This is a genomic window from Rossellomorea sp. YZS02 (genome assembly GCF_033963925.1).
Lineage (GTDB): Bacteria > Bacillota > Bacilli > Bacillales > Bacillaceae_B > Rossellomorea.
Map to the genome: position 1 here is coordinate 1 of NZ_JAXBLY010000027.1, position 49,364 is coordinate 49,364.

General features: G+C 43.2%; 48 protein-coding genes and 2 tRNA genes. 3 read left to right on the forward strand and 47 right to left on the reverse strand.

What is annotated here, in order from left to right; all coding sequences use genetic code 11:
* Nucleotides 1–471: 471 nt before the first annotated feature.
* The 18 genes from lysS to spoIIE all read right to left on the reverse strand — a co-directional run bounded on the left by lysS (nt 472) and on the right by spoIIE (nt 19,791).
* A complete protein-coding gene (lysS, locus tag SLH55_RS20975) occupies nt 472–1,968 on the reverse strand; it encodes a lysine--tRNA ligase (RefSeq protein ID WP_320324400.1) in 1,497 nt (498 codons plus the stop codon).
* 312 nt (nt 1,969–2,280) lie between these two features.
* Nucleotides 2,281–2,505 carry a helix-turn-helix domain-containing protein gene (locus SLH55_RS20980; RefSeq protein ID WP_219170423.1) on the reverse strand — a complete coding sequence of 75 codons (225 nt, stop codon included), beginning with the start codon at nt 2,503–2,505 and terminating at the stop codon, nt 2,281–2,283.
* Complete coding sequence (folK, locus tag SLH55_RS20985) at nt 2,457–2,981, reverse strand: 2-amino-4-hydroxy-6-hydroxymethyldihydropteridine diphosphokinase (RefSeq protein ID WP_219170421.1); 525 nt, start codon at nt 2,979–2,981, stop codon at nt 2,457–2,459. Before folK ends, SLH55_RS20980 begins: the two co-directional genes overlap by 49 nt.
* Before the next feature lies 1 nt (nt 2,982).
* Nucleotides 2,983–3,342 carry a dihydroneopterin aldolase gene (gene folB / locus SLH55_RS20990; protein ID WP_320324401.1) on the reverse strand — a complete coding sequence of 120 codons (360 nt, stop codon included), beginning with the start codon at nt 3,340–3,342 and terminating at the stop codon, nt 2,983–2,985.
* Nucleotides 3,335–4,156 (reverse strand): dihydropteroate synthase, encoded by an 822-nt coding sequence (gene folP, locus SLH55_RS20995; protein ID WP_320324402.1) that lies wholly within the window; start codon nt 4,154–4,156, stop codon nt 3,335–3,337. The genes folB and folP overlap by 8 nt, the downstream gene beginning before the upstream one ends.
* A gap of 4 nt (nt 4,157–4,160) precedes the next feature.
* A complete protein-coding gene (pabC, locus tag SLH55_RS21000) occupies nt 4,161–5,030 on the reverse strand; it encodes an aminodeoxychorismate lyase (protein WP_320324403.1) in 870 nt (289 codons plus the stop codon).
* A 3-nt stretch (nt 5,031–5,033) separates the two neighbouring features.
* Nucleotides 5,034–5,618: an aminodeoxychorismate/anthranilate synthase component II gene (gene pabA / locus SLH55_RS21005; protein WP_219170413.1), complete on the reverse strand. Its 585-nt coding sequence runs from the start codon at nt 5,616–5,618 to the stop codon at nt 5,034–5,036.
* Nucleotides 5,615–7,018, reverse strand: coding sequence for an aminodeoxychorismate synthase, component I (gene pabB / locus SLH55_RS21010; protein WP_320324404.1), 1,404 nt, complete (start codon nt 7,016–7,018; stop codon nt 5,615–5,617). Before pabB ends, pabA begins: the two co-directional genes overlap by 4 nt.
* Nucleotides 7,019–7,159: 141 nt before the next feature.
* Nucleotides 7,160–8,086, reverse strand: a complete 927-nt coding sequence (gene cysK, locus SLH55_RS21015) for a cysteine synthase A (RefSeq protein ID WP_219170409.1) — start codon at nt 8,084–8,086, stop codon at nt 7,160–7,162.
* 237 nt (nt 8,087–8,323) lie between these two features.
* Entirely contained in the window at nt 8,324–9,205 is an 882-nt protein-coding gene (locus SLH55_RS21020; protein WP_219170407.1) for a peptidyl-prolyl cis-trans isomerase, read from the reverse strand.
* A 28-nt stretch (nt 9,206–9,233) separates the two neighbouring features.
* Nucleotides 9,234–10,112, reverse strand: a complete 879-nt coding sequence (gene hslO, locus SLH55_RS21025) for an Hsp33 family molecular chaperone HslO (RefSeq protein WP_219170405.1) — start codon at nt 10,110–10,112, stop codon at nt 9,234–9,236.
* 19 nt (nt 10,113–10,131) lie between these two features.
* Nucleotides 10,132–10,899 (reverse strand): type III pantothenate kinase, encoded by a 768-nt coding sequence (locus SLH55_RS21030; protein WP_219170403.1) that lies wholly within the window; start codon nt 10,897–10,899, stop codon nt 10,132–10,134.
* A 511-nt stretch (nt 10,900–11,410) separates the two neighbouring features.
* Entirely contained in the window at nt 11,411–13,372 is a 1,962-nt protein-coding gene (gene ftsH / locus SLH55_RS21035) for an ATP-dependent zinc metalloprotease FtsH (protein WP_219170401.1), read from the reverse strand.
* Between the two features lie 103 nt (nt 13,373–13,475).
* Nucleotides 13,476–14,024: a hypoxanthine phosphoribosyltransferase gene (gene hpt / locus SLH55_RS21040; protein ID WP_219170399.1), complete on the reverse strand. Its 549-nt coding sequence runs from the start codon at nt 14,022–14,024 to the stop codon at nt 13,476–13,478.
* 3 nt (nt 14,025–14,027) lie between these two features.
* A complete protein-coding gene (gene tilS / locus SLH55_RS21045) occupies nt 14,028–15,431 on the reverse strand; it encodes a tRNA lysidine(34) synthetase TilS (RefSeq protein ID WP_320324405.1) in 1,404 nt (467 codons plus the stop codon).
* Nucleotides 15,432–15,498: 67 nt separating this feature from the next.
* Complete coding sequence (locus SLH55_RS21050) at nt 15,499–16,500, reverse strand: serine/threonine-protein kinase (protein WP_320324415.1); 1,002 nt, start codon at nt 16,498–16,500, stop codon at nt 15,499–15,501.
* Complete coding sequence (locus tag SLH55_RS21055) at nt 16,469–17,209, reverse strand: VWA domain-containing protein (protein ID WP_044340612.1); 741 nt, start codon at nt 17,207–17,209, stop codon at nt 16,469–16,471. The genes SLH55_RS21050 and SLH55_RS21055 overlap by 32 nt, the downstream gene beginning before the upstream one ends.
* A gap of 95 nt (nt 17,210–17,304) precedes the next feature.
* Entirely contained in the window at nt 17,305–19,791 is a 2,487-nt protein-coding gene (gene spoIIE / locus SLH55_RS21060; RefSeq protein WP_219170395.1) for a stage II sporulation protein E, read from the reverse strand.
* A gap of 289 nt (nt 19,792–20,080) precedes the next feature.
* On the opposite strand from spoIIE, the gene SLH55_RS21065 reads away from it, so the two are divergent.
* Together SLH55_RS21065 and SLH55_RS21070 are read left to right on the forward strand one after the other, a co-directional pair.
* Nucleotides 20,081–20,157, forward strand: a tRNA-Met gene (locus SLH55_RS21065).
* 9 nt (nt 20,158–20,166) lie between these two features.
* Nucleotides 20,167–20,238, forward strand: a tRNA-Glu gene (locus tag SLH55_RS21070).
* Between the two features lie 53 nt (nt 20,239–20,291).
* Here SLH55_RS21070 and SLH55_RS21075 read toward each other — a convergent pair.
* The 27 genes from SLH55_RS21075 to metG form a co-directional block, all read right to left on the reverse strand.
* Complete coding sequence (locus SLH55_RS21075) at nt 20,292–20,762, reverse strand: DinB family protein (protein WP_320324406.1); 471 nt, start codon at nt 20,760–20,762, stop codon at nt 20,292–20,294.
* 183 nt (nt 20,763–20,945) lie between these two features.
* Nucleotides 20,946–21,371, reverse strand: a complete 426-nt coding sequence (locus SLH55_RS21080) for a S1 domain-containing RNA-binding protein (RefSeq protein WP_098353691.1) — start codon at nt 21,369–21,371, stop codon at nt 20,946–20,948.
* Nucleotides 21,372–21,445: 74 nt separating this feature from the next.
* Nucleotides 21,446–21,835 carry an FtsB family cell division protein gene (locus SLH55_RS21085; protein ID WP_226677537.1) on the reverse strand — a complete coding sequence of 130 codons (390 nt, stop codon included), beginning with the start codon at nt 21,833–21,835 and terminating at the stop codon, nt 21,446–21,448.
* A gap of 43 nt (nt 21,836–21,878) precedes the next feature.
* The gene (yabQ, locus tag SLH55_RS21090) at nt 21,879–22,532 is read right to left on the reverse strand and encodes a spore cortex biosynthesis protein YabQ (RefSeq protein WP_219170389.1); all 654 of its coding nucleotides are present in this window, start codon (nt 22,530–22,532) and stop codon (nt 21,879–21,881) included.
* On the reverse strand, nt 22,529–22,831 hold the full coding sequence (gene yabP, locus SLH55_RS21095; protein WP_219170387.1) for a sporulation protein YabP: 303 nt from the start codon (nt 22,829–22,831) through the stop codon (nt 22,529–22,531). Before yabP ends, yabQ begins: the two co-directional genes overlap by 4 nt.
* A 98-nt stretch (nt 22,832–22,929) precedes the next feature.
* Nucleotides 22,930–23,196, reverse strand: a complete 267-nt coding sequence (locus SLH55_RS21100) for an RNA-binding S4 domain-containing protein (protein WP_206858024.1) — start codon at nt 23,194–23,196, stop codon at nt 22,930–22,932.
* Nucleotides 23,197–23,218: 22 nt separating this feature from the next.
* Complete coding sequence (gene mazG, locus SLH55_RS21105; protein ID WP_320324407.1) at nt 23,219–24,679, reverse strand: nucleoside triphosphate pyrophosphohydrolase; 1,461 nt, start codon at nt 24,677–24,679, stop codon at nt 23,219–23,221.
* 13 nt (nt 24,680–24,692) lie between these two features.
* A complete protein-coding gene (locus tag SLH55_RS21110; RefSeq protein ID WP_320324408.1) occupies nt 24,693–26,309 on the reverse strand; it encodes a polysaccharide biosynthesis protein in 1,617 nt (538 codons plus the stop codon).
* A 164-nt stretch (nt 26,310–26,473) separates the two neighbouring features.
* A complete protein-coding gene (spoVT, locus tag SLH55_RS21115; RefSeq protein ID WP_219170383.1) occupies nt 26,474–27,010 on the reverse strand; it encodes a stage V sporulation protein T in 537 nt (178 codons plus the stop codon).
* A gap of 300 nt (nt 27,011–27,310) precedes the next feature.
* Nucleotides 27,311–30,841, reverse strand: a complete 3,531-nt coding sequence (gene mfd / locus SLH55_RS21120) for a transcription-repair coupling factor (protein WP_320324409.1) — start codon at nt 30,839–30,841, stop codon at nt 27,311–27,313.
* 77 nt (nt 30,842–30,918) lie between these two features.
* Nucleotides 30,919–31,149, reverse strand: coding sequence for an anti-sigma-F factor Fin family protein (locus tag SLH55_RS21125; protein WP_219170379.1), 231 nt, complete (start codon nt 31,147–31,149; stop codon nt 30,919–30,921).
* Nucleotides 31,150–31,253: 104 nt separating this feature from the next.
* Nucleotides 31,254–31,811 (reverse strand): aminoacyl-tRNA hydrolase, encoded by a 558-nt coding sequence (gene pth, locus SLH55_RS21130; protein ID WP_320324410.1) that lies wholly within the window; start codon nt 31,809–31,811, stop codon nt 31,254–31,256.
* A gap of 88 nt (nt 31,812–31,899) precedes the next feature.
* Nucleotides 31,900–32,550, reverse strand: a complete 651-nt coding sequence (locus SLH55_RS21135; protein ID WP_219170368.1) for a 50S ribosomal protein L25/general stress protein Ctc — start codon at nt 32,548–32,550, stop codon at nt 31,900–31,902.
* Between the two features lie 238 nt (nt 32,551–32,788).
* Nucleotides 32,789–33,748, reverse strand: coding sequence for a ribose-phosphate diphosphokinase (locus tag SLH55_RS21140; RefSeq protein ID WP_060674223.1), 960 nt, complete (start codon nt 33,746–33,748; stop codon nt 32,789–32,791).
* A gap of 13 nt (nt 33,749–33,761) precedes the next feature.
* Nucleotides 33,762–35,135 carry a bifunctional UDP-N-acetylglucosamine diphosphorylase/glucosamine-1-phosphate N-acetyltransferase GlmU gene (glmU, locus tag SLH55_RS21145; RefSeq protein ID WP_219170366.1) on the reverse strand — a complete coding sequence of 458 codons (1,374 nt, stop codon included), beginning with the start codon at nt 35,133–35,135 and terminating at the stop codon, nt 33,762–33,764.
* Nucleotides 35,136–35,587: 452 nt separating this feature from the next.
* Nucleotides 35,588–35,881, reverse strand: coding sequence for a septation regulator SpoVG (spoVG, locus tag SLH55_RS21150; protein ID WP_032085215.1), 294 nt, complete (start codon nt 35,879–35,881; stop codon nt 35,588–35,590).
* A 170-nt stretch (nt 35,882–36,051) separates the two neighbouring features.
* Nucleotides 36,052–36,426 (reverse strand): RidA family protein, encoded by a 375-nt coding sequence (locus SLH55_RS21155; protein ID WP_219170364.1) that lies wholly within the window; start codon nt 36,424–36,426, stop codon nt 36,052–36,054.
* 15 nt (nt 36,427–36,441) lie between these two features.
* Nucleotides 36,442–37,278, reverse strand: coding sequence for a pur operon repressor (gene purR / locus SLH55_RS21160; protein WP_219170362.1), 837 nt, complete (start codon nt 37,276–37,278; stop codon nt 36,442–36,444).
* A gap of 71 nt (nt 37,279–37,349) precedes the next feature.
* Nucleotides 37,350–38,204 carry a 4-(cytidine 5'-diphospho)-2-C-methyl-D-erythritol kinase gene (ispE, locus tag SLH55_RS21165; protein WP_320324411.1) on the reverse strand — a complete coding sequence of 285 codons (855 nt, stop codon included), beginning with the start codon at nt 38,202–38,204 and terminating at the stop codon, nt 37,350–37,352.
* 231 nt (nt 38,205–38,435) lie between these two features.
* Nucleotides 38,436–38,618 (reverse strand): small, acid-soluble spore protein, alpha/beta type, encoded by a 183-nt coding sequence (locus SLH55_RS21170; protein WP_219170358.1) that lies wholly within the window; start codon nt 38,616–38,618, stop codon nt 38,436–38,438.
* Between the two features lie 119 nt (nt 38,619–38,737).
* On the reverse strand, nt 38,738–39,007 hold the full coding sequence (gene veg, locus SLH55_RS21175) for a biofilm formation stimulator Veg (RefSeq protein ID WP_032085220.1): 270 nt from the start codon (nt 39,005–39,007) through the stop codon (nt 38,738–38,740).
* 541 nt (nt 39,008–39,548) lie between these two features.
* Complete coding sequence (gene yabG, locus SLH55_RS21180; RefSeq protein ID WP_226677548.1) at nt 39,549–40,427, reverse strand: sporulation peptidase YabG; 879 nt, start codon at nt 40,425–40,427, stop codon at nt 39,549–39,551.
* 228 nt (nt 40,428–40,655) lie between these two features.
* A complete protein-coding gene (gene rsmA, locus SLH55_RS21185) occupies nt 40,656–41,534 on the reverse strand; it encodes a 16S rRNA (adenine(1518)-N(6)/adenine(1519)-N(6))-dimethyltransferase RsmA (protein WP_320324412.1) in 879 nt (292 codons plus the stop codon).
* Nucleotides 41,527–42,087, reverse strand: a complete 561-nt coding sequence (rnmV, locus tag SLH55_RS21190) for a ribonuclease M5 (RefSeq protein WP_219170349.1) — start codon at nt 42,085–42,087, stop codon at nt 41,527–41,529. The genes rsmA and rnmV overlap by 8 nt, the downstream gene beginning before the upstream one ends.
* 119 nt (nt 42,088–42,206) lie before the next feature.
* A complete protein-coding gene (locus tag SLH55_RS21195; RefSeq protein WP_226677552.1) occupies nt 42,207–43,430 on the reverse strand; it encodes a G5 and 3D domain-containing protein in 1,224 nt (407 codons plus the stop codon).
* 250 nt (nt 43,431–43,680) lie between these two features.
* The gene (locus SLH55_RS21200; protein ID WP_219170347.1) at nt 43,681–44,448 is read right to left on the reverse strand and encodes a TatD family hydrolase; all 768 of its coding nucleotides are present in this window, start codon (nt 44,446–44,448) and stop codon (nt 43,681–43,683) included.
* Nucleotides 44,449–44,761: 313 nt separating this feature from the next.
* Complete coding sequence (gene metG / locus SLH55_RS21205; RefSeq protein WP_320324413.1) at nt 44,762–46,723, reverse strand: methionine--tRNA ligase; 1,962 nt, start codon at nt 46,721–46,723, stop codon at nt 44,762–44,764.
* Between the two features lie 489 nt (nt 46,724–47,212).
* Here metG and SLH55_RS21210 point away from each other — a divergent pair, with 489 nt between their 5' ends.
* The gene (locus SLH55_RS21210) at nt 47,213–47,494 is read left to right on the forward strand and encodes an AbrB/MazE/SpoVT family DNA-binding domain-containing protein (protein WP_034762946.1); all 282 of its coding nucleotides are present in this window, start codon (nt 47,213–47,215) and stop codon (nt 47,492–47,494) included.
* Nucleotides 47,495–47,562: 68 nt separating this feature from the next.
* On the opposite strand, the gene rsmI is transcribed toward SLH55_RS21210, so the two are convergent.
* Both rsmI and SLH55_RS21220 read right to left on the reverse strand, forming a co-directional pair.
* Entirely contained in the window at nt 47,563–48,435 is an 873-nt protein-coding gene (gene rsmI / locus SLH55_RS21215; protein ID WP_320324414.1) for a 16S rRNA (cytidine(1402)-2'-O)-methyltransferase, read from the reverse strand.
* Between the two features lie 20 nt (nt 48,436–48,455).
* The gene (locus SLH55_RS21220) at nt 48,456–49,214 is read right to left on the reverse strand and encodes a tRNA1(Val) (adenine(37)-N6)-methyltransferase (RefSeq protein WP_219170341.1); all 759 of its coding nucleotides are present in this window, start codon (nt 49,212–49,214) and stop codon (nt 48,456–48,458) included.
* Nucleotides 49,215–49,364: the final 150 nt, after the last annotated feature.

Below are 49,364 nucleotides of genomic sequence, written 5' to 3' on the forward strand. Positions count from 1 at the left end.
CACGCCGCCAGCGTTCGTCCTGAGCCAGGATCAAACTCTCCGATAAAAGTTTGAATAGCTCTTAAAATAAATCTAGAATTAACGTTGACGTTATTGTCTTGTTTTGTTCAGTTTTCAAGGTTCAATGTGCAAGCGCTTCGTTTGAAGCGACCCTTTAAATATTACATTATCAACTCGTTCGAGTCAATAACTTTTTTTAAAAAGTTTTTTGTGTTGTTTGTCGCGTTTTGCGGCAACAGATAATACTATACCACCATAAATAAACGTGCGCAAGAGTTTTATTGATTCTTTTTTGCTGAATGATTAATATCCGTCAATCGACACTGTTTTTATTCACTTTACCGTAATGCCAGCTGGAGGAAAGAGAGTCTTTCTTCCTAATGAGTGCACAATGCTAGTAACTACCATGCTCGTTATTGAGATTCAAAAAAAACAGCCGAGGCTAATGCCCCGGCTGTTTTTCATATCCTATTAGTCACGATGACGCATTAATGGGAATAATAATACGTCACGGATGGATGGGGAATTCGTTAACAGCATAACCAGTCTGTCGATCCCGATTCCCAGGCCACCTGTTGGCGGCATACCGTATTCAAGCGCCTCGATGAAGTCATTATCCATCATGTGGGCTTCGTCGTTTCCTTCTTCTCTCTCTTTTAACTGTGCCTCAAAGCGTTCTCTTTGATCGATCGGATCATTAAGCTCCGTGAAGGCATTGGCATGTTCACGGCCCACGATGAATAGCTCAAAGCGGTCAGTGAAACGTGGGTCCTCATCATTTTTCTTCGCAAGTGGAGAGATTTCCACTGGGTGACCATAGATGAATGTAGGCTGAATCAGCTTATCTTCTACTTTTTGTTCGAAGAATTCATTCACTACGTGACCATATTGCATATTGTCTTTGATTTCGATGCCGTGTTCCTTGGCAAGGGCACGAGCATCTTCGTCGGACATTTCCTGCCAGAAATCTACGCCAGTATGCTCTTTAACCGCGTCTACCATATGAAGACGGGTCCACTCAGGCTCAAGATTGATTTCGTATTCTCCATATTGAACGGTAGTTGAACCGAAAACATCCTTCGCGATGTGAGCGACAAGATTTTCAGTTAGAGCCATGATGTCGCGATAGTCTGCATATGCTTCATAAAGTTCGATCATCGTGAACTCAGGATTATGTCTTGTTGAGACACCTTCGTTACGGAATACACGTCCGATTTCGTATACTTTTTCAAGTCCACCAACAATCAGGCGCTTTAGGTGCAGCTCGATTGCGATACGCATGAATAATGGCATATCAAGAGCGTTGTGGTGTGTATTGAACGGGCGGGCAGATGCTCCTCCTGCTATGGCATGCATCATTGGTGTTTCTACTTCTAAGTAGCCATTGTTATCCAGGTATCTTCTCATTGATTGGATGATACGGCTGCGGGCGATGAATGTTTCCTTGCTTTCCTGGCTTGTAATAAGGTCCAGGTAACGTTGACGATAGCGTTGTTCTACGTCTTTTAAACCATGGAACTTCTCAGGCAGCGGGCGAAGTGCCTTCGTCAAAAGATGGAACTCTTTCGCTTTAACAGAAAGTTCTCCTACCTTCGTTTTGAAAACTGTACCCGTAATCCCAACGATATCCCCAAGGTCTGCAGTGTTGAACAGCTCATAGGCCTCTTCGCCGATTGCATCTTTACGGACATAGATCTGAACTTGTCCAGCAAGGTCCTGTAAATGTGCAAATCCTGCTTTTCCTTTTCCACGTTTGGTCATGATACGACCTGCGATGGTTACATTGATATCTTTCTCTTCTAACTCTTCTTTAGAAAATTCATCAAATTGAGATTTGATCTCAGATGAACTGTGTGTACGATCATAACGTTTACCGAATGGATCCTGTCCTTTTTCACGGATGGCCTCCATTTTTTCGCGTCTGACTCGAAGCTGGTCATTGATTTCTTCGTGACTCATATGTTTCACTCCTATTCTATCTGCTTGCTTTACTAGACTAATACGATTATATACCATACTATTTTACACAATATCTATGTTTGTAACACCCCTAAAGTATGAGTTATTTCAGAAACACACGATCAGGGGTTAGAAAGTGATTGAAAAAATCCAAAAAAGGCCGATCCAACCTGGTGACGGTGTCACGAATTGGTTCAAGCCTTTTCTAGGATAACATAAAAAGATATACAGGTGAATCAACCGGCATTCAACTGGCTTTACTGCCTGTAGCAAAGCTCTTACCCCCATATCTATTTCTGTATATTACTCGACTAAGTCGATTCACTCGCTGCGCTGAGTTTCTTCCTGCGGGATGAGGTCTTGCAGTGGTATGTTCAACACCTCTGCTACTTCCACTAAGAAGTCCTCTTTCGGTACCCGGCTCCCTCTTTCCACTTCTCCAAGGACTGAAACGGAAATGTCCAATTCCTTAGCCAAACCTTCCTGGGTATAGCCCTTTAGCTTTCTGAATGCACGAATGCGTCTTCCCCATTTATCTGTTTCCATAACCGAACTCCTTCTCTGTCAGGTATTTCGTCCAGAAATTCAACGAACGGGGCATTAATGGACGGGTGCTCGATACGCGGAGCCACCTCTAATAACGGAATCAATACGAATGCTCTTTCTTGCATCCTTGGATGAGGAATGAGAAGATCCTCTGATTCAACCATTAAGCGATTATAGAGTAAAATATCAAGGTCTATGATTCTCGGACCCCATTTGAACTCCCTTTCCCTTCCAAGGTCGATTTCCACCTGCAAGCACTGATGTAATAGAGTTTCTGGACTTAAACTGGTACGAATTTCGATGACCATATTCAAAAATTGATCTTGTTCTGTAAATCCTACCGGGTCTGTTTCATACATAGAGGATCGTTTCGTTACTTCTATCTTACCATGACTGCCTAAAATGTTTATGGCTTTTTCTAAATAACTCTCACGGTCCCCCATATTGGAACCAAGGGAAATATATGCAGTATTCATCCTATCGACTCCTATTAATCTCCACTGCCACCGATTGGTAATGACCAGGAATAGGCGGGTCAGGCTTGATTAGTGTAATTTTACAGCTCTTTACGACTTTGAATGTTTCTAGGATTTGGGAAGAGATGTCTTCAGCCACCGCTTCGACTAAATTCCTGGGCACTCCCTCCACAACAGATTTAGTGATGGAATAGATCTCCGCATAGTTGACGGAGTCTTCAAGCTGATCGCTTTGTCCGGACTTCCTTAAATCTAAATGCAACTCTACGCTAACACGAAAACGTTGTCCAAGTTTGTTTTCTTCCTGGAACACACCGTGATAGCCGTAAAACTCCATCTCATTCAATAGGATCTTATCCATTCATATTCTCCTTCCCGACTAATACGTCCATCATTTTCGCCATGCGTGCCATTTCTTTTACATCATGGACCCTCACGATCTGGCAGCCTTTTTGAATTCCATAACATACCGTCGCTCCCGTACCTTCCATTCGTTCCTCCACCGGCAGATCAAGCACTTGTCCAATGACAGACTTTCGTGACGTTCCCAAGAGCACAGGATACCCCAGTGAAACAAGGACATCCAGGTTTCTCATCATTTCTATGTTCAATTGTACTGTTTTGGCGAAACCAATGCCAGGATCGAGGATGATTTGGTCGTCTTTCACACCCGCTTCTTTCACCAGAAAGATGCTTTCCTGCAGGTCCTGGATCGCATCCCGCATGAAGTGGCTGTAATGTTGGTTGTCCCGGTTATGCATGAGGATGATGGGGGCACCTGTCTCCGCAGCGACTTGTGGCATTTCTGGATCCTTTTTCGCACCCCACACATCGTTAATGATGCTTGCTCCCGCTTCGAGGGCTTTTCGTGCCGTTGCAGCCTTATACGTGTCGATGGAGATCGGGACATTCACTTCTTGAGAGATCGCCTCTATGATCGGGACGACCCGTAATATTTCTTCTTCAGCAGGAACGAATCGGTGCCCGGGACGGGTAGACTCCCCGCCTATATCAATGATATCCGCACCCATGGCCACCATTTCTTTCGCGCGCGCTACCGCCATGCTTAACTCATTGAAAGATCCTCCGTCCGAAAACGAGTCGGGCGTGATATTTAATATTCCCATGATGAGAGTCTTCCTGGAAAAATCAAGTTCATATTTACCGCACTTCATTTCATCATTCCCCCTTTCTTAATTCCTCAATTGAATTTAAGTGTCGTTTATATTTTTCGTACTGTTCATGAAAGAGCCCGACATACTTTCCGTTTGCCCCCGGAAAACGCGTAGAACTCAACTTGTTAACCGGAACGATTTCTTGAACAGAATTCGTGAAAAACACTTCATCGGCTTTAAGGATGTCTGCTTCTTCAAACATCCCCACCCGTACAGGCATATCCAGTATGCCGGAAAGAGCAAGGATGAACTGACGGGTAATGCCATTTAGCAATCCGGTTTCCACCGATGGGGTACATAATTCTCCGTCCTTTAACCAGAAGAGGTTGGAGGTGATCCCTTCACAAAGGTGTCCATCTCCCGTCAGAAAGATCCCTTCTTTATCCATTGATGCCCCGATCTCCCTTTTGGCCGCCATATTGTTCAGGTAATGGTGGGATTTCAGGCGTTCAGCCGTTTCAGGAGTATTTCGCCTTACGTTTAGAAACACCGCTTCTTTTTCTTTTAACGGTACCGAATGGGGTAAGTTTTTTTGAAACAGGATGACAGTTGCATCCTCATAGGGGCTGGTCCTTAACCCGACCTCCCCTGGGCCGCCAGAAATGTTGAAACGGCAGTAAGCATCCTTGAGGCCGTTCTTTTTTAACAGGTCCGTGATGATACGCCGGATTTTTTCCTCATCCAGGTCTGCCTCGATATTCATTTCCTTCATGCCGGCAGTAAGCCTCTTTAAGTGGTCCTTTAGCAAAAACGGATGACCGTCATACGTTCGGAACGTTTCAAATACTCCCATACCGTACAAGTATCCGTGATCAAATGGAGAGATGACTGCTTCTGATGCATGAACGATCTTGCCATTTAAATACACATACATGGATCAGACCAACCCGACTTTTTTATATGCATTCAGGAAATTCAGTAACAGCCGTTTCCCCTGCTCTGTCATGATGGATTCGGGATGAAATTGTACTCCCTCGATAGGCAGATACTTATGCCGGATCGCCATGATTTCCCCTTGTGCCGTTTGGGCTGAAATATCAAAGCAATCTGGCAGGGTTTCCCGTTTTACGATCAGGGAATGATATCTCGTTGCATTGAACCCATCCGGCATTTCCTCGAAGATCGTTTTTCCATCATGGATCATCGGGGAGACCTTTCCGTGCATTAACCGTTCGGCACGCACAACATCGCCGCCAAACACCTGGGCAATCGACTGGTGGCCGAGACAGACGCCGAAGATCGGAATCTTCCCGGCAAACGTTCGGATGGCCTCAAGACTGATACCCGCTTCGTTCGGACTGCAGGGTCCTGGTGAAATCATCAGATAATCAGGGCATAAAGATTCAATTTCATCTAGGGTGATCTCATCGTTTCGTTTAACGATCAGCTCTTCCCCAAGCTCCCCTAAAAATTGCACGAGATTATAAGTGAATGAATCATAGTTATCAATCATGAGGATCATAGATTTTCTCCTTCCGCCATCGCCTTTGCTACCCATAGTGCTTTTGCTTTTTTAAGAGATTCTTTGTATTCATACGCTGGGTTGGAATCGATCACGACCCCTGCTCCTGCTTGGATATGACCTTTTCCTTCTTTTACAAGCATCGTCCTGATGACGATATTCAATTCCATATCGCCATTCACACCGATCCAGCCAATGGATCCTGTGTAAATGCCCCGTCTGACCGGTTCGAGTTCTTCGATGATTTCCATCGTCCTCACTTTGGGTGCACCAGTAATCGTTCCCCCGGGGAAAACAGACCTGATCAAGTCTGCTCCCGTTTTGGTTTCATCCAGAGTCCCTCTTACATTAGACACAATATGCATGACGTGGGAATACTTTTCGATCACCATGAATTCATTCACTTCTACTGTCCCGTATTGGCACACCCGTCCCAGGTCATTGCGTTCCAGGTCTACAAGCATGACATGCTCGGCTCTTTCTTTTTCATTGTTGATCAGTTCAGAGGCAAGTCTCTCATCCTCTTCGGCGTCCTTGCCGCGGGAGCGTGTACCAGCAATCGGCCTTGTGCTTACTTCCGTTCCTTTTTTCTTCACAAGCAGTTCTGGTGATCCGGATACAATTTGAAAATCGGGACTGTGAATATAACTCATATAAGGCGACGGATTTAATTCCCGAAGCTTTTGATATACCCTATAAGGCTCGACCTTCAATTGCTGAGACTGCCTGACGGATAGATTGACTTGAAAGACATCCCCGTCTGAGATATAAGACTGAATCTTCTTCACTGCCTCTGAGAATTCTCCTTCTCCCATCGAGACTTCAATTTCAGCCGGTTCGTGATGCACAGGAGGTTTCCCTGTCACTTCCATAGATGAGAGGGCATCCATCCAAGAACCCGTCCAATGTGCAAGCATTGTTTCAGCTAATTCCGGTTCTTCATCAGACAGAATCATCGTCCACATACAATTCTCCTCATGATCAAAGACCACCCATTGCTTCAAATAATAGAAATAAAGTTCAGGTATTTCCAGATCATCACGTCCGAGTGAAGGGAGACTTTCAATCTTTCTTGCATAATCATAGCTTATAAACCCGATCACTCCTCCTTGAAAGTCCGGGAGATCTTTCCTTCTTTCCGTTCGAAGGGGCTCCATCCATTTCTCAAGCTGAATCAACGGATCTCCAAGTATGGTTTCAGTTCCGGATAGGTCTTGTATTTCCAACCCTTCCGGAACACTTTGTAAAATGACGTCAGGTCGTAGTCCGGCAACACTATATTGTCCACCCCGTCCACTTTCTAGCAAAATATGATGTGTCTCTTGCTGACTAAGCTGTTCGTATGCTGCAAAAAATTGCTCTTTAGTTGAATGGTTTTTATGAAAATATAGGTGCTGCACTGACCCCTCACACTCCTAATCTTTATCTCCCTTCATGATACATGAACTTTCGCATGGTTTCATCGTTAAAAAATTGAAATTCTTGACCAATCAACATAAAAAAACAGATCCTGAAATTCTTCAGGATCCGCAATCGTATTCTTATTCTTCGTCAAATTGATAAAGAGGGGTGCTTAGATAGCGTTCTCCGTTACTTGGGATGATGGCGAGTACTTTTTTACCCTTACCTAACTCCTTCGCCACTTCAAGGGCTGCATAGATGGCTGCACCGGAGGAAATACCACCCAGGATCCCTTCTTCCTTCGCCGCTCTTCTTGCATAGTCAAAAGCTGAATCTTTATCCACCTGAATAATATGGTCATATACTTCCGTGTTCAGAATATCCGGAATGAATCCCGCACCGATTCCCTGGATTTTGTGAGGGCCAGGTTTTCCTCCCGACAACACAGGGGAATCCGATGGTTCGACGGCATATAGTTCAACGGATGGGTAATGCTTTTTCAGGACTTCTCCCACTCCTGTTATCGTCCCACCTGTACCGATACCGGCAATGAAGGCATCCAGTTGATCGCCCATTTGCTCTACGATCTCAGGACCCGTTGTTTCCCGATGGACTTTAGGGTTGGCCTCATTTTTAAATTGTTGCGGCATGAAGTAGCCTTTCTCTTTCGCTAATTCTTCTGCTTTACGTATGGCTCCTCCCATTCCTTCAGCACCTGGTGTCAATACCAATTCTGCACCATACGCGCGCAGCAGATTCCGTCGTTCCATACTCATCGTGTCCGGCATGACGAGTAACGAGCGGTACCCTTTAGCCGCAGCGACCATGGCCAAGCCGATGCCCGTGTTTCCACTCGTCGGTTCCACAATCGTATCTCCCGGTTTAATCGTTCCTGCCGCTTCGCCTGCTTCGATCATCGCTAGGGCAATGCGATCCTTTACAGAACTGCCCGGATTCATATATTCTAATTTCAAATAAACATCCGCACTGTTTTCATCAACTAATCGATTGAGTTTTACCACTGGAGTTTGACCTATTAATTCTGAAATTGAATTGGCTATCCTCACCGTTCATCACTCCTAATTCCAAGTAAATTTGTTGGTTTTAATAAAATGTAACAATATTCAATAAATTTGTCAACGATATTGCTTTCCTTTCCGAAGGCTCCCATTTACCTCAAGCCACCGGTCCCCTTACTCTATCACTCACCTACATTTATATGCACATGACACTTATCCTATGTTTCGTTGAAACGGAAAGAACTATGTAAAAGGAGCTGACCAATTGTAGGTCAGCTCCCCCTTTTATTCATGCTTACCGTAAAACCAATCGACTTTCATTTCATCCCAAAAGGATTCCGGTTTCAGAGGCGTTTCAACTTGTTCCAAAGCAATCTGTCTGCGAATTTGTGATTTTACATCTTTATACGCAAAATGCCTTTCCTTCAGGATGTCGTCTACATAATAGATGACATACCCTTCATCCTGTTGAATCGGAGACGTCCATTCACCTTGTGACAGAGGTTCCACTTCACCTTTCGCTTCATCAGAAAGAATATCCCCCTCAAGTGGAACATACCCTATGTCTCCTCCTAAATGTGCGCTTTGCTCATCAATTGAGCGCTCAATGGCGAGCGCTTCAAAATTTGACCCGGCATCCAGTTCTTCAATTACCTGCTCTACTTCGGTACGATCCGCTACCTTCAGCTGTTTAAGCTTGTACATTTTAGGGATGGAATATTGATCCTCATTTTGGGTGTAGAATTTCTCCAACTCTTTTTCAGGAATTTGAACATCCTTCGTAATAAGCTCTTCCAACAATAACTCAGATCTAATTTGCTTCTTTAACGTCTCTTCATCCTCGAAATTCTCTTCGTCATACGCATTATACACGGATTGGATCAGATAATATTCTTGCTCTACTTCTTTATTCGACACATCAATATCATATTTCTCTGCTAATTGTTCAATCACCTTTTGATTGATCAGTGCCCGAAGCTCTTCTTTACCATGCTGCTGTTCAAGTGAATACAACCAATCCTCCCGGGTTACGGACTCACCGCCAACCGATGCCACGACTTCCGGTGTACCGACTTTACCTGAAGACCAGTTCCACACAAGTGTGATCAGGTTGGTGACAAGGAGCACCCCGATGATACCCATGAGTACAGATCGTTTAATTCTCATTTCTCCCAATCTCCCTGGACGTGATTTATTACTCTGCGCTTGATTTCAGTTCTTCTAATTCCTCTTTAGAAAACACATACACTTCATTACAGAAGTGGCAGCTTGCTTCCGCACTGCCATCTTCATCGATCATTTCCTGGATTTCCTGCTCGCCTAAGCTGATGATGGCATTTGAAAAGCGATCTTTGCTGCATTGGCACTTAAATTCCACCGGCATCGTTTCCAGTACTTTGACTTCCCCTTCTCCCAGTACTTCTTCCAATACCTCTTCAGGCGTAAGCCCTTTTTCAATCAATTTCGAGATTGGAGGAATTTTAGCCAGGCGTTCTTCAATCTTCGTAATCGTTGCATCGTCTGTTCCAGGCATAAGCTGCAGGATGAATCCTCCTGCTGCAAGGATAGTATTATCGGGATTCACCAGGACACCCACCCCTACGGAAGAAGGCACTTGTTCGGATGTTACGAAATAATACGTGAAGTCTTCTCCAAGCTCCCCAGAAACGATCGGAACCTGACCTGAGAAATGATCCCTCATTCCTATATCTTTGACAATCGATAAAGTTCCGGTCGTACCAACCGCACGGGCGACATCAAGCTTTCCGTGCTCGTTCAAATCGAAGTGCACATGAGGATTGGTCACGTACCCTCTCACTTGCCCCTTTGCATTACTATCCACCAGGATGGCACCGATCGGGCCGCCACCTTCTACTTTGATCGTTAATTTATTATCACCTTTCAGCATAGCGCCCATCATGACACCGGCACTGATGCTCCGGCCCAGCGCTGCTGATGCAGTCGGCCATGTATCATGTCTTCGTTGCGCCTCTCCTACTGTATCCGTGCTTTTCACTGCATAAGCACGGACCTGCCCGTCATAGGCTAATGCTTTCACTAAATAGTCGCTCATGGTTGAAGCTCCTTTCTTCTCAGCTCATATTTCTCTTGTAGATTAATTTCAGCCCTTTTAATGTCAGGAATGGGTCTACGACATCGATGCTATTGGATTCTTTCGATATCAGTGTTGCTAATCCTCCCGTCGCAATGACCGTTGGTTCTTTCTTACTTTGTGCTTTCATTCTTTGAACGATACCCTCTACTTGTCCAACATACCCATAAAGGATACCCGCCTGCATGGCTGTAACGGTATTCTTTCCGATGATCTGCTCTGGACGTGCAATTTCAATCCTTGGCAGTTTGGCCGCCTTCGAGTAAAGGGCTTCCGTTGATATGCCTATTCCCGGTGCGATCGCACCACCCATATATTGTCGTTCCTCATTGATATAGCAATACGTTGTGGCTGTTCCAAAGTCAACGATGATGAGAGGTCCACCATATTCATGTATGCCAGCGACAGCATTCACAATTCGGTCCGCTCCGACTTCCCTTGGATTTTCATACATAATATTTAAACCAGTCTTGATCCCTGGACCAACAACCAGTGGAGTGATATGAAAATACTTCTCACACATACGTTCTAAACTAAACATGATTGGAGGAACAACGGAAGAAATAATAATCCCGTCAATCTCTTCAAACGTCAGATTCACATGCTCAAACAGATTCTTTACAAGCATCCCGAACTCATCTTCCGTTTTATGTCGATTCGTTTCAGCTCTCCAATGATATTTTAAGTGGTCATTTTCATACACACCAAACACGATATTGGTATTCCCTACATCCATTACAAAAATCAATATCCTCACCTACTAAGCCAATTGTTTTCACACTGCCAACATCATACCATAATTTATTTAGAATAGGTACAAAAGCGCAAGGGCTTTGCACAGAGGCGACAAGCATAAGATGAACATGACTAAAAGGCGGGTTTTTGCCTTTTGGGCATGTTTAGCTTATGACCTCGAGCCTCTAAGCCCTGGAGCTGGATGAAACAAAAGCGGAACCGGCTTGGCCAGATCCGACAAGCATAAGATGAATGGGCAGGAAAGGCGGTTTTTTGGGCCCAGTGAACCATGACAACCCCTGTGTCAGCAGAATCCAGCCGTTTTCTGGAATAATCCAGCGGAAATACTTCTTTATTCAGCCAGAATCGCTGAAAATCCAGCCGATTCAAAGAAAGATCCGGCCGAAACAGAACATAATCCAGCCGTTAAACAATATTTCCCAAATCAACAAAATATCTAATCCAAACTCTGCCCGGCACAATACAAAAAAGATGCACCCACGAATGGATGCATCCTTCTTTATTTACGTGCGATCAGAATTAGTATCGTCTTCCTTAGAAGCCGTGTCTTCTTCAATCACGTTCTCTTCATTTTTCTTTTGGATATTCACCTTCACGTCACCGTTATCCTGGTCGGATTCATATGTGCGTTCCGGCAGTTTGCCGTGATCCATTAAAGACTTGATCTGAGCGGCATCCAATGTTTCGACATCTAATAATGTTTTGGCGATGAGTTCAAGCTTGTCGCGATTCTCAGTAAGGATTCGCTTCGCTCTCTCATAGCTGTCTTTGATTAGACGCTGCATTTCTAAGTCAATTTCATAAGCGATGGCATCTGAATAGTTTTGTTCACTATTGATGTCACGGCCCAGGAATACTTGACCACCTTGTGATTGACCGAACTGAAGCGGTCCGAGTTTATCACTCATACCGTATTCAGTGACCATTTTACGGGCAATTCCAGTTGCACGTTGGAAGTCATTGTGTGCACCGGTGGAAACATCACCGAAGATGATTTCCTCTGCCACACGACCACCGAGTAAGCCGGTGATCTTATCAAGAAGCTCAGGCTTCGTCATAAAGTAACGATCTTCTTTAGGAAGCATAACGGCATAACCGCCTGCTTGGCCACGAGGAACGATGGTCACCTTATGTACCATGTCTGCTTCATCAAGGACTAACCCGATCACGGTGTGACCCGCTTCGTGGAATGCCACAATTTTACGTTCTTTTTCAGAAATGACGCGGCTCTTCTTGGCAGGACCTGCAATGACACGGTCCGTTGCTTCATCGATATCGCGCATATCAATTTTCTTCTTATCTTCTCGTGCTGCAACAAGTGCTGCTTCGTTCAGAAGATTTTCTAAATCGGCACCGGAGAAGCCAGGTGTTCTCATCGCAATCGCCTTTAGATCCACTGAATCATCAAGCGGTTTATTATGAGAATGTACTTTAAGAACAGCTTCACGGCCTTTTAAGTCAGGACGATCTACTGTAATTTGACGGTCGAAACGTCCTGGACGCAATAATGCTGGATCCAGAATGTCAGGTCGGTTCGTTGCAGCGACGATGATGATTCCTTCGTTCGCGCCGAAACCGTCCATTTCAACAAGTAACTGGTTCAGGGTTTGTTCACGCTCATCGTGACCTCCGCCCAAGCCTGCTCCACGTTGACGACCGACTGCATCAATCTCATCAATGAAGATGATACATGGTGCATTCTTCTTCGCGTTTTCAAATAAGTCACGTACACGAGACGCACCGACACCGACAAACATTTCAACGAAGTCGGAACCACTGATCGAGAAGAAAGGAACTCCCGCTTCTCCAGCGACTGCTCGTGCAAGTAGGGTTTTACCTGTACCTGGAGGTCCCACTAGAAGGACACCCTTTGGAATACGGGCACCCACTTCGGAGAACTTGCGTGGATCCTTAAGGAATTCCACTACCTCTACAAGCTCTTGCTTTTCCTCGTCCGCTCCGGCTACATCTTTAAAGCGGACTTTCTTCTTCTCTTCACTGTAAAGCTTAGCCTTACTCTTACCGAAGTTCATGACACGGCTTCCGCCGCCCTGAGCCTGGTTAAGTAAGAAGAAGAACAGAATGAAGATGATGACAAACGGAATGATGGTCGTGAAGAAAGATACCCAGCCGCTTGTTTCCTTGGCCTGTAAAACTTCCACATCGATGCCCTGCTCTGACGCAGCCGCATTGATCTTATCCATCAGTTTTCCATCTGTGGTAAGGACATAAGTCAAGAAGTACTCTCCTTCTTTAGCGCCTTCCATCTGTCCTTTTACTTCATAAACACCTCTGCCAGGTTGAATTGAAAAAGAAGAAACGTCTCCGTCTTCAAGGTTATTAATAAATGTACTGTACTCGATATTTTTGGTTGGCTCGTTGTTGTTGCTGAAATAACTCACCACACCTATGATCACTAAAAAGACCAGTAAATAGAATATGGTGTTTCGAAAGATCCGGTTCATCCCTTACCTCCTCCCACGGGTAAACAAACTAAGTAAAATAGTATCATAGAAAATCATGGCATTACAACAAATTGCACTTACAAGATTCCTCTTTAGAATATACTTATTCTCCTGTTGTATACACTCTTGGTTTTAAAACACCGATATACGGCAGATTACGATATCTCTCAGCGTAATCAAGGCCATATCCGACCACGAATTCGTCAGGAACGATAAAGCCTACGTAGTCTGCTTTGATGTCTGCTTTACGGCCGCTTGGCTTGTCTAGCAGAGTGACAATGCTGATGGATTTCGCTTTACGATAACGGAAAAGCTCAACCAGATAGCTTAATGTTAATCCGCTGTCGATGATATCTTCAATGATGAGGATATCACGGCCTTCCACTTTCGTATCTAAATCTTTCACAATCTTTACTTCTCCTGAAGAGACAGTAGAGTTCCCGTAACTGGATACATCCATGAAATCCATTTCCATATGTGTATCCATACGCTTGCAAAGGTCAGCCATGAATGGCATTGCACCTTTTAACACACCTATTGCCAAAGGAAAGCGGTCTTGATATTCCTCTGTTAATTGTGCACCCAACACTTTAATCTTTTCTTGAAGTTCTTCTTCTGAAATTAACACTTTCTCAATATCTTGGTTTAACAATGTTCAACTGCCTCCTAGAAGATGATTGCTTGTAAATTGTAGTACTAAACTATTCTCTTGCTCTTCTCCCAAATCGTAAATGGACTTTTTCATTCCCGGAACCCATAGTATATGGTTTTCTGCATCCACTACTATCGGCCATTCATCACGAAGATGTGCAGGGATTTTTTGGTCGATGAAGAGGGCTTTTAGCTTCTTAGAGCCTTCCATTCCCTTCACTTTCATTCGATCCTTACTTCTTCTCGTACGCACGTATAGCGGTAGGGACACTGTGCTTGGATCAAGATAGATCACATCACCGGCCCGGTCCAGAACGGGCGGGGAAGAATAGAGAAGGAACTGATATCCACCTTGGATGTCCAGCCTGTTGTTAACCTGAAGCTCATAACAGTATGGAACCTCGGTTAAGGCTAAATCCCCAAAGTGAAAATAGCATGTATGATACGCACGCGTTACCTTTAGCCCCTTTGGTAAATCTAAGCTGGCATTCGGCGTTTTTCCTTTTAAAATACCCAATACATCGTAAATATGTATAGACGATAAGGAAGATGGTCTTAGTTTGTAAAGATAGTTTAATATTAGATTAATCCCTCTTCTTTGTAAAGGCTGAGCCATCGCAAGAAAACCATCGATATGTAAAGTCGAGTAATCCCCGGTGTTATTCCATACCTTATTCAACTTTTCCCTTGTTAATTCCTCTAAGTATGCCTCATCTTCTGTCAATTCTTCACTAAATCGTTGGAATTGGAGATGTACATGGGGGTTTTCCTGTTTCAAGAACGGAAGGATCCTCTTTCTAAACCGGTTCCTCGTATAATCTTCCTTTTCATTACTTGGATCTCTTCTCGGAATGAGACCATGTGTTTCACAATACCTTTCGATCTCCTCTTTTGTCACTGAAAGAAGCGGTCGGATGATCTCACCACCGGCAAATGGTCGCTTTACCGGTATACCAGCCCTGCCCGCACCGGATGCTCCCCTTGTCAATTTCATCAGGATGGTTTCCACCTGATCATCCCCGTGGTGACCGAGAGCCAATTTGGTAGCAGATACCTCTTCCATGACCTCTTTTAAAAACCCATAACGGATCTGACGTGCCTTATCTTGCAGGCTGCCATTTGTCCGCTCGATTTCCGTTGAAACATCTACCCTTTCTCCGTGAAAAGGGATGTGACGACGGTTGCAGAATTCCCTGACAAACAGAAGCTCCTGAAAGGACTCTTCGCCCCTGAACATATGATCAAGATGGGCCGCTTCTACATCTACTCCCAGTTCAACCTTGTTCTCATCAAGAAAGTGGAGCAGTGCTAAGGAATCGGGTCCGCCTGACACAGCCACTACGATGCGGTCTCCCTTTTCAATCAGCTGATGTTCGCGTATGAAACGTTTTGTTGTATCCTCAAACATTGTGATCCTCTTCCTCAAACCATTTTCCCCATTGTATCAATTTATTCTGCATTCTCACACTGATATGCTACAACAATTCTCCATAAATATACAAAACATACAGAAGTGACACAATGATGACAACAAGGACGGTTTCCAGGAAATGACCGGTCTTTTTACTCCTTTGGTTCTGATATCTGCTGGTGTGGGCAGAAGAGGGTCTTGCAGTGGAGTGATTAGGGACCGGCCTCTGCGCTTTCGGCTTCGGCTGCTGCGTTGCTTGGACATGGGATAGTCCGTGCAAGAGGCTCTCCCTCATTTCATTGGCGGATAGAAATTTCCCTTCCAATGCATCCTGGATCGTTCCTGCAAACCTTTTTAATTGGTCCCTGGAATCGATCGCCTTCCTCAGTTGTTTCATATTCCCCTCGGGAGCCTTCGTGAAACGCGTTGGATACGCGAGGTTGATGAGAATCATCCCTACGGAGAAAAGATCATAAGACGGCTCTGCCTTCCTTGATCCCCCTATCCAATATCCTCTATCAAAAAACTCCGTAAACTCCTTTATGGCACGGCCATTGATGGTGGTACCACCAACATCGATACAGCGAATACGGTAAGGAGGACCCGTCACGATCAAATTTTCCGGCTTTAAATCCCCGAACACCCATCCTTCTTTATGAATGCGTTCCAGATCTGAAAGAAGCTGGGCAATGAGGACACCTGTCCAGGAAAACCCCTTGGACTGCACAAATGAGAGCAGGTCGGTCCCCTGTATATATTCCATTACATAAAAGTGGATTTTTTGACCCCTGACCTCCCAATCATCCACATCAAGAAGCTTTGGCCCAAGGGGTGAGCCTTGGACCTTTGAGAAAGCTTTTAATACATTGACTTCTGAAGTGATCGAGACATTACTGTCACTCATCTTTAACGCCTGGTACCCTGCTGACCCTTGCACCAGATATACCATCCCATTGGCACCATAGCCCAGTTCCTTCACAATGGTATAAATATGCTTGTACCATTTACCTCTTATAACTGTTCCAGGGGGGAAACTAAATGGTTTCTTCGAAGTATTGTTCATCATCGCCACGAGAGAGCAATCCCCTTAATGAACGTTTTTTCTTAAAGTGTGTAATGGCCTCTGAAATCGCCGGTCCTGTTGGAGTGATCCCACCTGGAGACAGTTTAGAGAAAATACTTGTCAATGTTTCAAGCTTCGGTGTCCAATCCAGCAATTTTTCGACATCTTGTCGTTTCCCGGGAAATACAAAGACAGAAAACTTATTATCCCCCATCCTTGCATTCAAGCTTAACGATAGGTCCAATAAGGCTTCCTTGACTGTCGGAAGCTTATGTTTCATACTTGCAGACGTATCGACAAGAATCAACACTTCCATATCAACGGATTCACCGAGTTCATCGACTACTTCCATGACCTCTCCACGCTGTTCGGGAGGAAGCTCCTCCATGGAAGCGGATTTCCCAAGAATTTGTTTCAACTCTTTATTTACAACCCCCTGCAACGTCTGTGTCATCGCTTTGCGCGTGACCATCTGTACCGTTTGAGAAAGTTGTTGAGCATATACGATCTGGCTCACTCCACCCCCCGATAGAGCAATCCCTTCAATTTCCTGCATTCCATTATCATCTATGACATCATTGTCCATCACACCGATCACATTGACCGAAATCCCCTGCTCCTTGGCAAGGGCCGCCATTGCAATCGGGTCTTCTCCTTGATTCGAGCAACCATCCGTAATTAAAAGAATTTGACGAAGTGTACCTGGCTTCATCAGACTCCCCTCCTCATTCTAAAGTTGATATCATCTTCGCCGAATCAGGAGGGAATTATACTCTAGTTAACTATTTTTATAGGGCATACTCCAGCCTATGAAATTTTATCTTTCGTTTTCGCTTTATGCATCGGGATGGAGGACCACTTCGGTATATTATGTTTGATTTTCGACACCACAATGGTCATATCATCTTCTATTAAACCGGAACTCGACCGGATGACCTCCTCCATCAGAATGTCCGCCACTTCCTGTGGATCCTCGGTTTCAAGCTCCTTTATCTTCCTCTTCATCCACAGATCATAATTTTCTACATGTTTCGGTCCTTCAAATGCACCGTCACTCATCATGATGAGAAGATCTCCTGCCTTCAACTGCTCTGACACCACATCCACATCGAAATCCTGCTGAAGCATCCCCATCGGTAAATTACTGGCTTCCACCTTGAGGATCTTATCCCCACGCTTGATGAAACTTGGGGTCGAACCGATTTTCAAAAAACGTGATGAGGCATTCTGCAGATCGATCATGGCTAAATCCAGTGTAGAAAAAATTTCATCATTCGTCCTGAGGGACAAGATCGAGTTGATGGACTTGATTGCCACCTGTTCTTCAATTCCGGACTCCAATATCTTTTTCAATAATCTCAGTGTCTCATTGCTCTCATAATGGGCTCTTTCACCGTTGCCCATCCCGTCACTGATGGCAACTGCATATTTCCCCCTTCCTAATTCAATCATCGAATAACTGTCCCCTGAAACAAGGCCGCCTCCTTTCGCTGCATGGGAAGCCCCCGTATCGACGACAAACTTCTTGGCGGATTGAAAGGTGACATGACATTGACCATTCGGAAATTGGGCGCATTCCTCCTTCTGGACGACGATATTTTCTCCTAATATATCGGATAGCATCGGGGCAATGAGCTTTTCACCCTGACCATGCCCACCGCAATAAGGCATGGTGATATCGATATCGACATTCCCCTGTTCCAGATTATAGATTTCAATATTTTCAATTTCGATTCCAAACTCTCCTATACTCGTCAGGATCTGCTCTTCCTGAATATGATGATTTTCCCTTTCTCTTTGGATTTCTTTCGCAAAGTTCCCCATCACCTCCGAGACCCCGAGCAGCTGGTCAGCCACAAGCTTCCTGCTTTCCTGAACCTGCTTCTTCAATTTCAGGTTTGCCTGATAGAAAGTCAGCTCCTGATAGATTGTGTCCTTCAACTTCTTCTCCCTGGTACAATGCTTCTCCACTTCCCTTGCCAGTCTCGGGGAAAGTGGGACCCTTCCCTGGTCGTACTCGGTCATCACATCTTTCATAAGATTATAAGTTTTATCAAAATTGCGCGCCCAGCACTGATCTTTCTTAAAGCAGGTTTGACACGTCTTCTCCGTTACATTGCTGAGAAAATAATCAAATTCTTTATCTTCCTCCTCTTCAAACCGGTCTTCTATTTGTTGAAAACTGTTCGATAAAGCCTGGAAGACCGACGAGAACTGAGTGACCCGATGAGCGGTCACATCCCTGACCCGGCGCATGTACCCTTGTTGATCCTGCTGATATTCAGCCGTTCCGGGTATATGTCTCGCAATTTTAGACGTCAAACTTTGCGGGGTTAAAAAGAGGAGTAAGATCGCTACTCCCGATTCATAAAGTGTTTTCGTAATGACCGTATCTGTATCCCCGTACATTCCCATCAATAATGTAGCGATTAACAAACCGATTGCCGCTCCAAATTTCTTTCCTTCTTTCATGAGGCCGCCCAGAAGTCCGGAAAAAGCAAGCAAGCTCATTTGATAAAAGCTTGAAACATTGGCCAAGCTGAAGACAAGACCGGTTACCACCCCTACCGTTGAACCCATCGTGGCCCCTGCAATAAAGGAGAACAGCAGCACCAGATATCTTGATAGCACATGTTCCACAGATAAATTGTACACAGACCAACCGATTGTCCCCGTCAGGATGGAGGCCAGGAGAATGATCAAGCTGACCACTTCTTCGGTCTTCAACGACTTCCTTCGCCGCTGAACAGTCACAAGTGGTACACTCTGGATGAAAATATAGGTTAATAGAAACGCGAGGCTTGCTTCTATTGCCGCCATCACCCCGTTATAAATGGTGAGGGCTTGTCCTTGTTGAATATAATCAAAGCCCAGTTTGGCAGCCATGACCGTAAAGAATACATAGAAAGCAACAGCCCTCACATTATTCTTATGGTATTTCTGCGATAGCCGAAAAGCTAACAGGAATATTACCGCACTTCCGAACGTATAACTGATAGTAGGAATGGATAAGGTAAGCGCTCCTGCCAATAGCCCGATCAGTGCAATCGGCGATTTCTCTCTCCGAATGATATAAACAGAGGCAAAGAACGGCAGGGCAAATGGTGACAAATGTGAAAGGATTAAAGCTCTCCCGAGTAGAAATCCAATGACGAATAAGGCAATCCCCTTTTCTACAAATAACCATTCGAGCTTCGAATAAACGGACCGGATCCCCTTGGATAGTTCCAATTTCGTGTGTTCAATGTCAACGTTCTGAACAGGTTCGATGATCGACTGATCGACTTTCCCCATGTATGAAACACTCCCCATTTCTTTTTTGTTCAGTATAAATGGTACGAGCTTAAAACTTTGTCAAAATGAGGGAATGCATACCAAGAATGTTTCGACGACTTTCTATTGATTCCGGTAAAATATTCAGAATATTCACGAGGGATCTTCTAATAATTCCTTGTTTTTTCTTTTCAAATCCTTGTGTTACTATGCTTAAGGGAAATCTGACAAATTCTTTACAATCGTATATTGACAAGATAATTCTTTCTAGGTATCATAGATTTTGTGCCAAAAAGGTATAGATTGATATGGCGGTGTAGCTCAGCTGGCTAGAGCGTACGGTTCATACCCGTGAGGTCGGGGGTTCGATCCCCTCCGCCGCTACCATATTATATCGGCCCGTTGGTCAAGCGGTTAAGACACCGCCCTTTCACGGCGGTAACACGGGTTCGAATCCCGTACGGGTCATAAAAAAACGACTATCATGATGATAGTCGTTTTTATTTTGCTCTTTTCGCCATTCAAGTTCTTTCTAAAGATACTACCTCTTCGATCTGCTCTTGATGGTGTTTATCATGACCGATGAAGTCTTCAAAAAATTCTTCCAGGGTAAAATGTTGATCCCCCACTTTGAATGCTTGCAGGAAGTCATTCTCCGAAAGGTTTTTCACATAGGCTATGATTTGATCCCGTGTTCTGATCCCTTCTTCAACCAAGTCTTCCTGTTTTACCACTCGGTGCGCATATTCTTCAGCTTCTCCATTAAATTCTTTAAAATCCGGGAAAGGAGTAAGCTCTGCTCCTTCCACGACATATGGAAGAATCTCTTGTAAGGAATATTGATCCCATTTAATGATATGGGAAACATTTGCCGCAATCGACCACTTTCCCGTTTCCATCGGTTGAAGCCATTCCTCTTTGTTTATCGACTTCAATTCATTCAGCCACATCTTAAACGATTCATGATGATCGATAATTTGTTCTTTTTTCATACATCCTGCCTCCACTAAATGATATATATTAACTATTCGGTAAAGGATGACGAATTTCCTGTATGGGTCTTTAATCAAAATAAAAGCCCTCTTTCAGAGACAATAAAAAAACAGGCACACTCATCATCATGAGTATGCCTGTTTTCCGTTCACAACCTGCTATATGGGTTAATAGACAGCAAGTTAACCTTTTTTCGCCCCTTTTCCACCACGACGAGACTCAGTGTTTTTCTTTAAAGATGATAAACGATCTTCACTGTCTTTTAAGAAACGTGCCATCTTTTGTTCAAAACTCTCTTTCGTACGAGTGTCGTTCGGTTTGTTATTACTACGCGGGCGCTGAGGACGCTGAGGGCGCTGCGGGCGTTGTGGTTGATCTTTCGCTTTACGGATGGATAAACCGATCTTTCCATCTTTCTCAACATTAATAACTTTAACTGTTACTTCGTCGCCGACTTTAAGGTGTTCGTTAATATCCTTAACATAGTTGTCTGCAACTTCACTAATGTGAACTAAACCTGTTGAACCTTCCGATAATTCCACGAACGCTCCAAAATTTGTAATACCTGTTACCTTACCCTGTAACTTGCTGCCTACTTCGATTGACATAAAAGAAATGCTCCTCCTTAAAATTATAAAAGATAAACCTTACTATATATTATAGCCAATTAAAAAAAAGAGTGTCAATAAGACACCTCTTCTTCTTTCTCTTTATCTGAGTCAGGTATGTTGAAAATAATTTCACCTTCATCTGATAAAAAGTAATCCCGGCGCGCCAGTTTGGCTATATATTCATCATCGTTAAGCTTCACAATCTCTTCTTCGAGTGCTGATTGCTTATCTTTCAGGTGTTCCAACTTTTTTTCCAATTGTGCTTTTTCCGTTTGTTTATCTTCTAAGACCTGGGCTCTGGAAATGAGGGTCGAGATTAAAAATCCACTAATTGCCAACACTAACACAAAGAAAACTGCTAATCGACGGACCAAACGCTTTTTTCTCTTAGATGAAGATTTATGCATATGCTCCTGATGACGGACATATTCATTTTCCATTGGTGTCACGTTCTTTCTCATTCCCATACCTCCTTTACAATATGGAGTGGCAAAGCCTTAAGCTCTATTCTTTATCTTTAGGTTTCCTTTTAAACTTATCTACCACTCTATATACTTTTTTGATATATGCGTTAAAAATTCCTGCCATTTTATTATATAACTTCTCGACTCTTTTTGTAAGATTTTTCGGCAATAAATTCCAAATACCCTTTAATATCCACCATATAGGTGTGATTATGAGCTTTATCGCCCATTGCATCACCTTCAAGATTACCTTTAAAAGGAATAATATGACGGATAAGAGCCCTTTTCCTACAGATAATACAATCGTGATCAGAAGCACTATCATCCATTTTATCGGTGAATAAATCAACTTTTTCACCATTTTCACACCGAAATTATACAGGGAGATGAAAAAGTGGATCAGACGTTCAAGAAAAGCAAGATAAAGCTGTTTAATCAAAGCCTGATACCCTGCAAAGCCACACAGCAATGCAATGAAAATATAAAAACGGATTTCACCGAAATTAACAACGAATAAGATATAAAAGATCGCCAGTGCCTGTAAAACCCAAAACAAGATGTCATTAATGAATACAAACCACCGTTTTCTCTCGGATCGGTTTAAGAACCGGGAGTACGTGTCGAGGGCCGCACCAAATAATGCCCCCATGCCGATCATGGAGAGCATGGTATAGAACTGGGTGGAGAGGGTCATCGAAACAGCTTGCTAAAGAAGCCTTTAGCCTTCTCCCCACTTTGTTCATCCAGGTAAACGAGATCGAACACCTTTCCTTTTATCGAGACGATGCCTTTATCCACGTCCAGATTCTTCATTTGAAGATTCTGTCCCCTGACAGAGAGGAATCCCATCACCGTTTCAAGGAGAAACTCTTCGTTATCGAAGCTCTCCACTTGCTTCACGCCTGTGATGTCCAGAAGCTTGCGCCCCCTCATCATCACGTCATGTTCCTGAAACGTCGTTTTATCTTTGTTTCCATCATAATATTGATTCATATCCATCCCTCACATTCCCATAGTACAAGCTTTGTAACTATGTTTATGTGTTTGGGGGAAAATTAGAACCAATTTACATACCTAGAGCTATGTATCCTTTACTCCGCTTCCTCGACTCTTTCTTCTGAGAGGACGGAATAAAGTCCGCTTGCTTCTTCTTTTTTGGTTGTTTCCAGAAGCCTTTCTATCTTTACCCTCATTATCCTCTGACCAAACCTTACGCTTAATTCGTCCCCCACCTTTACATTGGAGCTCGCTTTTGCCTGCAGGCCGTTCACCGTGATTCGTCCCTGATCGGCAATTTCTTTCGCCAAGGTTCTTCTTTTGATCAGTCTTGATACTTTCAGGAATTTATCTAATCTCATGGATACCATTGTATATCTCCCCTTATTCGATATTCATCTTTTTCGCTTCGTTCCAGAATTGATCCAACTCTTCCAGCGAATAGTCCTCAAAGCTCTTTCCGGATTTTTCAACCTGTTCTTCCACATAAGAAAAACGGCGGTAGAATTTCGTGTTCGTCATGGCTAAAGCTTCCTCAGGGTAAATCTTATAAAATCTGGCCACGTTGATAAGAGCGAATAACACATCTCCAAATTCTTTTTTCATGCTATTTTCACTATTATTCTCGACTTCACTTTCAAATTCCTTTAATTCTTCCCATACTTTCTCCCAGGCACCTTTAGGGTCTGCCCAATCAAAGCCCACTTTCGCAGCTTTTTTCTGATATTCAAACGCCTTCATGAGAGCCGGCATACCTTTTGCTACGTTCTTAAGCATTGGTTCCCTATCGTCCTGTTTTTCACGTTTCTTGATTTCGTCCCAGTTTGCTTTCACCTGTTCCGTGTTTTCCACTTGGACGCTTCCGAATACATGAGGATGCCTCCGGACCATCTTGGAAGCAAGGCCTTCAATCACTTCCTCCATGGTGAACATGCCTTCATCTTCGCCTATTTGAGCATGGAGCATGATCTGAAGAAGGACATCGCCCAGCTCTTCGATCATATGATCAATATCTTCTTCCTCGATAGCTTCTAATAACTCATACGTTTCTTCAATAAGGTATTTTTTCAGGGAGTGATGAGTTTGTTCTTTGTCCCACGGACACCCATTTGGACCCCGGAGCGTCGAAATGATCTCTCTTAATGTGGCATATTGCTTAAAGGAGGACTCCATTTCTTTCACTGCAGGAATGTATAAACTGGTCAGATTGCTCAGATGGGCCACCCGGTCAAGCTCCACCAGTGGAATCCGCTCCACTTTCTCTTCACTGCTCCCTGCAGCCGTTACAAGCATGACTTCATAATCATATGGATAGAGCTCCATCAGAGTGAGTTTCACCTCAGAAGCAATGAAGGCATCATATACTTGTCCGATGATGAGCTGCTGTTTCATATGAATATCTTGAAGCTTTAAGCTGGTCCCATCAAGGAGCTGGAACCCATCAATCGGATCCGCTCCGACAGAAGCAAACAGGGCATCAATAAAGCTCTGTCCCCCGCCGATCTCAACGTGGATCTTTCCTTCACCGTGAAGATCCAGTAGCATTTGGACAGCCTTTTCAGCGACCAAAGGGTGACCGGGAACGGCGTATACAAGTGAATGCCGCTCTGATGCGGCCACCAGTTCACGGACAATCTCTTCATATACGAGATCAAACTGATCATGTTTTTCATATACAGCGTCAAACGATTGAAACGTCACCCCTTCTGACAGTAAATCCTTTACGACGGGATGCCGATCCGTCCTCAAGTAAAGATGTGAGCTGCTTTTAATACGTCTATATACTCCAAGGGGAAGCTGTTCTAAATCTCCTGCCCCTAACCCGACTATCGTTATGGTATTCATGTTAATCTCCTCGCTACTTATTATTCGGCTGAACCTTATCCATCAGCCACGTCCATTTGCTCCCAAAAGGCAAGAAACTGATGTCTTCCCTTGAGAGGACATTCCCTCTTAATAGCACGACCAGAAAGATGGCGCCCCCAATCCCTACTCCACCTAATGAAAAGAGGATGGAAAGTGGACGATCAGGCATTCCTTTGTCTAAAAGTGTATCATAAATCTGCAATAATCCCTGTAAACCAATCGTCATGGCTGCACCGCTCATCAACAATGTTTTATAAAAAGAGAAGGTGAAAAAACGGATGGGAAACAGCTTTCGTAAATAACTCAGCATCATGATGGCCGTTATGCTTAAAGAGCCTACCGTAGATATGGATGCACCCATGATCCCCATGATCGGGATCAGCAAGGCATTGCCAAGATATTTTACAAAAATGCCTGTTACAATGCAGAATGCAGGGAAATAAATCTTCCCGATGCCTTGAAAAATACCGGCAAATGTCAAGATAAGACAGCTAAAGAATATCGACAGGCAGAATACAGCGATGACCTTTGAACCAAGGGCATTTTCAAATAGCATCGTGTTCGTCGGCACCATGATGTTAATGATCCCGAGAGTCGCAGCAAACCCGATGGTAATGCTTATTTTAAGGGCCAGCTGGCTGTATTCCCTCACTAAATCCTCTTTTCTTTTCAGATAGGCATTGGTGACGAGTGGAACAATGGTCAGTGAGATGGATGTAGCCACAACCGTTCCGAGCTGGACAAAAGGCTGTCCCCGGTCATAAATCCCTTTCCACGTTTTCGCACTTACTTCTTCCATCCCAGAGGATAGAAGTAGGGAATATACGTTCAGTGAATCAACAAATTGAAGTAAGACGAGCAGCATCGCACTGACGCAGATGGCCGTACCATTCTTTAATAACCGGGACCAGATTTGTATATATCCGACAGGCAGAGAAAAGTATTTTCGTGAAAACAGCTTTTCCTTCCGCGCAGTCAGAAACGACAAAAGCACCAATAAGCCACCGAGACCACCGGTGATGGATCCGAACAGCGCACCGTTTCCTGTCATATACAAAGAGTACCCTTGAGATACCAAAATGGTTGAAAATAGAAGAATCGTCCCCACCCTGATGGTTTGTTCCGTTACCTGAGAAACCGCCGTGGGTACCATATCTTCTTTTCCTTGATAATATCCCCTTATGATAGATAGGGGTGCTAACAAAAGGAAGGACAATGAAATCATTTGAAGCAACGGCTTAAGCTTTGGGTCTCCCATCCACCGGGCGATCACCCCTGAACCGAAGTAGACAAGCAGGAACCAGGCCACACCGACGATACAGAGGAACAGGAAGGAGGTAACGGCCACATTCTTTGCACCTTCTTCATCATCTTCCTCCAGTTTCTCCGCTACCATTTTCGAAATGATGACAGGGAATCCATAGGTGGATAACGCGATGGCGATTCCGTAAAATGGATACACCTGCTGATATATATAAAATCCGATATCTCCAACAATGTTCTGAAACGGCACCCGATAGACAGCACTTAGTATTTTCGTTACCAATGCTGCGATCGTCAATACCATTGCACCTTTCAAAAATCGATTGGAAGAGTACTTCTTACCCAACCCGTTTTCCTGCCTTTCCTTACCACTATTTCGAAGCGTGAATCGATCAGCTTATGAAAAATCATATATGTACTGGTCATTTTACCATATTGATCCGGCTATGTTCTAAGATGGCTGATTGGAGGCAAAAAAAAGAAGAGCGGCTTTTATGCCACTCCTTTACGTTATGACTCCATTTGTCTTGCTAAAAAGCCAGCTGCCGTTTCTACTGCCTTTTGTTCCACTTCACCTACTGTACGTTCCTTTGAGAAAATCGCAACGGCACCAATCGGATCTCCATTTGCGACAATCGGAGCGATCGTATAGGAAGCAAGATCTTCACCGTGTCCTTCGACAAGCTCAGCTTGTCCCTGTTGAGTGTGTAATAGAGACGTGCGGTCATCCATTACTTTCTCGATCAGCTCACTGATGTTCTTATTTAAATACTCTTTCTTCGAAGCGCCGGAGATGGCAATGACTGCATCCCGATCACAAATCAATACGGCACTTCCCAAACTGTCGTACAATGCTTCGCCGTATTCCTTAGCAAAGTCACCAAGTTCACTGATTGGGGAATATTTCTTTAAGATGACTTCTCCGTCACGATCAACGAAGATTTCAAGAGGATCTCCCTCGCGAATCCTTAATGTCCTGCGAATTTCTTTCGGAATAACGACACGCCCTAAATCATCAATACGACGAACAATACCAGTTGCTTTCATCTATAGTTGCCTCACTTTCATCAGATGATTTTATTTGGCAATGTACCCATCTCTGGATGAATACTTTACCATTGTTGAGTTTAGTATCTTACAACTTAGAAGTTCTATACACATTCAGTTATTTTTTCTGTAATTTCACTAAAATTCTAATGCAGGTATCTTTTTCCATTGTTGGCAGCTGCATAAATACTAATACCCTTATCATAGTAGAGTGAAACAATCCGCGCGTTTACATTTTGGTTACATTATTATAACGAAGGGAAGAAATGCCACTGGTTTTGTATCGATATCGTTAAATGCTTACACGTTTTCTTCTACTTTTACTGCTTCATCCAGATGCTTGATGATGTCGTAGGCCATGTTGAACCATTTGGACGCTTCAAGTCGTGCTGTGTTGATGGATATTTTAAGCTTGGAGCCTTCCATTCCAAGTCCGACGGCACGGCCGTGTTTGTTGCAAAGGTTAAATACTTTGGAACCGTCGATCTTCGCCGTTCCTTCCGGTGACATGAAGATATTCACCGTTTTCTTATCCTGCTTGATGGATTCAAGATCCGTATTCTTTGCGTATATTTTCATTTCTGAGATCAGGAATAGATAACCCACCTCTTCAGGATACTCCCCGAACCGGTCCAGGATTTCTTCTTCCAGCTCTTCGATTTCAGGAAGGGAAGATAGGGAGCGGAACCGTTTATACATCTCGATTTTTTGATGACCATCTTTAATATAATCATCCGGAATATAAGCATCGATTTCTATATCGACCTCAAAGCTCGATTCAGGCTGCTTCGGGAGATCCCCTTTTCGTTCTTCGATGGCTTCTTTGAGCATTTGGGAATACAGATCGAATCCCACAGAGTCAATAAATCCGTGCTGCTGTGCCCCGAGGAGATTTCCCGCACCGCGGATCGTCAAGTCACGCATGGCGATTTTGAATCCCGATCCAAGCTCCGTGAATTCTTTAATTGCCTGCAGTCGTTTCTCTGCCACTTCCGTGAGGACCTTGTCTTTACGATAGGTGAAATAGGCATAGGCCACCCTGTTCGAACGTCCTACACGTCCTCTTAGTTGGTAAAGTTGCGATAAGCCCATACGATCTGCATCAAAGACAATCAACGTGTTCACATTCGGGATATCGACACCTGTTTCAATAATCGTCGTGGTAACCAGAACATCGTATTCGCCTGCAAGGAAGCTTAATATGACGGCTTCAAGTTCATTTTCACTCATCTGACCGTGAGCGTAGGCAATACGGGCATCGGGGACTAGCATGGATATTTCATCGGCTTTCCTTTCGATATCTTCCACGCGATTATAGAGGAAATACACCTGACCGTTACGTGCCATTTCCCTTTCGATCGCTTCTTTAATCAAGGCCCCATTGTACTCCATCACATAGGTCTGGACCGGGAATCGATTCTCCGGTGGTGTTTCGATGACCGATAAATCCCTTACCCCAAGCATCGACATATGCAACGTCCGGGGAATCGGTGTTGCCGTCAGGGTCAGTACATCGATATTGGTTTTTAACTGTTTGATCTTCTCTTTATGTGTGACACCGAACCTTTGTTCTTCATCGATGATCAACAGTCCCAAATCCCGGTATTGAATGTCTTTTGACAGGAGTCGATGGGTCCCCACCACAATATCAACCGTGCCGCTATTAAGACCTTTCGTTGTCTCCTGCTGCTGTTTCCTGGTTCGGAAACGGCTCAATAACCCGATTTCCACAGGAAAGTCCTGAAACCGTTCTTTGATCGTTTCATAATGTTGTTGAGCAAGAATGGTAGTAGGGACAAGGATGGCTACCTGTTTTCCATCAGCAATCGCCTTAAAGGCTGCCCGAATCGCAACCTCGGTCTTTCCGTATCCCACGTCCCCGCATAGTAACCGGTCCATCGGACGTTCTCTTTCCATATCGTGTTTGATTTCGGTCACAGAACGGAGCTGGTCATCTGTTTCTTCATATGGGAAGGCCATTTCAAAATCTCTTTGCATCTCCCCATCAGGAGAAAAGGCATACCCTTTTGCCGCTTCCCTTTCAGCATAGAGCTTGATGAGATCATCCGCTATATCCTGTACAGAAGATTGAACCTTAGACTTGACCTTCTTCCATTCACTTCCGCCCAGCTTATACAGCTTCGGATCTTTATGCTCTGAAGCAACGTACTTTTGTACCAGTTCGATTTGATCGACCGGGACATAAAGTTTGTCATTCCCCTGGTATTTCACATGAAGATAGTCTTTATGGACGCCATTGATCTCCAATGTTTCAATCCCCAGGAATTTACCGATCCCGTGGTTCACATGAACGACATGATCCCCAACTTTCAGCTCGGAATAGCTTTTGATTCTCTCTGCATTCGAAAGCTTCTGCCTTCTCGGCTTCTTCTGAGTCTTCTTATTGAATAGTTCTTCTTCTGTGATAACGGCAATCTTCTGAAGTGGGAGCTCAAACCCGCTTGTCAGGCTTCCATTGATCATTTGGACTTTACCAGGTAACAGCTTATCTCCATCTTCCACAAAGGCAATCTCGATTTTATAATCATCCAGTACTCTTTGCAGCTTCTTGACCCGTTCTTGATCCGGTCCCAATAACACAACGGTATAGTTTCCTTTTTTCCAGCGATCCAGTTCTGCCTTCAATACGTTCATCTGCCCATGGAAATTCTGCATGGGTTTCGTAGACACATTAAAGATGTTCTGGGGGCTGGTATTGGCAATTTGACGAAGGAACAAAGAGAAATACACCTTCGGAAGCTTCGTCCTGTTAACCAGCGTCGAAAAAGCATGAGAGACCGCTACGTCATGAATGATCTGTCCTTCTTGAAGGAGGGAAGTATACCACTCCGCTTCCTCTTTCTCGAGTGACTCACTCATTTCCTGTACGCGACTGAACTCATCAAAGAACAGAACCCCATCATTAGGTAAATAATCTAGCAAACTACTAGGATTCTCATACGCCAGTGATAAGTATTTGAAGATCTGCTCAGGCACCTGCCCATTTTCAAGCTGATCCACCTCATGCCCTATGTACTCTGTCATCTTCTCCTTGACGGCTGCAGATTTTACCTTCTTTAAGCTGGTGGACAATCCGGCATTTATTTCCTTAATGAGCCTTTCCATGTTCTCATATTTCAACAAGACCTCTGTGGCAGGGCCTATTTCCATTTCATTCAGTTTATCGATGGAACGCTGGTCTTCAGCAGAAAATATGCGGATAGAATCGATTTCGGTATCGAATAATTCGATTCGTACAGGATTTTGGGATGTTAAAGGGAAAATATCTACAATTCCCCCGCGCAGGCTGAATTCCCCTGGTGTGCTGACCATCCCTGTACGCTGATACCCCATCTGCACCAATTGATTCAATACTTCATCCAAGTCGATATCTTCACCCATCTGAAAACGGATCTGGTTTGTTGCCCACATCGATGGAGGAGGAAGGATTTTCCGCAAACCTGCGACCGGAACGATGTAGATACCCTTGTGATGTTTTGAAAGTTTATTCAATACCTCGATCCGCTGAGCCCTCAGCTCCGGACTCGCCACGCTTAACTCAGCTGCGATTAACTCATTAGCAGAATATAAATATACCTCATCCTCTGATACAAACTGAATGAGATCGTCATAGACTTTCTGAGCTTGAAATAAATTATGTGTGACCACTATAGTGGATTTATTCGTTTGCAGATACACATCTGCAATATACGCCGTCCTCGATGAACCGGACAATCCTGCAACAAGTTGTTCAGACAGTCCTTCCTCCACTCCGGCGATGATGGACTGGATTTCTTCACTTTGATGGACCTGTTTTAAAATACCTTTCAAGTGTACGCTCCTCCCCTTGAACCCTTTTATAGCTAAGTGCAAACAGAAAAATGCTTTGGCTCGCAACCAAAGCGTTCTTACTGAATGATATGATCTAATTCATGATAGCCTGGATTCCTTTCCAGACTCTCCTGACAATCTTCACAGATCGTCTTTACCTGGATGTCCCCGTTGTCCTGGTACTGAACCATATGTAACCGCTCTTCATCCGTCAGCATGTGAATCCCCAGCTGCTCTGAATGCACGGATACGTTTGAAAGGGTCCCTACATTTGTGCCGCAATGTCGACACTGATAATGGATCGCCATCTCTTTCCCTCCATACACATTTATATGGTTAGTATGAACCTGATAGAAGGGAGTTATTCAATGTTGGCGGTGAAAGGACCCGGGGAATTCAGTATATGAATCAATTAGTTAAATTTATTCATCACTTCAAGAAATGGCTTATCCAACCATGTCTCACATGCTTCCACGCTTGATATAATGGCTTTATCCAGTTCCGGATGCTCTTCCTTTGAGAATTTCCCCAAGACATAGTCAGGAACACTCATCCCATTGGTCGGACGGTCGATGCCTACCCGCAGACGGTTGAACTGCTGGGAACCTAAGTGAGCAATGGTCGATTTAATGCCATTATGCCCCCCGGCGCTTCCCTTTTGCCTTAATCGTAATTTCCCTACCGGCAAGTCAAGGTCATCATATATGACAAGTAAATCCTCATCATCAATTTCAAAATAATCCATTAGGGGGACAATGCTCTCCCCGGATAAATTCATATACGTAAGCGGTTTTAACAGGACGACTTTTTCACCTTTGTGATGGTATGTTCCATAAACCCCTTTAAACTTAGATTGATTCAGTGAAACACCCAAGCGATCGGCTAACGCATCTATAATTATGAATCCAATATTGTGTCTCGTTTTTTCATACTGTGATCCCGGATTCCCGAGTCCCACGATTAACTTCATCTCTAACACCTCTTCTGACCTTATACATCTAGAATAACGTAAAAAGCGCAACCTGCAAAAGGTTACGCGAAAAAATCAGTGATTTTTATTATTCTTGTGATTCACTTTCTTCACTGGCTTCTGATTCTCTTCCTTCTTCGTTATCAGGTGTGCCGGCTTCCTGCTCTTCCCCACTGTCGATTTCTTCTTCTTGTCTTGGAGCAAGGATCGAAGCAATCGTGCGGTCATCCTCTTCATTCAAGGTAACGCTGTACTTGCTACGTATATCACTGATCGTTACCGTTTCCCCGACTTGAAGCTCTGTAACATCCACTTCGATGGATTCAGGAATATCATTCGGCTTGGCAGTAACGGATACCTCATGCAATGGCTGCTGCATGACGCCGCCGTCCTTCACTCCTGCCGCTTCTCCTACAAGCTCAATACGTACATCGGCATCAATCTCCTCTGACATATTCACAGCAAGGAAATCAACGTGTGTAACAGCATCCTTCAGGTGATCCTGCTGGTAGTCACTTAAAATGACGTTTTGCTTTTTGCCATCTACGTTCAAGGAAATAATTCCGTTTCTTCCTACTTCGCGTATCGTTTTAATAAATGTTATGGAATCTACCATGATGGGTGTATTGTCTGCCTTGTAGCCGTAGACAACTCCAGGGATATTCCCCTCATGTCTCAGCTTTGTTAATGAAGATCGTTTAAAATCTTTCCTCGTATTTGCTTTCAATTCTGTTGCCATGTCTAATCCAACACCTTCCCTAATCTTTTATGTTAGTTAAAGTTCTATATATAGTAATTACCCCAATCCTATTTGAAATAAACATAGAAAACCCAATTAATCCCGTCTTAACGGGTGGGCGAGTGTTGACACATGAGGGTTTTGCGGGGACTGAGCGAGGTACATATACAAAAAGAAGAGCCCGTCCCATGTGAAGGAGAGGCTCTTCTTTCTATGCACAAACTACATATATTAATTCTTAATCAAAAAGTGTGCTGACAGACTGCTGTTCGTAGATCCGGATGATCGCTTCACTGATCAGGGGAGCCACAGACAGGGATTTCACTTTACTGATCATTTTCTCTTCGCCAAGTGGAATCGAATTTGTTACAACCAGCTCTTTAATATTAGAGTTTTGGATACGCTCGATGGCAGGACCGGAAAGAACCGGATGCGTACAGCATGCAAACACTTCTTTTGCTCCGTTTTCTACTAACGCATTGGCTGCAAGTGTGATCGTACCGGCAGTATCGATGATATCATCGATCAAGATCGCGATTTTCCCATCGATGTTACCAACGATATTCATAACCTCTGCCACATTTGGCTTCGGACGACGCTTATCAATGATCGCGATTGGAGCTTTCAGACGCTCTGCAAGCTTACGAGCTCTTGTCACCCCTCCATGGTCAGGAGATACAATGACAAGATCTTCAGTATTGAATCCTCTTTCCTCAAAGTAATCCGCTAAGATCGGCACACCCATCAGGTGATCGATCAGGATATCAAAGAAACCTTGAATTTGAGGAGCATGCAGGTCCAACGTGATGACACGTGTAGCACCGGCTGTTTCCAGTAGATTTGCCACCAATTTAGCGGTGATCGGCTCACGCGCTCTTGCTTTACGGTCTTGACGGGCATAACCATAATAAGGCATCACGATGTTAATCGTCTTGGCAGAAGCACGCTTCAACGCATCTACCATGATGAGAAGTTCCATCAGGTTTTCATTTACGGGCTGGCAAGTAGATTGAATGACGAATACGTCACAACCACGGATACTTTCTTCGATGTTGATCTGGATTTCACCGTCGCTAAAACGTTTAACAGACGATTTCCCTAATTCCACACCTACTTCATCAGCGATTTCCTTTGCGAGATGGTAGTTTGAATTAAGAGAGAAAATTTTCAATTTGGAATTAATATAAGAGTTTGGCATTGTGGACCTCCAATTATTTCTTATGATTTAGATTTTGAACATAATTTTCTTTGTTTACTTGACGAGCCCTAGCAATCGATAGAGACTCACCTGGAACGTCTTCGGTGATTGTAGAACCAGCGGCAATATATGCCCCTTTCCCTACATTGACAGGTGCAACCAGATTTGAATTACAGCCGACAAATACACCATCTTCTATCTTCGTCAGGTGCTTGTTCTTCCCATCATAGTTCACGGTAATAGATCCACACCCGATATTGACGTCGCGACCAACCTCAGCATCACCAATATAGCTTAGGTGTGAGGCCTTACTCGCTTTACCAAATGTCGCTTTCTTGATCTCGACAAAATTACCGATCTTCACTTCATCTTCAATAGTGGAAGCGGGGCGAATATGGGCAAATGGCCCGATTTGAACATCCGAACCAATCGAGCTGTCATGGGCGACAGACTGCTTCACTGCCGTCCGGTCTCCGATCTGACAGTCCTTCACTTCTGAGTTCGGACCGATTAAGGCGTCTTCACCAATTGCTGTATTTCCCTTCAGAACGGTTCCAGGCAGGATAACCGTATCCCTTCCAATTGTCACATCCGCATCGATATACGTATTGTTCGGATCTTTAATTGTTACGCCGTTACGCATATGGTACTCATTGATGCGCTTTTTCATTGTAATCTCCGCTTGAGAAAGGGCCACACGATCATTGACACCAAGCGTCTCATCGAAGTCACTTGTTTGATACGCACTCACGATTTCACCTTCGGATTGAAGGATCTCAATGACATCCGGAAGGTAGTACTCACCTTGTACATTATCATTCGACACCTTCTTCAATGCGTCGAATAACGCTTTATTATCAAAACAATATGTTCCTGTGTTGATTTCCTTAACGCTTCTTTCTGCTTCCGTCGCGTCCTTATGTTCCACAATGCGCTCAACTAACCCATCCTGGTTACGGATAATTCGTCCGTATCCATCTGGGGATTCTGTATGACCTGTCAAAATGGTCGCTTTGGCGCCCTGACCCTCATGGTGCTTCACCAATGCTTCCATCGTCTCTCCTTTAATGAGCGGTGTATCACCACACACTACTAAAGTCGTACCCTCCAAGTCACCCAGGACATCTTCCGACTGCATAACGGCATGTGCCGTTCCTAATTGCTCAGCCTGAAGAGCGAACTCACTCTTACCTTCTAAATGCGACTTCACAAGCTCGGCACCATGACCGATGATCGTGACAGTCTTCTCTATATGTAGTGTTGAAATTTGGTCGACCACATGTTCCACCATCGGCTTGCCACACACTGGATGAAGAACTTTATAAAGCTTTGACTTCATTCTCGTCCCTTGTCCGGCAGCTAATATAACGGCATATCGATTTGTCATTTTTGGTCCTCCAATAACCTTTTTATCCATAACGAATATATCCTAAAAACTTTATCATTTCAAGGATTCATATAAAAGTACATATATTTGTCATTAGAAAAGCGGAGGCGGCTTGGTCAGAGGCGACAAGCATAAGATGAATGGGCCATGAAGGCGCTCTTTGCCTTCTTGGTCCATTTAGCTTATGACCTCGAGCCTCTAGCCGCCGAAGCTGGACATGGAGAAAAGCGGAAGGGGCTGCTCTGGGGCGACAAGCTTAAGACGAGTAACCCGGAAAGGCGCCCACCAAAACCCATGTCGAATTTTCTTTACCTCAAAAATACAAAAATTCTATCTTTTAAGGTTTCAACTCTTTATTTGCTTGGGTATACAAAAAACGTAAGAACCGCAGGACTCTATAGACAAAAAAAAAGAGCCTTACAAAAGTAGGCTCTTGATGCTATAAATCTTAATTAGGAAGCCCCAGCTTCTTCTAACTCAACTTCTTCCAGCTCTCCTAAACGATGATACTCAGCTAAAACGGCATCTTGGATCTTACCGCGAGTACCCGAATTGATTGGATGAGCAATATCACGGAATTCTCCATCTGGAGTCCGCTTACTTGGCATTGCTACAAATAAGCCATTGTTCCCATCAATAACGCGAATGTCATGAACAACAAATTCATTATCCAGCGTAATAGATGCGATAGCTCTCATGCGACCGTCGGTGTTTACTCGGCGTAATCTTACGTCTGTTACTTCCATTCTGTTCACCACCTTTTTCCCTAGATGAAATCTACTGTATGTATTCAACGAATTTAATAGATATTCCTTCTTAAATTGTAAAATTTTTTGAAAAATTTTATTTTTCTCATCTTTTTTCTGTTTCATTTGAACTACACTTCCATTTTGGTACAAAAAAACACCCGTGAATATTACTTCACGAGTGCAATTACTTCTATTTCAACCTGTGCATCTTTAGGTAAGCGGGCTACTTCTACACAAGAACGGGCAGGCTTATGAGTACTGAAATATTCCCCATATACTTCATTGATCGTTCCAAAATCATTCATATCTTTAATGAAAACCGTTGCTTTGACTACCGTTTCCAATGATGCACCGGCTTCCGATAGCACGGCTTGTAGATTGCGAAAGACTTGATGTGTCTGATCCGCAACATCACCTTCAATCATCGTCCCCTCGGATGTTAATGGGATTTGACCTGAACTGTAAAACAGGTTATTCACGACAATGCCTTGCGAATATGGACCAATTGCTGCTGGTGCTTCCTTAGTAGACACTACACGCATGCTAAACGCCTCCCCTTATGGTAGAAATGTTAGATTGGATTCAAAATAATTTCCTTCTTTTAACGAAATCTGCTTATCCTTTTCATTGACATCGGATAATTTTAACAATGATACATAATCATCCACCAGTCGACCGTCCAGGCTGTTGGATTCAACCAATACCCCAATTCCGGACAAAGTAGCAGAAAACTCTTCCAGCAGGTTCTTCATTCCATTGATGGTTCCCCCTGCTTTCATGAAATCATCGACAACCAATACTTTAGAACCTTCCTTCAGGCTTCTCTTTGAAAGCACCATGGATTGGATTCTCTTCGATGAACCCGAAACATAATTGATGCTTACAGTCGACCCCTCGGTGACACGGCTGTCGCGTCTGACAATGACAACGGGAACATTCAAGTAAGAAGCAATCGCATTAGCAATCGGTATCCCTTTTGTCGCCACTGTCATGATGACATCGATATCTTTCTCTGCAAAAGCAGATGCCAGCAATTTCCCGACACTCTTCATGAGCTGAGGATTCCCAAGGAGGTCCGTCATGTATAGGTACCCGCCTGGTAAAAGGCGATCGGAGCTTTCCAGATGGAGACATAACTCTTCGATCATTTCTTTCGCTTCCTGACTGTTCACCTTTGGAACATATTTTACTCCACCTGCAGCCCCGGGAACCGTTTGAACCGTACCGACACCCCGTCCTTCAAATGTTTCCTTCACAATCGTCAAATCTTCGCTGATGGAAGATTTGGCAGAACCGTACCGTTCCGAGAAAAAAGTCAAAGGCACAAGTTGATGGGGCCGTTCTAATAAATAGTGCGTCATATCAATCAATCGTTCGCTGCGCTTAAACTTCACCAAAGAAACCTCCTAAATCCGAATATTATAAAGTAAATATATCATTAATATACGGATTTCGGCAAGGGTTCTTAATCTCCAAGCATTCGCACCGCAAATACCTGGTCACAAAAGCCTCTTAAACCATTGTAGATTCGATGGAGCCTTGATTCATATTGCACCAATCCATATACTGTAGGACCGCTTCCGCTCATCAGAACGGCGTCGGCGCCAAAACGCTCCATTTGATCTTTGATCTGGGACACCTCTGGATGCATATCCAATGTAACCGATTCAAGAACATTCCCAAGATTGGAGCAAATATCATGATAATTCCCATGTTCCAAGGCAGAAACCATTGCCTTTGTATTCGGATGTGTCATATTTTTCAGATCTAAATTTTTATATACATCCGCTGTTGAAACACCTATTGTCGGTTTTGCAAGAATAACCCAACAGTTCGGAGGAGCAGGAAGATGTTTGATTTTCTCTCCCCTGCCCGACGCTAAAGAGGTACCTCCGTAAACACAAAAAGATACATCGGAACCAATTTCTGCACCAAGCTCTGCAAGCTCGTCCATACTCAGGCCTAAATCCCATAAACGATTCAAACCTTTTAACGTCGCAGCTGCATCACTGCTCCCCCCTGCTAAGCCTGCGGCGACAGGAATCACTTTATCGATGGAAATGGCTACACCCTTCTTAATGTTCATTTTCTCTTTAAGGAGCTGTGCAGCTTGATAAGCAAGATTCCTTCCATCGTCCGGTACAAATCGATTGTGCGAAAGAATTTTGATCGTGTCATCTGAAAGATTCGTGAGTTCAATTCTATCCGCTAAATCGATTGTCGTCATAACCATCTCAACTTCATGGTAACCATCTGAACGTTTATGTAAAACATCAAGTGATAGGTTAATTTTTGCCGGCGCCTTCACTAATAACCTCATATCATCACCTTCTTACCAATACTCTTTTTTATATTGTATCATACACTTCATTATAGGGAGTGTTAACTTCTTAACATACTCATACAAGTATGTTATTTTATCACGTAAAGTAATGATAGAAAAGGCAGTCTGATGTTAAACGAAACAAAGGCCGCCCAAAAGCATGACACTTTGAGACGGCCCTTTACATATGGTACGTATAAAAGATGTAATCCAATTGTGTAATAAGAGTTAGTTTGGCTGGCTTTCTGAGAGTTGCCGACTTGCGCGCTCAACTGCGCGTTTCACCATATTCCCAGCGTCACGGGACGAGATCCCGCCCCAACCATCCTTCTGAACAACATCGTAAAATCCTAATTCCTGAGCGATTTCTTCTTTTAATTGATCAGACATAATTCCTCTTCTTCTACTCATTGTCTACCTCCTTCAAAATGCACCACATGTTTAGTATGTGTATAGGAGGTCAAAAAATGATGAAAGATATTATGTAAAACATGTATGTTTAAACAAATAAAAAAGCAGCAAACAATTGTCTACTGCTGGCTAAAGATGATATTTCCTGTTGCTTCATCATAAAATGTTAATTGAACTGTCTCAGTGAGAACATCTGCATAGCTGTAAGAAACTCGTTCGAACGCATTCTCTTCTTGATCCAGTTGAACCACGAATACAGAAGGATACGTTTCGGCTAGAACACCTGAACGCTCAATTGTTTTTCGACGTCCACCGTTTGCTTTAAGCATTAAACGTTTCCCCAGATTAGAATCAAGGGATCTTTTAATGTCGGCTAATGTTTTTGGCATTTCGCTTCCACCTCACTGTTATTAAATATAACACATTATGTAATTTTAGTCAAATAAATTTATTATTTTAACAAGAATCATGAACACCTGTCAATATATTTTATTCAACAAAAAATACGTTTTTTCTACATCTCTAACATTCCCCATACAATGAAAAATTATGTAAACAAATTAAAGCGGAGGCGGCTTGGTCAGAGGCGACCAGCATAAGATGAATGGGCCATGAAGGCGTTTTTTGCCTTCTTGGCCCAATTTAGCTTATGACCTCGAGCCTCTAGCCGCCGGAGCTGGACAGGTGAGACCCCACAGGCGCAGCCGAGGAGGCTCACCGCCAGCCCCGCGGAAAGCGCACCTGTAGCGGAAATCAACCGCCACTCGCTATATTCAAAAGCAACAATGTATACGAAAAAAGCCTTTTAAAAGAACTTTGACCAGTCGTGACAATGAAGAAAAATTCAACACCTAACCAATATATGTCACATCAAAATGAAATAGACCTCGCATAAATTGCAAGGTCTTCAAAGGTTTTGTCGAACCTTTCTTATTCATCTTCCGTGATTTTGTATGGCATTCCTGTACGAAGGACACCTTTCGTTTCGATGCCACCCAATCCTTTGTCCCCCGTCAATGTATTACGGATGACATCCCACACATTCACCGAATCCTTAAACCCGGTAAAACATATCTTAGCCACAATATACACTGGATCCAGAGCATGGATATTGACTCTTGAAGGAGAACTTGCAAAGTTGGCTCCTGCATGGATCAGGGACTCAAAGTGGGATTGACAAGCACCTGCGAAGATCACAAGCTGATCCAGGTGAGGGGATTTACTGCGGGCTTCTCTTACTGCTTGAACAAAATATTTCGAATGTCGATAGGCGTTTATGTCAGCCTTTGCCCCTTTCGACTTGGAATAGGCATCATGACCTGTCAATACGATGATATTCGGTCTATATTTATCGATAAGGGGCCCGATTTGTTGAGGCATCTCTGTTTCGCTGCAGTGGACACCTTTTACCGGGACACCAATTTTCTCATAAAGATCTAAGCATTTTCTTAAATAACTGGGATCTCCATCAAGATGAAGCACTTTCCCCGGAACTTGGAAATAGTTGTAATCGTCTCGATAAGCGTTCGTCACCCTGTACTCCTGCTTATACTTAAGAAGCTCTATATCCTGTCGAAACAGATCTAAGGATTGTTCTTCCTTTGAACGAAACTCTTTCGTAATCCGATCCTGTTCCCTGGGGTCCATCTTCTTCAAATCATGAAAAGGAGCATCCGCTATCAATCGGAAATCTTCACCATACAGTACTGCCGTTTTATGACCATCTATCATGCGGATATCTATTACCCTGAATAAAATATCACAGTGATATGAAAGGCGACCTACGACATCATTGATTTCGATATTCACATCAGTCACTCCCATGGGCTAAACATTCGTTGAGAAATCAAAAAAGGAAATCAACAAGCCGAGGAGGATCAGCATATGCCCTACCCTTCTCCATCAAGTAAATATATATTCCCTGTGATAACCTATGCATCCCTGGAATATTAGGTGCCAATAAAATGGGATTGGGCTTAAAGTGTCCACGTAAACAAAAATGGCTAAACGCATCTTCGCGTTTAGCCATTTGGATTTTCATTTGAAATGTGGGTATAATGCATCGCTTAACGCACCGAATTCTTGTATCGTCAGTGTTTCCCCACGACGTGTAGGTTCCACCCCTGCTGTAGACAAAGCATTCAGGATCACGTCCTTTTTTTCTTTGCCTTGAGGAAGCTGACTTGTCAGGTTATTTAAGATCGTCTTTCTTCTCTGAGCAAAAGACGAGCGTGTAACGGTGAACAAGAAGTCTTCACTGATTACATCTACAGGAGGCTTCTCACGCTTCGTTAGACGGATGACGGCAGAGTCAACATTCGGTTGGGGCATAAAGACCGTCTTCGGAACAGTCATGACCATCTCAGCCTCTGTATAATACTGTATAGCAATCGAAAGGGATCCGTAAGCCTTTGTCCCTGGTTGGGCGGATATACGATCTCCCACTTCTTTTTGGAGCATGACACATATTCCCCTGATAGGGAGTCTCTCCATCAATAGCTTTAGAATGATAGGCGTTGTGACGTAATACGGAAGATTGGCCACGACCATAATATCGGCGAACCCTTCGAACTCTTTGTTAATAATCGCTTCGACATCCGCTTCCAGGATATCTTCATTGATGATTTTCACATTATCATAAGGTGATAAGGTATCGTCCAAGATTGGTATCAGCCGCTGATCGATTTCAAAGGCCACGACTTTCCCTGACGTGCGTGCAAGATGTTCTGTCAAGGCTCCGATGCCTGGTCCGATTTCAATGGCTGCTGTTTTCTCTGATAGACCTGCGTGTTCCGTTATGTTCCTTAGGATATTAGGGTCGATTAAAAAATTCTGACCCAGGCTTTTCTTAAACGAAAATCCATACTTGGCAAGGATTTCTTTCGTGCGTAGCGGTGTAGCAATATCTTTATGCATGTTCTTCCTCCTGAATGATTTCCATTAACGCTTGTGTAAACTCTTCTTTTTGAATATTGAACATCCGTAATCGTTTGTGGAGCTGTTTCCCATTAGTGTAGCCGATTCTCAGCTTCTCACCAAGTGCTACCCGCCGGTCCTTGGACTGAGGACTGCCGATCAAACCGGCATCGATTAGATCTTCTTTCGAAATGACTTCCTCCTGCTCAGTATCGAGTAAATGAGCTTCCCTTAAGGATTCCCGGATGACATCAGGGGTCGCATGTTCAACACCTATCCCCCTGCCCGACTTAGGCAGTGCGTCCTTCTTATGTACAAAGGCATGCTTACATCCCGGCACTGCTTCCGCCACAATCTTCCGGATTCGTTCTCCCGGATAATCCGGATCCGTAAATATGATAACGCCCCTTTTTTCCTGAGCGTGTCTGATTTTCTCTATTGTAGCAGGGGACACAGCAGAACCATTCGTCTCAATCGTATCCGCATCGACGGCGCGCTGAATCGCAACTGTATCATCTTTCCCTTCAACTACGATGATTTCTTTAATTTTCATAATTCCTCCAAAAAAGTTGAAACATTTCTTCTTTTCATTTCGTCTAATAAATGAAAACCTAAAGCTATTATAACGGTTTTAACCAAGAAATAAAAAAAAAGCAGGAAAACTCCCTGCTATTAGTTCAGTATTTTCACTTTGATGGTTTTTCTACCCCATCGATACGCGTCTGATTTGGATGAGAAGAATACATCGATCTTATTCCCTTTGATCGCTCCTCCTGTATCTGCGGCGACGGCATAGCCGTACCCTTCTACATAAACCTTTGAACCTAAAGGAATGATGGAAGGATCAACTGCAATCACTTTAACATTTGGATTGGCTTTTAAATTGATGCCTGTTGCCGTATGTCCGGAACATCCGTTACATGAAGCTGTGTATGCGGTTGAACTGACATAGAATTCCCTGCCTCCACTTGGAGCGGCTGAAGCTGAACTTGAGGATGAACTTCCCCGTGAAACCTGGGCCACTAAAACCTTTGTGCCGACATTGATGATTTTATCCTGGCTTTCTTCCACTACTTTTTCACTCAGCAATTTTCTGGAAACTTCTTTGCCATTCTCTTTTACAATTTCATACTTCTTTTCAATCTTTCCGTTTTTACCTTCTTGAACGACTTTTTCTTTCCCCTTGGAAAGGTCAGAATCTTTCTTGGAAATAACGGTGAAATTTTTTGTCTCTTCCACTACATCGGTGACTTTTTCAACTCGAACGACATTTACGACATCATTTGCTTTAACAACTTTGTCTAAACTTGGTTCAACACGGTCTGAATCTTTTAGTGTAATTCCTTGTTGCTTTAAAAAGTCAGCGACCGTAGTCGAAGTAGACCATACCTTTTGCCCTTTTCCACCGTTTACAAGCTTAAGTGAAAATGCGGTATCAATCTTTACATCCATGTTCCCTGTTACTTTTTCTGATAAGCCGGGTTGGACCTTATCATGTTCTCCTACTTGAATGTCATTTTCAGAGAGTAACTCTTTTACTGTATCTGCAGTCGTCCAGAATTTTTTCTCCTGGCCTCCTACTGTGATCCCTACCTGTTTTGCCGGTTCCCAAACAACATTCATATTATTTGAAACCTTCGTATTCCCCGAGGGGTACAAATAGTCTTCTGAGCGGGGTGAAATCTCTAATTCTTGTAATATATCCTGAATCGTGTTTGCATGCGTCCTAATCTCTTTTTGCTCGCCGTCTAAGGTCAATGCTACAGTGTTCTTCGATCCTTCATAAAAAAGAATTCCAAATACAGCTGCAGATGTTATCAATGTTCCAATTGTAACAATCCATTTCCTTCGACTCAAAGACTTGGAAAACAGGCTTTTCATGGCTTTAAAGTTCATGAAAAACGCCTCCTTTTCTCGGAGTGATTATATAGAGTTATCCAGTGACTGTCAACCCTTACTTCTTCTAACCTAATCTAGCAAAATATTACAACCCGGGGAACACAAAACATATTATGCAGAAAATGAAAGAAAAAGAAAAGAGAGAGTTATCGACACGTTTATCCTATGAAACAAGATTCCTATGTAGAACTATTTGTTTTCATTTCCTATTTGGACAAGCTCTCTCAATTCTCGACAAATGTTGATGTCAGTTTATGTTGAATAATTTCTTTGCATTTTCTGTTGTCATCTTCTCTACTTCTTCCAATGACACTTCTTTCAGTTCTGCTATTTGTTCTGCCACAAGCTTGACGTAAGCCGGTTCATTCCTCTTCCCTCTGTATGGATGAGGGGCCAGATAAGGGCAATCAGTCTCGATCAGAAGCTTTTCCAAAGGAATTTCCTTTGCTACTTCTTTTGGCTTCTTTGCATTTTTAAAGGTTACGGGACCTCCAAGGGAAATATAGAAATTCATATCTACACATTCCTGGGCAATTTCCGGACTTCCGCTGAAGCAGTGCATGATTCCACCGACTTCATCTGCTCCTTCTTCCCTCAGAATATCCACTATATCCTGTGTAGCATCACGGTTGTGTATAACGATCGGGAGTTTCACTTTCTTAGCTAATTGAATCTGTTTCCGAAATACTTCTTTTTGAACATCCTTCGGGGATTTATCCCAGTGATAGTCAAGCCCCATCTCCCCTATGGCCACTACTTTAGGGTGTCGGGAAAGCTCTTCTATCCAAACAAGATCTTCATCCTTCATATCAATTGCATCCACTGGGTGCCACCCAATCGCGGCATATAAGAAATCATACTGACCTATGAGCTCCATGGCGCGATCAATCGTTGGCCGGTCAAAACCGACGACCACCATATTTTCAACTCCAGCTTCTCTTGCTCTTGAAATTACCTCCTCCAGATCTTCGTCAAATTGTTCGGCATTCAGATGTACATGTGTATCAAATAGCATGTAAGACACTCCTTGTAATAAAGATAAGTTTAATATAAAAACGCATGACAAGCATCACATTCATGTAACATTCGTATTACATATTATGGTTACTATGGGTATTTTTTATTTAATCTGTTCCGTTTCCAGTCCGCTTTCATTCTACCATTTCAGATGGAGAACCAAAATAATCTGCTTCTTCCTCAATGAATAATTATTCCAACATAGTGAAAAAGAAATAGATCCCTACTATAGATAAATAATTAATTATTTCAATATAGCAAAGGGATGTTCCACGTGGAACATCCCTTTACCTTAAAACCATGTGAATGACTTATTTTACTTTTGTTCCATTAGGTAAAGATTGATCGATGGAAGCAAGAGACAATGTTCCATTTTCTTCTCCTGCAAGGATCATTCCTTGTGAAAGCTCCCCACGAAGTTTTACCGGTTTCAAGTTCGTCACACATATCACTTTTTTCCCTACCAGTTCATCTGGCTGATAGAACTTAGCAATCCCGGATACGACTTGACGTTTTTCAAACCCAAGGTCCAATTGCAGCTTTAGAAGCTTATCGGCTTTTTTAACCGGTTCCGCTCCAATAACCTCCGCTACGCGAAGCTCGACTTTCATGAAATCATTGATATCGATTTCCTCTGCTTCTTCCTTTACCGCTGTATCTTTCTTTTCTTCCTCAACCGGGGCTGAACCTTGCATTTTATCTTTAATAAAGCTTACTTCTTCTTGGAGTTCAAGACGCGGGAAAATCGGCTCTCCTTTTTTGACTACTTCGGTGCCTGTCGGAATGGTTCCAAATTGCTCCAAGCTTTCCCACGTATGCATTTTTTCATCATGTAGATTCAGCTGTTCAAAAATCTTCTTTGGAGTCCTTGTCAAGAATGGCTGCAATAAAACGGCTACCCTTCTTAAGGATTCTGCCAAATGACTCATGACACTGCCAAGCTCTTCTTTTTTGCTTTCATCTTTCGCAAGGGCCCAAGGCTGGGTTTCATCAATGTACTTATTCGTACGGCTGATTAACTGCCAAAGACTCGATAGGGCTACTGAAAACTCCATGTTCTCCATCGCATCTTCATACTTCTTGACGGTTTCATCATTCATAGCAAGGAGGGCTTGATCAAATTCCCCTTTAGAATCAACGTAAGCTGGAATGACACCATCAAAATATTTATTGATCATGGCTACTGTACGATTTAGCAGGTTGCCCAAGTCATTGGCCAGATCGAAATTGATTCTTTCTACAAATCCTTCCGGAGTGAAGACCCCGTCAGAGCCAAACGGCACTTCTCTTAACAAGTAGTAACGAAGGGAATCAAGACCATAACGATCAATGAGGGTTACGGGATCCACGACATTCCCTTTTGATTTGGACATCTTTCCATCTTTCATCAGAAGCCATCCATGAGCGAAAACCTTCTTCGGAAGGGGCAGGTCTAATGCCATCAGCATGATCGGCCAATAGATTGTATGGAAACGGACAATTTCTTTCCCTACGAGATGTACATCAGCCGGCCAATATTTTAAGTAGTTGGCATCATTTTCGCTTCCGTAACCTAAAGCGGTAATGTAGTTGGAGAGGGCATCGATCCAAACGTAGATCACGTGCTTAGGATCTCCTGGAACCTTCACTCCCCAGTCAAAGGTCGTACGGGACACGGCCAGGTCTTCCAATCCAGGCTTAATGAAATTATTCACCATCTCATTTTTACGTGACTCCGGCTGGATGAAGTCCGGATTCTCCTCATAATAAGCAAGAAGTCGATCGACGTATTTACTCATTTTAAAGAAATACGATTCTTCTTTTACTTTTTCAACCGGACGCCCACAATCAGGACAATTCCCGTTTTCTAATTGTCTTTCAGTAAAGAAGGACTCACATGGCGTACAGTACCATCCTTCGTACTGATCCAAGTAGATATCACCCTGCTCCACAAGCTGATTGAAGATCTTTTCGACAATATCCTTATGGCGCGTTTCCGTTGTCCGGATAAAGTCATCATAAGATATATCTAATTTCCCCCAAAGATCTTTAATTCCGCTCACAATGCCGTCTACATATGCTTGAGGAGTAATTCCCTCTTCCTGAGCTTTTCTTTGGATCTTCTGTCCATGTTCATCCGTTCCTGTAAGATACATGACATCAAATCCACGCATTCTCTTATAGCGGGCCATGGCATCACCTGCAACCGTGGTGTATGCATGTCCAATATGTAAATTTCCACTTGGATAATAAATCGGTGTTGTAATATAGAAGGTGTTCAACTTTTCTTCCACTTTTTATTCCTCCTCTTTTTCATTTACCCCCATAAAGCCAAAAAAGCCTCCGAATGGTTTATAGCGGTAAGTTTGTTATAAACATCCAATTAAAAGACACTTACCTATCATCTTAACCTCTTATCTCATCAAAATATACCTAAAATAAAGGGTTTCTGCAACTAAACAATGCTAATATTGAATTTTGTCGAAATGACACTTCGTTTCTGTCGAATTATGTCGAAAAAATAATTTGATGAATGAAAATTCGACAAAATCACCTTCTATTACTTTCTTTACAATAATATTTAATTGGTAATACAATATTTTACAATAAAGCGTAAAGCTTATTACAACAGTCTTTGAACATCCATTTTTTATTAATAATTTACAGATTTAATTATTGACGAGATTTACAATCGTTGGTATGATAGTATCAGTTAAAGAAATTTGTCGAATATTGACGAAATAGATAGAGATAAATCATATTTATTTGGAGGAGATTCTCAAATGAAGTCTACAGGTATTGTAAGAAAAGTTGATGAATTAGGTCGTGTCGTTATTCCAATCGAATTACGCCGTACATTAGGTATTGCTGAGAAAGATGCTTTGGAAATTTATGTGGATGATGAAAGAATCATCTTAAAGAAGTATAAGCCAAGCATGACTTGCCAAATTACTGGGGAAGTTTCTGATGATAACATCAAGCTTGCCAACGGTAAATTAGTTCTTAGCCGTGAAGGTGCAGATCAATTACTGAAAGAAATCCAGGAATCATTACAATCAAAATAATTTGTTGTTAACATATTAAAAGGCCTGAGTGACTGAACTCAGGCTTTTTTTCTTTTGCAAAACGGCTTTTATTCAACATGATAGGCTTGATACACTTCACGTTTCGGGAGGGATCGCTCTTTGGAAACGTGTTTGATGGCTTCTTTCGAAGACAGGCTTTTTTCATTTACATAGTGCTGAACATGCTCTTGAAGAGAGTAGCTGCTCCACCACTCTTCTTCCTGTACCTTCTCCATGGGGCCCGCCCCTTCGATCAAAAGGCAAAACTCTCCACGTACTTCCCCGTCATTTGCCCATTCCATGACCTCTTCAAGTGTCCCTCGGATGAATTCCTCGAATTTCTTTGTAAGTTCACGGCAGATAACGATTTGTCTGTTCCCCAAGGCTGTATACAATTCCTTTAATGTTTCCTTTAATCTGTGTGGAGACTCATAAAGGATAAATGTGTCTTCCAATGATTTGAGTGTTTCAAGCTCAGCCCTTTTATCTTTTTTCCCCCTATGTAAAAATCCATAGAAATAAAACGGCTGGGGACATAGGCCAGAAGCGATCAAAGCCGTAAGGGCAGCGTTCGCCCCGGGTAGTGGGATGACAGCAATATCGTGATCGATGGCTTCTTTCACCAGTTCATAACCTGGATCTGAAATCGAAGGCATTCCTGCATCACTTACAAGGGCAACGAGCTCTCCCCTTTCCATTCGTTCAATCAGCTTCTGCCCGCTTGTTTCTTTGTTATGCTCATGATAACTAATGATAGGCGTGTCAATCTCAAAATAATTGCACAGCTTTTTTGTATTTCTTGTATCTTCGGCTGCAATCACTGATGCCTCCTTCATCATACGGATGGCACGAAAGGTCATATCCTCTAAATTCCCTATCGGCGTAGGGACAAGATACAAGCTTCCTTTATCACTATCTTGAAAACTTTTTTGATGATTCATTGTAAAGCTCACCTCCTGCATTACGTTTGGGTATTTTCATTATGTCCAAATAGCATATCATGTACTTCTTTAGAGTACTCATTCTTTTCATCGTATACATATAATGGCGGAAGGATTTTTAGGTCTGGTTTCCCATCTTTTATTCCTTCTATTAATATGGTGTTGGCTTCTCTTCCCGGCTTCGGATAAACAAAGCGCAGGCGCTTTGGTTCAAGACGATGCTTCCTCATTAATGAGAGGATATCCATCAAGCGACCCGGGCGGTGAACGAAGGAAGCCTTCCCTCCCTGCTTCAACAGATAGCTTGAAGCTTTGATCGTATCCTCAAGGGTGCATAGGATTTCATGTCGGGCTATGGCATAATGCTCATTCACATTTCGCTTATCCCCTGGGGGCGTATTGAAATAGGGTGGATTACATGTCACAACGTCATAATGTGAATGATGAAGCAGTCGATTAATCTCCTTTACATCTCCCATTTTCATGGATATCTGGTCTTGGCGATCATTATACTCGATACTTCTTTGAGCCATATCAAACAATCGTTCCTGAATTTCCACACCCGTAATCTCTACATTGGTTCTGGCACTTAGTAATAAAGGAATGATACCATTACCAGAACACAAATCAACCACTTTCCCTCTATTAACCGGTAAATAGCTGAAATGGGCCAATAGGACAGCATCTGTAGAAAAGGAGAAAACAGATGGACTTTGAATAATCCTCATGTTTTCAGCCAATAAGTAATCCAAACGTTCATCTTCTTTTAACTGAACCATAGGTTTCCTCCATTTTTTCTTCTATTATATGTTGTTTCCGCTTTGGGACTTTTCAAGCCGCCTGCACTTTTCGATTGGCTGTTTTCATAAACATTGTTGCTTTTGGATGTAGCGAGTGGCTGTTGATTTCCGCTACAGGTGCTCGCTTTC

What these genes read in the sequence shown, in the direction of transcription:
- folP (WP_320324402.1), bottom strand. Translation starts at nt 4,156, where the DNA reads ATGAAGTGCGGTAAATATGAACTTGATTTTTCCAGGAAGACTCTCATC.
- ispE (WP_320324411.1), bottom strand. Translation starts at nt 38,204, where the DNA reads ATGAGGTTATTAGTGAAGGCGCCGGCAAAAATTAACCTATCACTTGAT.
- SLH55_RS21155 (WP_219170364.1), bottom strand. Translation starts at nt 36,426, where the DNA reads ATGCGTGTAGTGTCTACTAAGGAAGCACCAGCAGCAATTGGTCCATAT.
- SLH55_RS21085 (WP_226677537.1), bottom strand. Translation starts at nt 21,835, where the DNA reads ATGAGAAAGAACGTGACACCAATGGAAAATGAATATGTCCGTCATCAG.
- SLH55_RS21100 (WP_206858024.1), bottom strand. Translation starts at nt 23,196, where the DNA reads ATGAGATTAGATAAATTCCTGAAAGTATCAAGACTGATCAAAAGAAGA.
- SLH55_RS21080 (WP_098353691.1), bottom strand. Translation starts at nt 21,371, where the DNA reads ATGTCAATCGAAGTAGGCAGCAAGTTACAGGGTAAGGTAACAGGTATT.
- SLH55_RS21170 (WP_219170358.1), bottom strand. Translation starts at nt 38,618, where the DNA reads ATGAGTAGAAGAAGAGGAATTATGTCTGATCAATTAAAAGAAGAAATC.
- SLH55_RS21125 (WP_219170379.1), bottom strand. Translation starts at nt 31,149, where the DNA reads ATGGCGATCCATTATCAGTGTCGACATTGCGGCACAAATGTAGGGACC.
- rnmV (WP_219170349.1), bottom strand. Translation starts at nt 42,087, where the DNA reads ATGAAAATTAAAGAAATCATCGTAGTTGAAGGGAAAGATGATACAGTT.
- SLH55_RS20980 (WP_219170423.1), bottom strand. Translation starts at nt 2,505, where the DNA reads ATGGAAACAGATAAATGGGGAAGACGCATTCGTGCATTCAGAAAGCTA.
- folK (WP_219170421.1), bottom strand. Translation starts at nt 2,981, where the DNA reads ATGAATACTGCATATATTTCCCTTGGTTCCAATATGGGGGACCGTGAG.
- SLH55_RS21200 (WP_219170347.1), bottom strand. Translation starts at nt 44,448, where the DNA reads ATGCTATTTGATACACATGTACATCTGAATGCCGAACAATTTGACGAA.
- spoIIE (WP_219170395.1), bottom strand. Translation starts at nt 19,791, where the DNA reads ATGGGGAAAGTCGATCAGTCGATCATCGAACCTGTTCAGAACGTTGAC.
- SLH55_RS21220 (WP_219170341.1), bottom strand. Translation starts at nt 49,214, where the DNA reads ATGGTTCAGTTAAAAGAAGATGAACGTTTGGATTACTTATTGGCTGAA.
- hslO (WP_219170405.1), bottom strand. Translation starts at nt 10,112, where the DNA reads ATGAGCGACTATTTAGTGAAAGCATTAGCCTATGACGGGCAGGTCCGT.
- glmU (WP_219170366.1), bottom strand. Translation starts at nt 35,135, where the DNA reads ATGACAAATCGATATGCCGTTATATTAGCTGCCGGACAAGGGACGAGA.
- SLH55_RS21020 (WP_219170407.1), bottom strand. Translation starts at nt 9,205, where the DNA reads ATGAGAATTAAACGATCTGTACTCATGGGTATCATCGGGGTGCTCCTT.
- rsmA (WP_320324412.1), bottom strand. Translation starts at nt 41,534, where the DNA reads ATGCATAAAGATATTGCTACACCGCTACGCACGAAAGAAATCCTTGCC.
- folB (WP_320324401.1), bottom strand. Translation starts at nt 3,342, where the DNA reads ATGGATAAGATCCTATTGAATGAGATGGAGTTTTACGGCTATCACGGT.
- pabC (WP_320324403.1), bottom strand. Translation starts at nt 5,030, where the DNA reads ATGTATGTGTATTTAAATGGCAAGATCGTTCATGCATCAGAAGCAGTC.
- SLH55_RS21140 (WP_060674223.1), bottom strand. Translation starts at nt 33,748, where the DNA reads ATGCCAAACTCTTATATTAATTCCAAATTGAAAATTTTCTCTCTTAAT.
- yabP (WP_219170387.1), bottom strand. Translation starts at nt 22,831, where the DNA reads ATGAATCAATATTATGATGGAAACAAAGATAAAACGACGTTTCAGGAA.
- yabQ (WP_219170389.1), bottom strand. Translation starts at nt 22,532, where the DNA reads ATGACCCTCTCCACCCAGTTCTATACCATGCTCTCCATGATCGGCATG.
- spoVT (WP_219170383.1), bottom strand. Translation starts at nt 27,010, where the DNA reads ATGAAAGCAACTGGTATTGTTCGTCGTATTGATGATTTAGGGCGTGTC.
- SLH55_RS21055 (WP_044340612.1), bottom strand. Translation starts at nt 17,209, where the DNA reads ATGAAGCCAGGTACACTTCGTCAAATTCTTTTAATTACGGATGGTTGC.
- SLH55_RS21210 (WP_034762946.1), top strand. Translation starts at nt 47,213, where the DNA reads ATGAAGTCTACAGGTATTGTAAGAAAAGTTGATGAATTAGGTCGTGTC.
- ftsH (WP_219170401.1), bottom strand. Translation starts at nt 13,372, where the DNA reads ATGAACCGGATCTTTCGAAACACCATATTCTATTTACTGGTCTTTTTA.
- spoVG (WP_032085215.1), bottom strand. Translation starts at nt 35,881, where the DNA reads ATGGAAGTAACAGACGTAAGATTACGCCGAGTAAACACCGACGGTCGC.
- veg (WP_032085220.1), bottom strand. Translation starts at nt 39,007, where the DNA reads ATGCCAAAAACATTAGCCGACATTAAAAGATCCCTTGATTCTAATCTG.
- pth (WP_320324410.1), bottom strand. Translation starts at nt 31,811, where the DNA reads ATGAAGTTAATCGTGGGACTCGGGAATCCGGGATCACAGTATGAAAAA.
- pabA (WP_219170413.1), bottom strand. Translation starts at nt 5,618, where the DNA reads ATGATCCTCATGATTGATAACTATGATTCATTCACTTATAATCTCGTG.
- SLH55_RS21050 (WP_320324415.1), bottom strand. Translation starts at nt 16,500, where the DNA reads ATGATGAACAATACTTCGAAGAAACCATTTAGTTTCCCCCCTGGAACA.
- rsmI (WP_320324414.1), bottom strand. Translation starts at nt 48,435, where the DNA reads ATGAATCATCAAAAAAGTTTTCAAGATAGTGATAAAGGAAGCTTGTAT.
- SLH55_RS21135 (WP_219170368.1), bottom strand. Translation starts at nt 32,550, where the DNA reads ATGGCAACAGAATTGAAAGCAAATACGAGGAAAGATTTTAAACGATCT.
- tilS (WP_320324405.1), bottom strand. Translation starts at nt 15,431, where the DNA reads ATGTTTGAGGATACAACAAAACGTTTCATACGCGAACATCAGCTGATT.
- mazG (WP_320324407.1), bottom strand. Translation starts at nt 24,679, where the DNA reads ATGAATACCATAACGATAGTCGGGTTAGGGGCAGGAGATTTAGAACAG.
- SLH55_RS21195 (WP_226677552.1), bottom strand. Translation starts at nt 43,430, where the DNA reads ATGAACTTTAAAGCCATGAAAAGCCTGTTTTCCAAGTCTTTGAGTCGA.
- SLH55_RS21075 (WP_320324406.1), bottom strand. Translation starts at nt 20,762, where the DNA reads ATGAAAAAAGAACAAATTATCGATCATCATGAATCGTTTAAGATGTGG.